Genomic DNA, 57671 nt, shown 5'->3' with positions numbered 1-57671 from the left:
CGTCGCGTCCTCGTCGAGCCGCTACGACCTGGCGCTGCTGCGCCTGAGCAGCTCGGTCAGCACCTCGTACATGCCGCTGTCCAGCGCGTACCCGCCGGTCGGCTCGTCCAACAGCATCTACGGCTGGGGCATGACCTGCTACTCCGGCTGCGGGGCGTCACCGACCCTTAAGACCGCCACGGTGCAGGTCACCTCGACCAACCAGACCGACGCCTACGGCGGCCGGGCGATCGGCAGCACCCGGATCAACGGCAACGCCTGGCGGGGCGACTCGGGTGGACCGCAGGTCTACAACGGCGCCCAGGTGGGCGTCGCCTCGACCGCGGACGGCTCGAGCCGCCAGTACTACGGCAGCGTCGCCTACAACCGGGCGTGGATCACGTCGATCGCGGGCGTCTGAACAAGCCGATGCCTGAGCCGGCCGCCGCCTGAGTGGGCGGGGCGTTTCGGGTGAGCGGGTCCCAGTGCCGGTCCGGTGGATCAGAGGATCGGCGCTGGGGCGTACCCCGCCGCGGCCGGATGCTCGGCCACGATCGAAGCGACCCGCGCGGCGACCTCCTGGACCTGCGCCGGCGCCGCGCCGACGAAAGCGGCCCGGTCCGCGACCAGCGTGTCGATCTCGGCGCGCGAGAGCTGAAGGCGCTCGTCGCCGGCGAGCCGGTCGAAGAGGTCGTTGACCGCCGCACCCTTCTCCCGCATGGCCAGGGCCACACCGACCGCGTGCTCTTTGATCACCTCGTGCGCGACCTCCCGGCCGACGCCCTTGCGCACCGCCGCGACCAGCACCTTGGTGGTGGCCAGGAAGGGCAGGAAACGGTCCAGCTCACGAGCGATCACCGCGGGGTACGCCCCGAACTCGTCCAGCACCGTGAGGAACGTCTGGAACAGGCCGTCGGCGGCGAAGAACGCATCCGGCAGGGCGACCCGGCGCACCACCGAGCAGGAGACGTCGCCCTCGTTCCACTGGTCACCGGCCAGCTCACCGACCATCGACAGGTAGCCGCGGACGATCACCGCGAGACCGTTGACCCGCTCCGAGGACCGGGTGTTCATCTTGTGCGGCATCGCCGACGAGCCGACCTGGCCGGGCTTGAACCCCTCGGTGACCAGCTCCTGGCCGACCATCAGGCGGATCGTGGTGGCCAGTGAGGACGGGCCGGCGACGATCTGTGCCAGCGCCGAGACGACGTCGAAGTCGAGCGACCGCGGGTAGACCTGGCCGACGCTGGACAGCACCCGGTTGAAGCCGAGGTGCTCGGCGACCTTCTTCTCCAGCTCCGCGGCCTTCTCGAACGAGCCGTCGAAGAGGTCCAGCTGGTCGGCCGCGGTGCCGACCGGGCCCTTGATCCCGCGCAGCGGGTAGCGGCCGATCAGATCGTCCAGCCGCTCGTAGGCGATCAGCAGTTCCTCGGCCGCCGAGGCGAACCGCTTGCCCAGCGTGGTGGCCTGGGCCGCGACGTTGTGCGACCGGCCGGTCATCACCAGGTCGGAGTGCTCGACGGCGAGCGAGGCCAGCCGGGCCAGGGCCGCCACCACCCGGTCACGGATCAGCTCGAGCGACGCCCGGATCTGCAGCTGCTCCACGTTCTCGGTCAGGTCGCGCGACGTCATGCCCTTGTGAATCTGCTCGAAGCCGGCCAGCGCGCTGAACTCCTCGATGCGGGCCTTCACGTCGTGCCGGGTGACCCGCTCCCGCTCGGCGATCGACGCCAGGTCGACCCGGTCGAGCACCGCCTCATACGCCTCGACGGCGCCCTGCGGAACGTCGACGCCGAGGTCACGCTGAGCCTTGAGGACCGCCAGCCAGAGCTTGCGCTCCATCCGGATCTTCTCCTCCGGGGACCAGAGGGTGACGAGATCGGCGGAGGCGTACCGGGCGGCGAGCACGTTCGGGATGGTCACGGCACCGATTCTGTCACGGGCCGCGGTACGTCCTCCGGCAGCCGGTGACGCAGGGTGCGTACCTCGCGGCTGCTGAGCATGCCGACCACCGCGAGCGTCGCCACCGTCCCGGTCCCGATCAGCGTCACGCCCAGCCCGATCTCGTGTGCGACCGGCCCGACCGCCACCTCACCGAGCGGCATCGCGATGAAGGAACCGACCATGTCGTACGAGTACACGCGCGCCAGCCGGTCCGCCGGCACGTGCTCCTGCATCGAGGTCTCCCAGGCCACGCCGAACTGCTCCAACATGAGCCCGGCCACGAACATCGTCGGCAGCAGCACCCACAGCCGGGGGGTGGAGGCCGAGCACGAACAGCGGCAGCGCCATCCCGAAACAGCCGATCACGCCGACCAGCAGCAGCCGGTGCAGCCGGAGACGCATCGCCAGCAACCCGCCGACGATCATCCCGGCGGTCTCCGCGGCGAGAACCAGACCCCACGCCGGGCGGCCGATGGTCTCGTCGGCGACCGCCGGGCCGAGCACGTACATACCGCCGCTCCACGCCGCGTTCAGCACCCCGAAGCCGCCCACCACCGCCCAGAGCCAGGTGCGGGAGCGGAACTCCGACCAGCCGAGCCGCAGATCGGCGACCAGATGCGGACGCTCGGCCGGTCGTCGAGGACGGCGAAGGCGAGGGCGATCGGCGCGAACGAGTTGCCCAGCGCGCTGATCGACCGCCCGGCCAGCAGGAACCGGAACGAGGTGTGCCGCAGCGGCGCGAGCGCGTTCACTCGGCCGGCTCCTCGCGCAGCTGGAACATCGCGACCGTGGTGCTGGTACGCACGGTGCCGGGGGTCCGTGGGGGGCGTGCCGCCCGGTGCAGGTCGTCGACGGCCTCGGAGATCCGCTCGCGGATGGCCATCCACACCTCGGGATCGACCCAGAAGTCGCCGTCACCGACCAGATTGCGCCGCTCGGCGAAGTGGGCGCCGGCGCTGCGGCGGACCAGCTCGTGGGCGATGGCGGCGAACTCGGCACGGAGCTGCTCGTCCGGCCGGGGGCCGCGGGCGGGCTCGCTGTGTACGTCGTACCGGTACCGCTTGGCGACACCACCGCGGATCTTCTCCTCGCCGGCCGCCACGATCAGCCCACCGGACAGGAGATTGCGCAGGTGATAGCTGGCGTTGGCATGGGTCAGCCCGAGCTCGCGGGCGACCTCGGCCGCGGTCATCTCGGCCCCGGTCAGCAGGGACATGATCTGGAGCCGGACCGGATGGGCCAGCGCTCGTAAGGCGGCCTTGTCGCCATCTCCCAAAGACATGTTGGGGAGTTTATGAGCAGACCGACCCGACTGTCCAACATTCATTTGGGAGTGGCACACTGCTCAGAAAAGCGGCATCCTCGCTGAACTTACCGGCGAGTACACCGGCGAACTCCGAAAGGAAGCCTGATGACTGATTTCAGCCCCGAGTCGCTCGCGTCGATCGGTCCGAGGGAGTTCACCCAGCTCGTCAAATCCACGCCGGACGCCAAGATCGCCGAGGTGATGGCCTCGGAGAAGCGCACCAAGATCCTCGACGAGGTCTTCAACCGGATGCCCACGCTGTTCCGTGCGGACCGGGCCGGCGACACCGCCACCGTCATCCACTGGATCATCTCCGGCGGCCCCGGGGGCACCTCCGACACCTACGAGACGGTGATCGAGAACGCCACCTGCACCGTGACCAGCAGCCCGGGTCGCGACCCGAAACTCGCGATGACCATGGACGGACTGACCTTCCTGAAGATCGTCTCCGGCTCCGGCAACCCGGTGATGCTGTTCATGACCGGCAAGATCAAGACCAAGGGCGACGTCACCCTCGCCACCAGCATCCCCAAGCTCTTCGACATCCCCAAGGGCTGAGGTCCGCGACTCACCCACGGTTTCGGGCGCCCACCGCGCCCGAGACCCCCGCGGTGGTACGACGGGACGACCGCCCTCAGAGCAGCCCCCGGTCGCGGGCGTAGATGGCGGCCTGGGTCCGGTCCCGCAGGCCGAGCCGGGCCAAGATGTTCGAGACGTGGTTCTTGACCGTCCCCTCGCTCACGAAGAGCCGCGCCGCGATCTCCCGGTTCGTGGCACCGCGGGCGATCAGCCGCAGGACGGCCTGCTCCCGGTCGGTCAGATCGATCCGGCGCGCCGGCGTCGCTCCCCGGTCCAGGGCGGTGACCACCCGCCGCAACACCGCGCTGTCGTGCTGGTCGACACCGGCCCGGGCCAGCCGTACCGCCCGGGCCAGGTCCTTCGGGGGCAGGTCTTTGAGCAGATAACCACCGGTTCCGGCACGCAGCGCCCGGACGACGTACTCCTCGTCGTCGAAGGTGGTCAGCATCAGCACCCGGCAGGCCGGCAGCCGCTCGCGCAGCAACTCCGCGGCGCGCAGCCCGTCCAGGACCGGCATCCGGACGTCCATCAGCACCACGTCCGGGGTGGTCGCCAGTGCCAGCTCGACCGCGGCCCGGCCGTCCGCCGCCGTCCCGACCACCTCGATGCCCGGCTCGATGCCGAGCAGTGAGGCGATGCCCTCCCGGATCAGCGCCTGGTCGTCGGCCACCAGCACGCGGACCGGCTCGTCGGTCATCGCCCCGCCGCCGGGACGCTCGCGGTGATCCGGGTGCCCTGGCCGGGACGCGACTCCACCCGCACGCTCCCGCCCAGCGCCGCCAGGCGCTCCCGCATCCCCCGCAGGCCACCGCCGGAGGTGGTCTCCGGCTCGAACCCGCGGCCGTCGTCCTCCACTTCGAGCACCGCGTCGTCCCCCGCGCTACGGACCGCCACCCGGACCAGACCGGCGTTCGCATGCCGGCGGGCATTGGTCAGCGCCTCCTGGGCGACCCGGTACAGCGCCTCCGCACCGGCCCGCCCGGTCAAGGCAGGGCCACCGGTCAAGGCGGGGCCACCGCGGTCTTCCGGACGGCCGAGGCTTTCCGGACCGTCCTCGGTCTCTGAGCCGCCGAGATCGAGGACCACTCGGAAATCCGGGTCGTCCAGGCCCTCGACCAGCGCGAACAAGGCAGTAGCCAGGGAGAACGGCTCGGCTCGGAGGGTTCCGACGGACTCGCGTACCTCCCGCAGGGCCCGCGTCGCCGCCCGGTGTGCGTCGGCGACCGCGCGGTCCGCGATCGCCGGATCCCGCTCCCGGAACGCCTCCGCCTTCGCCAGTTGCACGCTGATCGCGGTCAGATGGTGGCCGACACTGTCGTGGATGTCCCGGGCCAGCCGGTTGCGCTCACTCGCGGCGCTCAGCTCGGCGACCCGCTGTTGCGTCGCGGTCAGCTCCGCCACCAGCCGTTCCGCCTGCATGCGGCTGCGCCTCTGTTCGACCGCGACCGCGGCGGTGGCGACCGCCAGGACGAGGCCGATGAAGAGCATGAACAACTCGGAGACGACCTCGGGGTCGGCCGGGCCGCCGGTGACCGTGCTCGCCCGGGTCAGCGCCATCACCAGATAGAAGGTCGCCAGCCCGATTCCGGCGCCACGACCCAGCCAGAAATACGCGAAGAACGGCACCAGCACGTAGAGGGCACGCGAGAATCCGGCGCCGTCGGCCGCGTTCACCGCCTCCAGCAGCACGATCCGGATCAGCAGCATGGCCACCGACCAGCGCCGGGAATGGGGCCGGCGCCAGTCCACCTGCTCGACCACGAGCAGCGCGATCAGTCCGGCGAGGAAGACCACCAGCTCACCGCGGGACCAGTCCGGGGCCAGACCGGCGCCGGTGTAGTAGAGGCCGGTGAGCATCACGGCCACGTAGAGAAGCGAGGCCATCCAGCGCAGCGGCGGAGCATCCACAGCCATACCGCCACGCTAGGTGACCGATACCGCCGGGCCCAGGGTCGCCGTCGATGTCTGGCCGGAGGTCATGTGCCGAACGGCCGGCCCGCGCCGCCACTCCTGGCCACGCGGCACTGTCCCGTGGCGGGACTCCCCGGCCACGGTGTCAGGCATCCACTCTCGAAGGAGCCCACCGTGTCCGATCGGATCCTCTACCGCCTCGCGGCCCTCACCGGCGTCGCCGGCGGTGTACTCATGCTGGTGGCCGTCGCCCGGCGCGCCGGCCTGCTGCCGGAGAACGGCTTCACCCACGCCCTGGCACCGCCCGCCTCCGCGCTGCTGCTGCTCACCCTGACCGCGCTCCACCTGCGGCAGCGGCGGGAGGCGGGGTGGCTCGGGCTGGCCGGCTTCGTGCTCAACCACCTCGGGCTGAGCGGGCTCTTCGCGATCGAGTTCCTCACCCACGCGGTCCTGCAATATCAGGACGCGGCGACCCGGGAGGCGGTGCTCACCGGGCCGGGACGACCGTACTTCCTGGTGGTGGCTCTGACGTTCCTGATCGGGGTGGTGCTCTTCGGCATCGCGTCGTGGCGTGCCGGGGTGCTGCCCCGCCCGGCCCTGGCGCTGTACGTGCCGGGGCTGAGCGCGGCGTCGCTGCGGGCCGCCGTACCCGAGGCGCTCTACCTCGGCGGCCTGGTGGCCGGGGCCGCGGGCGTCCTGTGGTTCTCCGTGGTGCTGTTGCGGGACGCCACGCGGCCGGCACTCGTCACAGCGTGATGCGGCCCTCGACGGCGCGCAGCGCGATGTCGGTCCGGTACTGGGCACCGTCCAGGCGGATCCCGTCGACCAGGGCGTAGGCGGCCGCACGGGCCCCGGCCAGGTCGGTGCCGGAGGCGGTCACGCTGAGCACCCGGCCACCGGCCGACACCAGCGCGCCGTCGGCGTTACGGGCGGTCCCGGCGTGGATGACGCCGGGCCGCTCGGCACCCTCGATGACGTCGCCGGTACGCGGTACGCCCGGATAGTTGTGGCTCGCCACGACCACGGTGATGGCCGCGCCGGACTTCCAGGTCAGCGGGCCGTGCTCGGCCAGCGTGCCGGTCGCGGCGGCGTTGAGCAGGCCGGCCAGCGGCGTCTCCAGCAGCGCGAGCACCACCTGGGTCTCCGGGTCGCCGAAGCGGGCGTTGAACTCGATCACCTTCGGGCCGTCCGGGGTGAGCGCGAGCCCGACGTAGAGCAGCCCGGCGAACGGGGTGCCCCGGCGGCGCATCTCGGCCAGCGTCGGCTCGACGGTCTCCCGCAGCACCCGCTCGGTCAGGTCGGCCGGTGCCCAGTCCAGCGGGGCGTAGGCGCCCATGCCACCGGTGTTGGGCCCCTCGTCGCCGTCGGCCAGGCGCTTGAAGTCCTGCGCCGGCATCAGCGGCGCGACGGCGGTGCCGTCGGTGACCACGAAGAGCGAGACCTCGGGACCGGGCAGGAACTCCTCGATGACGACCTTGCCGCACGCCTCGGCGTGGATCAGGGCCTCGTCCAGGTCGTCGGTCACGACCACGCCCTTGCCGGCGGCCAGACCGTCGTTCTTCACCACGTACGGCGCGCCGAGTTCTTCGAGGGCCGCCCGGGCCTCGGCGACGGTGGAACAGTCGAAGGACCGGGCGGTCGGGACGCCGGCGGCGGCCATCACCTCGTTGGCGAACGCCTTCGAGCCCTCCAGGCGCGCCGCGGCGGCGGACGGGCCGAAGCAGGCGATGCCCTTGGCGCGGACCGCGTCGGCGACACCGGCGACCAGCGGGGCCTCCGGGCCGATCACGACGAGGTCGGCGTTCAGTTCGACGGCGAGCGCGGCGACCGCGGCCGGATCGGTGGGTTTCACGTCGTGCAGCTCGGCGAATTGGGCGATGCCGGGGTTGCCCGGCGCCGCGGCCAGGAAGTCGACGGACGGGTCGGCGGAGAGGCCGACGGCAAGCGCGTGCTCGCGCCCACCGGAGCCGATCAGAAGTACGCGCACGACGGCCCATCCTACCTGCGGCGGCGTCGCGTAAACTTTCGCAGTACCCGGACTCCTCCAGGTACGACCTTGGGGAAAGGCATATCTAAAAGTGCCGGTGATCGTGTTGGTCGGCGCCCAATGGGGCGACGAGGGCAAGGGTAAGGCCACGGACCTGCTGGGTGACCGGCTCGACTACGTGGTCAAGTTCAACGGTGGCAACAACGCGGGCCACACCGTCGTCATCGACGGCGAGAAGTACGCGCTCCACCTCCTCCCGAGCGGGATCCTCTCCCCGGGGGTCGTACCGGTGATCGGCAACGGCGTCGTCGTCGACCTCAACGTGCTGTTCCAGGAGATCGACGGGCTGGAGGCCCGGGGCATCGACACCTCCCGGCTCCGCATCAGCGCGAACGCGCACGTCATCGCCTCCTACAACCGCACCCTGGACAAGGTCACCGAGCGCTTCCTCGGCTCCCGCCGGATCGGTACGACCGGCCGGGGCATCGGCCCGACCTACGCCGACAAGATGAACCGGGTCGGCATCCGGGTGCAGGACCTCTTCGACGAGTCGATCCTGCGGCAGAAGGTCACGGCCGCACTCGGCTTCAAGAACCAGGTGCTGTCGAAGATCTACAACCGGACCGGGGCGAAGGTCGACGACGTCGTCCAGGAGCTCCTGTCGTACGTCGACCGGCTGCGGCCGTACGTGGCGGACACCGCCCTGGAGCTGTCCCAGGCCATCGACGACGGCAAGGTCGTGCTCTGCGAGGCCGGCCAGGCCACCCTGCTCGACGTGGACCACGGCACGTACCCGTTCGTGACCAGCTCGAACGCGACGTCCGGCGGCGCCTGCACCGGCGCCGGCATCCCGCCGACCCGGATCGACCGGGTGATCGCCGTGCTGAAGGCGTTCACCACCCGTGTCGGTGAGGGCCCGTTCCCGACCGAGCTGCACGACAAGTTCGGTGACTACCTGCGTGAGGTCGGTCACGAGTACGGCACCACCACCGGCCGCCCGCGCCGGATCGGCTGGCTCGACCTGGTGATCGGCCGGTACGCCCAGCGGATCAACGGGGTCACCGACTTCGCGATGACCAAACTCGACAACTACGACGGGCTGGACGAGATCCCGGTCTGCGTGGCCTACGAGGTGAACGGTGTCCGGCACGACGAGATGCCGGTCAACCAGACCGACTTCCACCACGCGCTGCCGATCTACGAGACGCTGCCCGGCTGGAAACAGGACATCTCCGGCTGCCGCAAGTTCGAGGATCTGCCCCAGGAGGCGCAGGACTTCGTCGAGTTCGTCGAGGCCCGGATCGGCGCCCGGATCTCGATCGTCGGCGTCGGCCCCGGTCGCGAGGCGGTCATCGAGCGGCACTCGGTTCTCGGCGGAGTCTGATGTACGACGTCGTTCTCCTGAGCCTGGCCGAGGGCTCGGGCGACTCCTGTGGTTCGGGCTGCGGCGGCTGCAACGCCGCCTGTGCCACTCCCCGTACCCCCGTCCTGGCCTGCGCGGACGCGCTGCGCGAGGCGGGGGCGCGGGTGGAGACCGTGCTGGCCGGCTCCGATCAGGAGATCGACGCGGTCCTCGCCCGGTTCGACGGTCCGGCCCGCCCGGACGGCCTGACCTGGCCGGACCCGGCCGGCAACGTACGCCTGGTGGTGGCGACCGCGACCGACGGCCAGCTGCGCGCCGTGATGCGCCGGCTGGTCCGGCGCTACGCCCCGCCGCCCAGTAAACGGCCCGACGATCTGCCCGCCGGGCGGACCGTGCCGGACCTGCCGCCGGTCGCGATCCTGCCGCTCGACCCGGGCAACACCGAGGACCTGGCGGCCCAGTTGGGCCTCCCCCGGACACCCGCGGCCGTCGCGGCGGCCGTGATGAACGGCACGATCCGGCGGCTCGACCTGCTGCGCAACGACGGCGGATCGATCACCCTGGACGGCGCGCTGCTCGGCGGCTCCGACGACAACGGGCGGGCCGTGCCGTGGCGCGGCCGGGTCGAGGTCGACGACGCCGTGCTCACCGACGGCGCGGAGCCGGTGCTGGCCTGCGCGATCGGCAACGGCGCAGGCTACGCCGAGTTCGACGGCCTGCGCCTGCTCGCCGACGGCGACCCGACCGACGGCCGGGTCGAGGTGGCGGTCGCGGTCCCGGTGGTCGTCAAGAAGCTGTTCAAGCCCACGCGGGTACGGGTGGAGGTGCGCCGGGTCCGAGGACGTGCGGTGTCCGTCCTCCCCCGTGAGGGTGACCTTCAGTTCCTCGACGACGGGGTGGCGGGATCCACGAGCCGCAAGCGATCCTGGTGGACTGAGCCGGGCGCCTGGGCGGTGTACGCGGGCTGAGGTCCGTGCAACTCTTGGACGGGCAGCCAAGATTTCGTGATACCGGAGGTCTCATCCGTGGCGGACGAGAACGCCGACCGTGTCTACGTCCCCGGAGCCGAGGCATCGCCGCCGGCCCGGGACGTGGAGCCGTTCTGGGCCGACGAGCCCGAGACGCCGGTGCACGGCCGTGCCGTGCCACTGACCGATCGGACCCCACCGGTCGGGATGGTCCAGGTCGAGCCGGGCGTGTTCCGGCCGGCCGACGGTCCGCCACTGCCACCCGGGGTGCACGTGCCCGCGCAGCGGCCCACCCCGGACGGGGCGCCGGCCGTGCCGCGGCAGCCGCATCCACAGTCCGGGCTGCCGCCCGCACCGACCGGGCATCCGGAAGGGCACACCGCGGCCGACTCGCCGTGGGCGCAGCCGCTGCACCGTCCGGCTCCGGCCGCACCTCCGGCTCATCAGGGACCGGTCGGACCTCCGGTGCATCCGGAAGCGGCCGGTCAGGAGTCGGTGCCCCGGCCGCCGGGCGAGCCGCAGGCGGCGTATCCGCAGGCGGGCGATCAGCAGGCGGCACAGCCTCACCCGGGTGATCGGGCGGCCTTCCCGCCGCCGGTGAACCAGCAGTCGCCCTTCCCGCCGCCGGCGGATCAGCAGCCGGCCTTCTCCCCGTCGGCGGATCAGCAGTCGCCCTTCCCGCCGCCGGCGGATCAGCAGCCGGCCTTTCCGTCGCCGGTGAATCAGCAGCCGGCTTTCACCTCGCCGGTGGATCAGCAGCCTGGCGAGCAACGGCCGGGCGAGCAGCAGCCGGTCACCCGTCCGGTGTCCGTCCAGCCGTCGGCCGGTGCCTGGTCGACGGGGCACGCGCCGGCCGTACCGCCGCGGGCGCAGCCCACTCCTCAGCCACCGCATGCCGCGCCGGTGACGCCGCCGACCTCGCATGCCGAGCACGCCGACGGGGCGCAAGGCGCTGCCGAGGCCTGGCCGAACGCGCACGTCGCGCCCGTACCTCCGCAGCCGCCGCACGCCGCGCCGGTGACGCCGGCTGTCGCACCCGTCGCGCAGCCGCCCCACCAGCCGCAACCCGCATTGCCGAACCCGCATCCCCATGATCAGCAGACGCAGCCGAACGCTGAGGCGGACCCGTTCCAGGAACTGAACTGGATGGTGGACGGCACGCCGACCGCCGAGGAGTTCGCGCGGCGGCGGCTGGCCCGGCCGGCTCAGCAGAGTGCCACCATGGGCGCTCGGGCGGTGCTTCAGAAGGGCATGTTCGGCCTGGTCAAGCTGGCTCCGGGGCAGCGGGAGCTGGAGTACAAGCAGGACGTCGAGATGGTCCGCCGCAACTTCGGCGGGCTGCGCCAGGTCACCGTGGTCAACCCGAAGGGCGGCGCCGGCAAGACGGTGGCCGTGCTGCTGCTGGCGATGACGTTCGGGCAGAAACGCGGTGGGTACGTCCTGGCCTGGGACAACAACGAGACCCAGGGCACCCTCGGTATGCGGGCACAGCAGGATTTCCACGCCCGTACCGTCCGGGACATGATGCGTGATCTGCATCTCTTCCAGGGTGCGCAGGGGCGGGTCGGTGACCTGTCGCAGTATGTGCGTGCCCAGGGCGAGGGCATGTTCGACGTGCTCGCCTCGGACGAGTCGGCGACCGCCGGCGAGATGCTGACCGCGTCCTCGTTCGCCGAGATCCGGGACGTGGTGAGCCGGTTCTACAAGCTGATCTTCGTGGACACCGGGAACAACGTCCGCGCGGAGAACTGGCAGGCCGCGATGGACGCCACCGACCAGCTGGTGATCACGATGTCGGCCCGTAACGACTCCGCCGAGACCGCGGCCCGGGCGCTCGACCACCTGGAGCAGAGCGGGCGACGCCGATTGGTGCGCCAGGCAGTGACTATCGTCACCATGCCGCCGACCCGCAAGGACATCGACCTCCAGTGGATCCAGCAGCACTTCGCCGCCCGGACCAGGGCGGTGCTGGTGGCACCCTACGAGCGGCTGATCGACTCGGGTGAGCCGATCCGCTACGGCGAACTGTCCGCCGGAACGAAGGACGCCTGGCTCAAGATCGCCGCAGCGGTCGCCGACGGGCTCTAGCAGGCACGTCCAGCAGGATCCGCGCGTTCTCCAGATCGACCCCGGCTAGATCCGCAGGTGCCCGGACCGACCCTGGCCGGATCCGCGCGTTCCCGGACCGACCGGTGGCCGGTCCGGGAACGGCCTCGTCAGGTCAGGGCGTCGGCGGCGGCCGGGTCGCTGTCCCGCAGGAACTGGGCGCAGCGGGCCGCCTCGTCCGCCTCACCGATCACGGCGGCGGCCTGGGACAGGGCGTGCAGGCAGCGGAGGAATCCCTGGTTCGGCTCGTGCGCCCACGGAACCGGGCCGTGGCCCTTCCAGCCACTGCGGCGCAGCGCGTCGAGGCCTCGGTGGTATCCGGTACGGGCGTAGGCGTATGCGGTCACCGGCTCGTTCGCGGCCAGAGCCGCGGCGGCCAGGGGCGCCCAGGCGGCGCTGTAGGAAGGGAATCTGGCGGCGACCGCCTTGAAGGCCTGCTCGGAGCCCGTCGTGGCGGCCTCGGCCAAGGCTTTGTCGGCCTCGGCGTCAGCGGGCAGTCGGGTGGCCGGCGGCTCGGGAAGGAGGTTCTGCATGCCCCCATTCAACCCGCCGGGGCCGCGTTCATTCCGCTGCCACCACGTTTCAGGCCCGACCGCCTTTCCCGGCTGGCTGCCACCGCTGCCTCAAGCACGCTGAAACAGCGGCCAGAACCAGCTACAACCCGGGCTGGGCGCCACCGCTGTGTCGAGCACGCTGAGACAGCGGCCAGAACCAGCCACAACCCGGGCTGGGCGCCACCGCTGTCTCAAGCACCCTGAAACAGCGGCCAGAACCAGCCACAACCCGGGCTGGGCGCCACCGCTGTCTCAAGCACGCTGAAACAGCGGTCAGAGCCAGCCACAACCCGGGCTGGGCGCTGCGGGGGTGGGCGGGTCAGTCCCAGGCTGTGCCGAGGCGGAACAGGCGGTCGGCGTACTCGATCTGGGTCTGCCACTCGGCCGGCCAGGCGGTCTGGCCCAGAGCGGCACCGGCGAAGGCGCCCGCCAGACAGGCGATCGAGTCGGAGTCGCCGGAGGAGGCCGCGCCGCGGCCGAGGACGGCGACCGGCTCGTCCGGCGAGATCAGATAGACGTAGAGCGCGGTGGCGAGCGCCTCCTCGGCGATCCATCCGGCGCCGGTGCGCAGGCACGGATCGCCGGTGTGGTCACCGCCGGACAGTGCCTCCACCACCCGGTCCAGGGCGGCCGCGCACTCGTCCCAGCCCAGGGCGATGAACTCCTCCGGCGAGGTCACCGCCGGCCGGTGCCACAGCTCACCGAGCCAGTCACCGCGGTAGACCTTGCGCTGCTCGGCGCAGCGGTCCCGCAGGGCACCGAGCAGGTCGGACGGCGCGAGGCCGTCCCGGAGCCAGTGGACGGCGTACGCCGTGAGCTCGCTGGCCGCCAGCCCGGTCGGATGCCCGTGTGTCAGTGCGGCCTGGAACTGCGCCGCCCCGGACCGCTGGTCGTCGGTGAGTCCCGGCATCAGTCCGACCGGGGTGACCCGCATGTTCGCCCCGCACCCCTTCGACTCGGCCTGGGTGGCCCGGGTCCAGGACCGGCCGTCGGCCAGGTTGCCGATCGCCCGCAGACAGGTCATGCCGGGTGCCCGGTCGTTCTCCGGGCTGGCCGCCCACTCCAGGAACCGCCGCCGCAGCACCGGCTCCAGGGCGTCCGGGGTGATCTCCTCGGCTTCCAGCAGCGCCTCACCGACGGCGAGCGCCATCTGGGTGTCGTCGGTCACCAGTGCCGGCTCACCGACCAGCCGGCGTGGGCCCTCGGGACCGTAGCGGGCCACGATCGTCGCGTACTCCTGGAACTCGGTCGGTTTCCCGAGTGAATCCCCGTAGGCCAGACCGAAAAGTGAACCCGTCGCAGCACGCATGCGCCAACTCTAGGTAGTACGTCAACGACTCGCTCGACTCGAGCAAGATGGACGCATGCCCGATCCCCTGCAACCCGTGCTCGGCGGCGACGCCCCCTTCGACGCGACCGCCGACGAGATCGAGACCCGAGCCGAGCTGGACGTGCACCTGGCCAAGAACACGCTGGCCGGCCTCTGCGTCCTCGGCCTGCGACTGGACCGCGACCCGCCCGATCTGGCCGCGGTGGACGTGCGCGACACCATGTTCGTGGGTTGTCACCTGGCCGGTCCCGAGGTGGAGACCGATCTGATCCTGCGTGGCGCGCACGTGGTCCCGCCGTTCGACGGGCGGCCCTATCCGACCCATCCGGCGCTGCTCTACACGCCTGAGGACCTGGCCGCCGGGTTCGCCGAGCACGGGTTCGCCGGTATGTACGACACTGCCGTCTACCGGCATTTCGTCGACCATGGTGGTGCGGTTCCGGACATCCGGGAGGCGCTGGCCCAGCGGCTCCACGACGCCGGCATCGACAACGCGCTCGGCAAGGCGCTCAACGCGTGGGCGGCCGTGCACGGGACCGGCGGTGCCATCGGGATCATGGGCGGGCATGCCGCGGCGCGGGGCTCGGAGCCGTACCGGATGGTCGCCGCCCTGACCCGTCGCCTGGCCGCCGCGAACCGGTTGATCGTGACCGGCGGCGGACCGGGGGTGATGGAGGCCGCCAACCTGGGCGCCTACTTCGCCTCGTTCGACGAGGCGGCACTCGGCACCGCGATCGACCGGCTGTCGGTGGCGCCGCATTTCATGGATCACGAGCCGTACACGGCGGCCGCGCTGTCGGTGCGGGCCGCGCACCCGCTGCCGGCGCTCGACGTCGCCGGGCGGCTCCGGCACGGCGGTCTGGCACTGCCCACCTGGCTGTACGGCCACGAGCCGGCCAACCTGTTCGCCGGGCAGATCGGGAAGTACTTCTCCAACGCGGTCCGGGAGGATTCGATCCTGCGGCTGGCCCGCGGCGGGATCGTGTTCGCCCCGGGTTGGGCCGGCACGGTGCAGGAGATCTTTCAGGCCGCGACGAAGACGTTCTACGCCACCGACGGGCCGTCCGGGGCGTACGTGTTCCTCGGTGTGGAGCACTGGTCGCGGCTGCCCGTGGCGGATCTGCTGGGGCCGCTACTGGCCCGTTCGCCCCATGGCGACCAGTCCGATCTGATCGTGATCACCGACTCTCTGGACGAAGCGATGGCCGCGCTCTCGGAATAGTGGCGGGGCTGTCGCACACTCCAACCATGGATCTGGCCGTGGTCTTCGTAGTCGTCTTCCTGCTGGTCGCGGTAACCCTCGCGGTGAAGGTGATCAAGCACAACACGCGTTCCTCGTACCGGGAGGGGCGGTACGGCAAGAGCCGGTCGCGCAGCAGCTCGTCGCCCTACTACCACCACTCCGACGGGAGCAGCGGCTCCTGGGACTCGTCGGACTCCTCCTCCCACTCCTCCGGTGACAGCGGCGGGTCGTGGTGGGGCGGCGGTGGCGACAGCGGCGGTGGCGGTTGGGGAGGCGGCGACAGCGGCGGTGGTGGCGGCGGTGGCGGCGGCGGCGGGGACTGACCCCCTACGCCACGTGCACGCGGCGCCAGTGCGCCGCCGGTAGGTCGCCCTCGGGGACGTCGGTGATGCCGTTCTCGTCCATGGCGTTGTAGATCGCGAGGCGCGCGCCGTCGAACAGGAACTCGACGGCGTGCAGCACCCGGGGCCGCCAGTCGGCCGAGGTGGTCCGTTCGATGACGTTGACCGCCCGGAGCGACCGGCCCCGGGCCTTGCGCAGCGCGGCGTGCGGGTCGGGACGCCAGTCGAAGTGCTCGTAGAGGTCCACCGGGAGCGTCGTGTCGATCTGGTCCCAGGTGATCGCACACTCATCGAACTTACGGTGAGTGATCTCCACACGACTGAGTCCGAAGTCGAGGATGACCGGGCCGTCCGCGAACCATCCCCGCTCGGCGACATCCCACATCAGCCAGCTCGACCGCAATCTCTTGCCGATGAGCCGCACGAACATGTGTCGATGCGTGGCGGCGAGGGCCTCGGCGTCGTGATGCCACTCGGGTTCCCAGCCCTCGATTCCGAGCACGACCACCGCCCCGCCGATCTTGATCGGTCGATGGTACCCGCGCCGCGGTGTGACTCTGCAAGACGACGACGGCCGGTCCCCACGAAGGGGACCGGCCGGCACCGTTGGATCGAGTGCTTACTTACCGAGAGAGGTACCGGCCGAGCGGAGGTGCTCGGAGGCCTCGACGACCCGCTTGGCGAGGCCGTTCTCGGCCAGCTTGCCCCAGGCGCGCGGGTCGTAGGCCTTCTTGTTGCCGACCTCGCCGTCCACCTTCAGCACACCGTCGTAGTTGCGGAAGAAGTGGTCCGCGACCGGGCGGGAGAACGCGTACTGCGTGTCGGTGTCGATGTTCATCTTCACCACGCCGTAGTCCAGGGCGCCGTGGATCTCCGACAGCAGCGAGCCGGAACCGCCGTGGAAGACCAGGTCGAGCGGCTTCTCCTTGCCGTACTTGGCGCCGATCGCGTCCTGGATCTCCTTGAGGATCTCCGGGCGGAGCTTGACGTTGCCCGGCTTGTAGACGCCGTGCACGTTGCCGAAGGTGAGGGCGGTCAGGTAGCGGCCCTTCTCACCGAGGCCCAGGGCGGCGACGGTGGCCAGGCCGTCCTCGACGGTGGAGTAGAGCTTGTCGTCGATCGCGGCGGAGACGCCGTCCTCCTCGCCACCGACGACGCCGACCTCGATCTCCAGGATGATCTTGGCGGCCGCGGTCTTCGCCAGCAGCTCCTCCGCGATCTGGAGGTTCTCGTCCAGCGGCACGGCCGAGCCGTCCCACATGTGCGACTGGAACAGCGGGGCCTGCCCCTTGGCCACGCGCTCGGCCGAGATGTCGATCAGCGGGCGGACGAAGCCGTCGAGGTGGTTCTTCGGGCAGTGGTCGGTGTGCAGCGCGATGTTCACCGAATACTGCTTGGCGACGTGGTGGGCGAACTCGGCCAGCGCCACCGCGCCGACGACCTTGTTCTTGATCGTCGGGCCCGAGACATACTCGGCGCCACCGGTGGAGATCTGGATGATGCCGTCGCTGCCGGCCTCGGCGAAGCCCTGGAGGGCCGCGTTGAGGGTCTGCGAGGACGTCACATTGATCGCCGGGTAGGCGAACGCGCCGGCCTTGGCGCGATCGATCATCTCGGCGTAGACCTCGGGAGAAGCGATAGGCATCGGGTGCGCTCCTTGCTCATTTTCACGGGCTGCGAGAGGGCAGGACCGCGCTGTCCTCCAGCAGGCAGTATTCCGCAGTTGCGGTGCGTAGTGGAAACCGCCTCGAAATCAGACCATCGATTCCGGCACGAGGTACATAACCGACAACTACTGTCGGGGCATGTTCGCACTTACGGGACAGATCGTGGCCGGTGGTGCCGGAGTCACACTCGCCCTCGGTGTTCTCCTCGTGCCGCCACCCGATGAGGAGTTCGTCCTCGTGTCCCGCCGTCTGGAGCCGATCTCCGTGGTGGCGGGCGGCACAGCGCGATTCGATCTTCCATTCACCCACACCGGCACCAGCCCGGTGACCGGAGCGGTGCTGGCGGTCGGCAGCCGGCACCTGGCCAAGACATACCGAAACTGCTCGACCGTCGGAGTCCACCTGGTCTGCACCTTCGGCACGCGGCTCGAGCCGGGTGCCGTCTACGGCCTGTCCGAACCGCTGGCGTTCCGCCCACCTGCCGACTCGATCACCGGCAGCAGGATGGGCGCCGACGTGACCTGGTACACCAGAACCGGCTACGCGGCCCACCCGATCTTCACTCCGGAGCCGGGCGCGACCTACGTATGGCTCGCCGAACCGCCGGAACCCCGCTGGGGCACCGAACCTCAGCTGACCCTGAAACGACTGGTCGACCCGCCCCCCGATCCGCCTGAGACGGACGACCCGTGGGACGAGTTCGAGGAGGGTGTCGACATCACCGTCACCGATGGCCGACCGGCCGACCTCGCGGTCTCCGGCGCGCGAACGACGGTCACCAGCGGCCCGAGCACGGTCCGGGTGAGACTCACCAACCACGGTCCCGGCCGGTTGTACCCGGACCTGTACACCAACAACGACCCGTCCCTCCTTGTGACGTTCCCGGGAGGCACCACGGCCACCACCGACCCGGAGGGCTGCTACCGGTACGCCGACCTGCGGACGCTGGAGTGCGACGGTGAGACGGACTTCACCATTCCGGTACGAGTGACCAGGCCTGAAGCCGGCGCCGGCCGGGTCGAGATCGTCGACCATCGGTTCGATCCGCTGGAGCTCGACGATCCCGACCGATCGAACAACTCCGCCGGGATCGTTTCCGGGTAAACCGGTTCGTCCGCGCCGGAGGGGGGAAACGCGCACCATGAGAGGTGAGTCGGCGACGGACGGAGGGAGCCGGAGATGACCTACCCGACGAACGAGATCGACCTGGAGACGCCCGAGGTCGACGCCGCTGAGCAGGCGACCACTGTTCCCGGCTGGCAGGACGACAGCGACGAGCCGGACTCCCCGGAGGAGAACCGGATCGTCGAGTTCGACGACGACTACCGGTGAATTCGATCGCCTGATTCCGGCACCGCTGTCACGATCGACGCGTGCTGCTCACTCTGACGACCACCCACCGGCCCGCCACCGATCTGGGCTATCTGCTGGTCAAGCACCCCGGCAAGGTGCATTCCTTCAGCGTGCCGACCGGTACGGCGTACGTCCTCTATCCCGAGGCGGACGACGACCGCTGCACCGCCGCCCTGCTGCTGGACGTCGATCCCCGGCTGCTGCGGGCCCAGCGGGACGCCTTCGAGTTGAGCCAGTACGTCAACGACCGGCCGTACGCCGCCTCCAGCCTGCTGTCCAGCGCTCTGGCCAGGGTCTTCCGCACCGCGTTGCGTGGCGCCTCGAAGGACCGGCCGGAGCTGGCTGCGGTGCCGATCCCGCTGGAGATCCGGGTGCCGGTGCTGCGGGGCACGCCGAGCCTGGTGACCCGCCTGTTCGCGCCGCTCGGCTGGTCGGTGACAGCCACGCCGATCCCGTTCGAGCCGGGGATCGGCGGCGACAGCCGCTACGTCGACATGCGACTGACCGGGGAGGTACGGCTCGCCGACGCGCTGAACCACCTGTACGTGCTGCTCCCGGTCCTGGACGACGGCAAGCACTACTGGGTCGCCCCGGACGAGATCGAGAAGCTGCTGCGCTCCGGCGAGGGCTGGCTGGCCGCACACCCGGAGAAGGTGCTGATCGCCCGCCGCTACCTGGCGCACCGGAAGGCGCTGGCCACCACCGCCCTGCAGCTGTTGGAGGCGGACCAGCCGGCCACCGAGGAGGAGGCCGAACTGCCGGTGGCACGCCGGGCGCCGCTGGCCGAGCAGCGCCGGGACGCGGTCCTGGCCGCCCTGACCGAGGTGGGCGCGTCCCGGGTGCTCGACCTGGGCTGTGGTGGCGGCGCTCTGCTCGCCGCCCTGGCCAAGGACCTGTCGTTCACCGAGATCGTCGGCGCCGACGTGGCGACCCGCACGCTCGAGCAGGCCGCCCGCCGACTGCGGCTGGACCAGCTCCCGGAACGGCAGAAGGACCGGATCAGGCTGATCCAGACGGCGCTCACCTACCGTGACGACCGGCTGCGCGGGTTCGACGCGGCGGTGCTGATGGAGGTCATCGAACACGTCGACCTGCCCCGGCTGCCCGCGCTGGAGTCGGCCGTCTTCGGGCACGCGAAGCCCCGCGCCGTGATCGTGACCACGCCGAACGTCGAGTACAACGTGCACTACGAGGGGCTGACCGGGATGCGCCACTCCGACCATCGCTTCGAGTGGACGCGCGCCGAGTTCGCCCGGTGGGCTTCGGAGACGGCTGACGAGTACGGCTACACGGTGACGATCCGTGGTGTCGGTGAGGCCGATGAGACGACCGGCGCCCCGACCCAGCTCGCCCTCTTCACGATCAAGGAGGTGTCCGCATGATCCTCGACGTTCCCGAGCTGTCGCTGGTGGCCCTGGTGGGCATCTCCGGCTCCGGCAAGTCGACCTTCGCCGGCACGCACTGGAAGCCGACCCAGGTGCTCTCCTCGGACTTCTTCCGCGGCCTGGTCGCCGACGACGAGAACGACCAGTCCGCCTCCGGTGACGCCTTCGAGGTGCTGCACTACGTGGCCGGCAAGCGGCTCGCGGCCGGCCGGCTCACCGTGGTGGACGCCACGAATCTTCAGTCGCACGCCCGCGCCGGCCTGGTCAAGGTGGCCCGGGAACACGACGTGCTGCCGGTGGCGATCGTGCTGGACGTGCCGGAGTCGGTGGCCTGGGAGCGCACCGAGGCCCGCGCGGACCGTACGTTCGGCCGTCAGGTGCTCACCCGGATGCACCGTGACCTGCGGCGGTCTCTCGGCCAGCTGGCGAAGGAGGGCTTCCGCAAGATCCACGTGCTGCGGGGCGTGGACGAGATCGCGGCGGCCGAGATCCGCTACGAGAAGCTCTTCAACGACCGCAAGGACGAGCACGGGCCGTTCGACATCATCGGTGACGTGCACGGCTGCCGGGCCGAGCTGGAGTCGCTGCTCGGCGAGCTGGGCTGGAAGCTGATCCGTGACGAGCGGGGCCGCCCGGTGGACGCCGTGCACGCGGAGGAGAACCGCAAGGCCGTCTTCGTCGGTGACCTGGTCGACCGCGGGCCGGACTCGCCGGGAGTGCTGCGCCTGGTCATGGGCATGGTGGCGGCTGGGCACGCGATCTGCGTACCGGGAAACCACGAGCAGAAGCTGGCCCGCAAGCTGAACGGGCGCAACGTGCAGCTGACCCACGGCCTGCCGGAGACCCTGGAGCAGCTCGGCGCCGAGGACCCCGCCTTCGTCACCGAGGTGCGCACCTTCATCGACGGCCTGGTCAGCCACTACGTGCTCGACGACGGCAGGCTGGTGGTGGCGCACGCCGGGTTGAAGGAGGCCTACCACGGGCGGGCCTCCGCACGGGTGCGCAGCTTTGCGCTCTACGGCGAGACCACCGGCGAGACCGACGAGTACGGTCTGCCGGTCCGCTACCCGTGGGCGCGCGACTACCGCGGTTCCGCGGCGGTCGTCTACGGCCACGTGCCCACCCCGCGACCGGAGTGGATCAACAACACCATCTGCCTGGACACCGGCTGTGTCTTCGGTGGCGCGCTGACCGCGCTGCGCTGGCCGTCGCGGGAGATCGTGGCGGTCCCGGCGGCGCGGGAGTACTACGCCCCGGTGCGGCCGTTGACCGCCGTCGCGGCCAAGCCCGACACCGGGCTCGACATCGCGGACGTCATCGGACGACGGCACATCGACTACGGGTACGGCCAGACGACCGTCCCCGCCGAGAACGCCGCAGCCGCCCTGGAGGTGATGGGCCGGTTCTCGGTCGATCCGGAGAGCCTGGTCTGGCTCCCGCCGACGATGGCTCCGTGCACCAGTTCGTCGGTGGAGGGCTACCTGGAGCATCCGTCGTCCGCCTTCGCCGATCTGCGGGCCGCGGGGGTGGACCGGGTCGTGTGTGAGGAGAAGCACATGGGTTCCCGGGCCGTGGTGCGGGTCTCCGTGTCCGGCGTGGGCGACGCGATCTGGACCCGGACCGGCCGGCCGTTCTTCGGCCCGGCACTCGACGAGCCGCTGCTGGCCCGGGTACGCGCCGCGGCCGCACCGATCCTGGCCGAGCTGGAGACCGACTGGCTGCTGATCGACGCCGAGCTGCTGCCGTGGTCGGCCAAGGCGGGCGGCCTGATCCGCGACCAGTACGCGGGGGTGGGTGCGGCCGGACGTGCCGCCCTGCCCGCGGCGCTGTCGGTGGTGGAACGGGTGGCCGGGCGCGGCCTCGACGTGGGTGGGCTGCGGGACCGGCTGGAACTGCGGGCGGCCGAGATCGACGGCTACTCGGCGGCGTACCGGTCCTACGTGAAGCCGACGGACGGGCTCACCGGGGTCTCGCTGGCCCCGTTCGTGTTCCTGGCCGGCGCCGGCGTCTCGTACGCAAAAAAGGACCATGATTGGCATCTGGCGCTGGCCGACCGGCTGGTCGCCGCCGACCCGGAGATCTTCACGCCGACCCGCCGGATGGTCTTGGACCTGGCCGATCCGGCGGCGGAGGCGGCGGCGACCGAGTGGTGGCTGACCCTGACCGGCGCCGGTGGGGAGGGCATGGTGGTGAAGCCGTGGGCCGGGCCCGCGGCGGTCGACGCCAAGGGCCGTCTCGCGCAGCCGGGCGTGAAATGCCGTGGCCGTGAGTACCTGCGGATCATCTACGGACCGGAGTACACCCGGCCGGAGCAGTTGGACCGTCTGCGGCAGCGCAATCTGGGCCGGAAGCGGTCGCTGGCGCTGCGTGAGCACGGGCTCGGGCTGGCGGCGCTGGACCGGCTGGCCGAGGGCGCTCCGGCCTGGCGGGTGCACGAGTTGGTCTTCGCCATCCTGGCGGCGGAGTCGGAGCCCGTCGACCCCCGACTGTGACCGCTAGGTTACTTCTCGGAGTGCACAGCATTCATACAGGTACCGGCCTCGACCAGGCCGGTACCCTGGCTCCTCGTGGACATCCATGCGCTCACCGAGCAGCTCGCCCTGAACCCCCTGGATCCGAAGGACCTGCTCAGTGCCTTCGGGCTCCCGGGCGTGCTGGCCATCCTCTTCGCGGAGACCGGCCTGCTGGTCGGCTTCTTCTTCCCGGGTGACTCCCTGCTGTTCCTGGCGGGTGTGGCCGCCTCCGAGGTGGCCAACTCGATCTTCGGCGAGGGCGCCCAGCTGTCCATCGCCGCCCTGCTGATCGGCGCACCCATCTGTGCCATCGTCGGCGCGCAGCTCGGGCACTGGCTCGGCGCGAAATACGGGCGGCGGATGTTCGACAAGCCCGACTCGAAGCTCTTCAAGAAGGAGTACGTCGAGAAGGCCGAGTACTACTTCGAGAAGTTCGGCCCGGCCAAGGCGGTGGTGCTGGCCCGGTTCATCCCGATCGTGCGGACGTTCCTCAACCCGGTCGCCGGCACCCTCGGCATGCCGGCGAAGCAGTTCCTCCTGTGGAACATCGTCGGCGCGATCCTCTGGACCGACGGCATCATCCTGATCGGTTACCTGCTGGCCGAGCAGATCTACGCGGCCATCGGCGACAAGATCGACCGCTACATCCTGCCGGTGGTGGTGCTGATCGTGCTGGTCTCGGTGCTGCCGATCCTGATCGAGATCCTGCGGGAGCGCAGCGCCAAGAAGAAGGGCCTGCACAACCCGGACCCGGCCGCCGCGATCGGCATCGTCGCCGCCGCCAGCGTCGCCGGCCTGGCCGACGCGGCGCGCGAGGAGTACCACGAGCACTTCGACCACGGTCACCAGCAGCAGCAGGGGTACGGCCAGCAGCCGCCGCAGTACCAGGACCCGCAGCAGCCGGCCTACCCGCAGCAGGGCCACCACCCCACCCCGCAGGGCTACCCGCCGCAGCCGCAGCCGCAGTACCCGCCGCAGCAATATCCGCCGCAGCAGGATCACCCGCGGAACTACTGAACGAAAAGGCCGGCCCGATGGGCCGGCCTTTTTCGTGGCTTCGTCACACCGAGACGGCGGTGTTCCCGGAGAGCCGGTCGAGGAACTCCTCCGGGCACTCCCGCAGGTTCTCCAGTCGTCCGGCCGTCAGCGCCCGGTAGGTGAGCGACGCGGCCTCCTCCAGGTTGCGGGCCCGCTTGTGCGCGAGCTCGACGGAGTCGCCCATCACCACGCACCCGTGCTGGCTGAGCACCAGGCAGTCGGTGCCGTCGGCGGCCATCGCGGCGGTCAGGGCGGCGAGTTCGGTGCCGCCCGGCAGCCGGAACGGCACTGTCGACACCCGTCGCAGGTAGTACGCGTGATCGGTGGTCACGATCCGGATGTGCTCCCCGAGGGCGTCCAGGAGCAGGGCCGTCTGCGGGTGCAGGTGCACCACGGCGTTGACGTCCGGCCGGGCCCGGTAGAGAGCCAGGTGCAGAGCCAACTCGCTGGTCGGCTCGATCCGTGACGGCGGGGCGGTGCCGACGGTGGCGGGGGCCCCGTCGGAGATCCGCACCGCGGTGAAGTCCTTGCGGCTGAGCCGTTCCAGCCACGTACCGCTCGCGGTGACCCAGACGGCCTCCTCGTCGGGAATGCGGGCGGACAGATTGCCGCCCGATCCACACACGAGGCCCGCCTGCACCACGTCGTAACCCACGTGCGCGAGCTGGTCACGCAGGTCACCGGGGACGTAGTTCACCCGTTCCTCCTCAGGTCCGCCGGCCCGTCCGTGGGCCGGGGTCCTCCGCCTGGCGTCACGCCCCCATAGTCAATGACGCCAGGCATTACCGCGTCTGAAGAAGTCGTCAGGACTTCATCGGGCCTTCTTGGTGGCCCGCTTCCGCGGCGGGGTCAGCAGGTCGGCGATGGTGGCGATGGCCGACGGCACCAGCCGGTAATACGCCCACACCCCCCGCTTCTCCCGCTCCAGCAGACCCGCCTCGGTCAGGATCCGCAGGTGGTGACTAACGGTCGGCTGCGACAGGCCCAGAGGAGCCGTCAGGTCGCAGACACAGGCCTCACCGTCCGTAGCGGACTGAATGAGGCTCAACAGGCGTAGCCGAGCCGGGTCGGCGAGCGCCTTTAGCACTCCCGCCAGGCGCTCAGCGTCAGCGCGTTCAATAGGCTCACCGGCAAGCGGCGAGATCTGAGGCATGGTCATTTCCGCCAACGCAGTTCCCACGATCTCCATCCTTCCACCAACTGCATCGATTCTCCTGCATGTGAGCAGGAACGAACCGGCTAACTTTCAGGCCGTAAGGCCGACATCGATCGCCGAGTCGGTCGACCGGACACCCTCACCCGGGTCGACCGATCGTGCGACTACGACTTCGGTCTCTGCCTCCTGCAACGCCTCAGCCGCCATCTGGTCGCTACCCATCCGTGTCGAGGTCTCGATCCCCGCCATCGGAGTGAGGCGGACCACATTGTCAATTCGTCGATTTGTTCGCCACACAGATCCTCGACGATGACTCGGCACTGAACGCGTCGAGACCATCACGCCACACTGCGCGATCACCAGTTCGTCCACACCCCCACGACCCGATGAAAGCACGACGCCACGCTGCGCGACGGACAATTCAGTGATGAATTTACCCAGGTCGTGCCGTGCTCTCATGACATCGAGCGTACTGGCTGTACGAAAACCGGAATCTTTCGCCCCGGCAGGGCGGAACGGAACTATTGACGCGGGACTTTGAGGTGATCTGTAAACAAGGTTTACTGATCGGCCGACTGATCTCGCCCCTTCCTCAGAGCATAGATGCTGCTCAAAGCAGTTACCGTCGGTACGCTACCCGCGTCACCCTCAGGATCACCTGGTGGTCGCGCTGTGAAGAGTCTGTGAACCGACCAAATCACGTTTGTCCGTACGGGCGAAAACACCCACCGTCTGGCCGATCTCGATCTATCCGGACAGCCGATCGAGTGACAGAGACAGAAACCGACCGTACCCGTTCGAGTGACCCACAGTCGTCGATACGGAACCGCTCACTCGTTCGGTCGTGACCAGAACTCGTCTTCCGGGTTCGACGTGGACTTCGGCGACACGGCCGGATCCGAGAACTGATCGGGTTCGGACCCGCCGGTAACAAAAGGGTTCGTTTGTGGGATGGCCCACTCGGATGACGGAGAATGGCCGAAGAACCCTCTCGGCGTGACCAGCACCAGCAGACCCACCACGAGGTAGGCCACCACCTGCGCGACGGCCACGACGACGTTGAGGACGATCCACCCGTTGGGGTACGCCGAGTTCAGGGCCTCACTCAGTGTGCCGGGAGCCGCGTCACCGGCCCGCTGCGCCGCCAGGATGGCCAGCGTGCCGCAACCGGCCAGCACGCCGAGCACGCACACCCCGAGGGTGATCCCACGGCCCAGCCGGCTGCCCCGGCGCAGCGCGATGCCGAGCACCACGAAGAGAGCGGTCACCAGCAGGCTCAGCACCAGGGCCAGAGCCGCGACCAGCCACATCACCGCGACGAAGTTGTCCGCCACGTCGGAGCCGGCGACGGCGTCACGGAACCGGCCGACCACGCCCGCAGTGACCACCACCATGCCGATCGCATAGGTCAGGCCGGCTGCTGCCATGGCCCAGAGCAGGGCGACCGCCGTGGCGACGGAGACCGGCCGGCGTCCGGCCGGCGGTGCGGCGACGATCGGCGTCGGAACGGCGTAGGACATCGATGCTCCCGCGGGGTTCGGTTGGCAAGAACCTATCGCGTGCGGGGCCCGGAAGTGGCCGGACCGGTCCACCCCGTGCGGGCGGACCGGTCCGAAAGCGATCAGGAGGGGTCGGTGGGCGGGCGTGTCGGCGACGAATCCCCGTCCGCTTTCCCGTCCTTGGGCGGCACCGGTGGGTTGCCCCACGGGTCGGAGGACGGCGGAGGCGCCCAGGGATCGGGCTGTGCCGCCGGTGAGCCGGTGGGCCCGGAGGGAGGCGGCGGAGTGGTGGGCTCGCCGGCCCCCGGATACGACGGCAGACCCGGAGCCGGCTCACCCGGCTGGCCGTACTGCTGCGGTGATCCGAAGTGGCTGGGCGGCGGCGGGTAACCCGGCTGGTTGTACGGCGGCTGCGGATATCCCGGCTGGCCATACGGCGGCTGCGGATACCCCTGCTGGGCCGGGTAACCGGGCTGGCCCGGATACCCGGGTTGACCCGGCTGACCCGGATATCCGGGCTGACCCGGCTGGCCCGGATATCCGGGCTGACCCTGGTAGCCCGGCTGCCCCGGGTACGCCTGGAAGGGCATTCCCGCGTTCCACGCCGCCGGCTTGCGGAACCACGCGTTCGAAGCCGGCAGAGCCAGCAGGATGATCGCCCCGAGCAGGCCGATCACGGTCAGCACCGTGCAGATCGTCAGGACCGGCTGGTACCACCCCGGCATCGCGTCCGCGATCCGCTGCTCGAACTGGGTGCTGTTGATCCCCTCCTCCGCCGCGCCGCCGGCCGCGATGCCCCCGGCCGCGTTGCCGGTCAGGCTGATGAGGTTGCAGCAGAGACCCAGGCCGGCGAAGACCCAGGTGACGATCCGCGACGGGTTCTTGCCCTGGTTGTTGAGGATCGCCAGGATCGTGACGCCACCGGCGATGAGGAGATAGATCACGGCCGCGAAGATCAGCACGATGCGCATGACGGGCGCCATGTCGGCGGCGGACTGCGCCGCCCCGAGGGAGACGGCGGCGTCACGAGCGGCGTCGACGGCGACACCCATCGTCGCCAGGAGCACGATCGCCGTCAGGACCTGCATGGCTGCGACTAGGTAGAGAAGACTCGATGAGACGGTCACCGATACCGGGCGACTCGGCGCCGCCGGGTTCGGAACCGGATATGCCGGTACGGTCACGCTGCCCTCCTATTGATCAATTCACGGTACTTGTCGTGGACCACATCGCGCGACCTGGCCTCACCGTTCGCAACGTTGTGGCAACATCAGGCAACGATGACCCCAAACGACCGCAAACCGTCGCTCGTTCGGGGGGCGACACGCCTGGACAGGCCCCCTAAACTTCGATGACGTGGCGTCCACCTGGAAGCAGAAGGCTCCAGCGGCACGCCGTGCCCGCACGAGTCGCCCGCCCCGCGCACATCTTTCCGGGGCCGAGGCAGACCGGCTGACGGCGCCATTCCGATCGCGCAGGCCGCGTGACCACACCGCGGCCGCCCCAGACCTGACAAGGACCGGTGAGTCCCATGCCCCACGCCGACACCCTGGACATCGTTCACCATGACGACACCCGGACACGGTTCAAAGACGTCCGATATCAGCTTCATCGCAACGGTATACGGATCTGGTCCGCGGAGGGCGAGCACGCCATCACGGACGTACTGATGACACAGGCCTACCGGCGACGGTCGGCCGACAGATGAGAAAGGGCCCGGGGGTCTCCCCCGGGCCCTTTTCTACGCCCCCTACCGGATGGTGAGGCCGTCCTTCGCATCGCTCAGGTCGATGAGGACCGCGGAGCCGTCCCGGATCCGGCCGGCCAGCAGCGCCTTGGCGAGGAGGTCACCGATCGAGGACTGGATCAGCCGGCGCAGCGGGCGGGCGCCGTAGATCGGGTCATAACCGTGCTCGCCCAGCCAGTCGACCGCGGCCTGGGTCACCTGAAGGGCGAGACGCCGCTCGGCGAGCCGGTCGCGCAGACGGGCCAGCTGGATGTCGACGATCCGGGTCAGGTTCTCCTTGGTGAGCGCGTGGAAGACCACGATGTCGTCGAGCCGGTTCAGGAACTCCGGCTTGAAGTGCGCCCGGACCGCGGCCAGCACCTCGTCGTGGCGTTCCTCGTCGCTCATCGTGAAGTCCGAGTTCGCCGAGCCCAGGTTCGACGTGAGCACCAGGATGGCGTTGCGGAAGTCGACCGTACGCCCCTGGCCGTCGGTGAGACGCCCGTCGTCGAGCACCTGGAGCAGCAGGTCGAAGACGTCCGGGTGGGCCTTCTCCACCTCGTCCAGCAGCACCACGCTGTACGGCCGGCGCCGCACCGCCTCGGTGAGCTGGCCACCCTCCTCGTAGCCGACGTAACCGGGCGGCGCACCGACCAGCCGGGCCACCGAGTGCTTCTCCGCATACTCGCTCATGTCGATGCGGACCATCGCGCGCTCGTCGTCGAAGAGGAAGCCGGCGAGGGCCTTGACCAGCTCGGTCTTGCCGACACCGGTGGGGCCGAGGAAGAGGAAGCTGCCGGTCGGCCGATCCGGGTCGGCGATCCCGGCCCGGGCCCGGCGCACCGCACCCGCGACCGCCGCGATCGCCTCCCGCTGGCCGATCACCTTGTCGGCGAGCGAGTCCTCCATGCGCAGCAGCTTGGCGGTCTCGCCCTCCATCATCCGGCCGGCCGGGATGCCTGTCCACGAGGAGACCACCTCGGCGATGTCATCGGCGCCGACATCCTCGTTGACCATCGGCGGCTCGGTGTTCTCCTCCTCCGACTCGGCAGCGCTACGGATCTCCCGCTCCAGCGTGGGGATCACCTCGTAGAGCAGGCGTGACGCCTCCAGCAGTTCCCCGTCGCGCTGGGCCCGCTCCTGCGCGGCCCGGGCCTCGTCGAGCTGCTTCTTCAGCTCACCGACCCGGTTCAGGCCGCCGCGCTCGCGCTCCCAGCGGGCGGTGAGTGCGGTGAGCTCCTCCTCCCGGTCGGCGAGGTCGGCGATCAGTTTCTCCAGCCGGGCCCGGGACGCCGGATCGGTCTCCTTCTCCAGCGCCAGGCGCTCCACCCGCATCCGGTCGACCTGCCGGTGCAGCTGGTCCAGCGCGACCGGGCGGGAGTCGATCTCCATCCGGAGCCGGGAGGCGGCCTCGTCGATCAGGTCGATCGCCTTGTCCGGCAGGAAACGGTCACTGATGTAGCGGTCCGAGAGACTGGCGGCCGCGACCAGTGCCGCGTCGGTGATCTGGACCCGGTGGTGTGCCTCGTAGCGGCCCTTGAGCCCGCGCAGGATGCCGATGGTGTCCTCGACCGTCGGCTCCCCGACCACGACCGGCTGGAACCGGCGCTCCAGGGCCGGGTCCTTCTCGATGTGCTCCCGGTACTCGTCCAGGGTGGTGGCGCCGACCATGCGCAGCTCGCCGCGGGCCAGCATCGGCTTGAGCATGTTGCCGGCGTCCATCGAGCCCTCGCCCTTGCCCGCGCCGACGACCGTGTGCAGCTCGTCGAGGAACGTGACGACCTGCCCGTTCGACCCGCGGATCTCCTCGAGCACGCTCTTCAGCCGCTCCTCGAACTGCCCCCGGTACTGTGCGCCGGCGACCATGGCCCCGAGGTCGAGCGAGACCAGCTTCTTGTCGCGCAGCGACTCGGGCACGTCACCGGCGACGATGCGCTGGGCCAGACCCTCGACGATGGCGGTCTTGCCGACGCCCGGCTCGCCGATCAGCACCGGATTGTTCTTGGTACGCCGGGAGAGGACCTGCACGACCCGGCGGATCTCGGCGTCCCGGCCGATCACCGGGTCGATCTTGCCGTCCCGGGCCAGCGCGGTGAGGTCGACACCGTACTTCTCCAGGGCTTTGTAGGTCTGCTCGGGATCGGCCGTGGTGACGCGTCGCTCCCCGCCCCGGACCTGGGGGAACGCGCCGACCAGCGCCTCCTCGGTGGCACCGGCGTCCTTGAGGACCGCCGAGACCGCGCCACCCACCCGGGCCAGGCCGGCCAGCAGGTGCTCGGTCGACACATACTCATCGCCGAGCGGCTTCGCGATCAGGTCGGCCGAGCCGATCGCGTTCACGAACTCGCGGGACAGGCTCGGCTCGGCGGTGCTGGCCCCGCGCGCGGACGGCAACTGCTCGATCGCGCGGACCGCAGCCCGGCGGATGTCCGCCGGATTGGCCCCGACCGCCCGCAGCAGTGCGGTGGCTGTCGAGCCACCGGTGTCGAGCAGAGACTGCAGCATGTGCCACGGCTCGACCGTGGCGTGGCCGCGGCGGCCGGCGTCGGCGACCGCGCCGGTGATCACTTCGCGGCTCTTGGTGGTCAAACGTTCGGTGTTCATCAGCTCCCCTGAATGCACCGGCAGACTTGAGCGTGTGCCACTCAACTCTAGCGCGACGGAGCCACGGTGACAGTCACCACCGGCCAGGGTCATTAATCGGAAAGAACCCGTAGCGTCGGCAGTCGTGTTCCTGTCCCGCCGGCTCCTCCCTCTCGGCCTGGTCTTCCTCACCGTCGGCATCGCCACCGCGGTGGTCGGCCCGTTCCTCGGCCTCTTCCTCAGCACCGCCGTCGGGGCGAGCCCGATCCAGGTCACCTTCTTCCTGGTCGCCGCTTCCCTGTCGGGCGTGGCCATGTCGTGGGCGATCGGCCGCGTCTCGGACCGCAAGCCGATGCGGCGCACGATCCTGATCGTCGCCGCACTGGCCGGCTGCGCCGGCAGCGGCCTCACCGCGGTGGTGCGCGACTTCTGGATCCTCCTCGCGCTCACCGCGACGGCCACGGCGATCGCCGGGTCACTCTTCCCCCAATCCTTCGCGTACGCCCGGCAGGTTCTCCAACAGGGCGACCCGAACCGGGCCGCCATGGGCATCAGCGCCCTCCGCACCGTGTTCTCGATCGCCTGGGTCGGTGGCCCGTCGCTTGCCGCGTTCCTGCTGGAAGCCGGCGATTTCCAGTACGTCTACGGCGCCGCCGCCGTGCTGTACCTCGTGGCGGCCCTGCTGGTGGCACGGTGGCTGCCCGAGGTGGAGGCGCCGGCCGCGGCCCGCGAGGGCGAGACCACCCCGCCGCCCCGGGCACCGTGGCAGATCTACCCGATCCTCGCCGGTTTCGTTCTGATCCAGACCTCCATGGTGCTCGGCGTCCAGGCGATGCCCCTGTTCATCAGCACCGAACTGGGTGGCTCGGTCGGCGACGCCGGGATGATCCTCGGCGTCTGCGCCGCGCTGGAGATCCCACTGATGCTGGGCTTCGGTAAACTCTCCACCCGGATGCCGCTGCGCCGGATCATCCTGTTCGGTGCCGTCTGCGGTGTCGCCTACCAGGCCGTGGCGGCATCGGCCACGTCGGTCGGGATGCTGGTCGCCGCTCAGGTGCTGAACGCGATCCTGATCGCGGCGGCCTCCGGCCTGGGCATCTCCTACTTCCAGGACCTGATGCCGCACTTCCCGGGCCGCGCGTCCACGATGTTCGCCAACACCTTCCCGCTCGGCCAGATCCTGTCGGCGCCACTGTTCGGCCTGGCCCAGGAGTTCGGGTTCCGCCTGGCGTACGGGCTCAACCTCGGGCTGACAGCGCTCGGACTGCTCCTGCTGCTGGCCGTTCGACCGCGGACGGCGGAGGAGGAACCGGCGCTTCGTCACGTTGCCGACGTGGCGCGCCGCACCGAGGGCTAACGTAGAGATCGTGCGCGTACGGGTGGAACAGACTCCGCTGCCGGGAATCGGCGTCCGTCATGACCTGGTGACCTCCTCAGGCCGGACGGTCGGGGTGGTGTCGCATCGCAACGGGCGGCGCGACCTGGTTCTGTACGACGTGGACGATCCCGACTCCAGCCTGGCGTCCATCCCGCTCACCGACGACGAGGCGGAGGCCCTGGCCGACGTGCTCGGCGCCTCGCTGATGCTGGGGCAGCTCGCCGGCCTGCGTCAGCAGGCGGCCGGCCTGCTGACCGAGCAGATCGCGCTCCCGGCCGGTTCCCCGTTCGTGGGCCGGCGTCTGGGTGACACCCAGGCCCGCAGCCGCACCACCGCGTCGATCGTGGCCGTGCTGCGCGACCGGGAGGTGATCGCCTCCCCCGGGCCGGAGTTCCGGTTCGAGGCGAACGACGTGGTGGTGACGGTCGGCACCCGGCGGGGCCTGGACGGCGTGACCGCCATCCTGGCCGGCGACGACGACGGCTGAGCACCGTGGAGCACCACACGACGATCCTGCTCATCGAGATCGGCGCGCTTCTGTTCGGCCTCGGCATGCTCGGTCGCCTGGGCCGGCGCTTCGGTCTCTCCCCGATCCCGCTCTACCTGCTGGCCGGTCTGGCGTTCGGCCAGGGCGGTCTGGTGCAGCTCTCGGCCAGCACCGAGTTCACCGCGGTCGGCGCCCAGATCGGCGTGGTCCTGCTGCTGGTCATGCTGGGCCTGGAGTACTCCGCCGACGAGCTCGTCGGCAACCTGCGCTCGGCGGCTCCGGCCGGCCTGATCGACATGCTGCTCAACGCCCTGCCCGGAGCGGCGTTCGCACTGCTGCTCGGCTGGGACTGGAAGGCCGCGCTGGTTCTGGCCGGCATCACCTGGGTGTCGTCGTCCGGCGTGATCGCCAAGGTGCTCGGCGACCTGGGCCGGGTCGGTAACCGGGAGACCCCGGTGATCCTCTCGGTGCTGGTCATCGAGGACCTGGCGATGGCGTTCTACCTCCCGCTGGTCACCGCGGTGCTGGCCGGGCTCGGCCTGGCCGGCGGCCTCAGCACGCTGAGCGTCGCGGTGGTCACGGTGGTCGCGGTCCTCGTCGTGGCCATTCGGTACGGCGGTGAGATCAGCCGCTTCATCTCGGTGAAGGATCCCGAGGCCCTGCTGCTGAGCGTGCTCGGGCTGACGCTGTTCATCGCCGGGGTGGCCGGTGAGCTGAAAGTCTCCGAGGCGGTCGGGGCGTTCCTGGTGGGCATCGCGATCTCCGGCCCCGTCGCGCATCACGCCACCCAGATGCTCACCCCGCTGCGGGACCTCTTCGCCGCGGTGTTCTTCGTCTTCTTCGGACTCTCCACGAACCCGGCGGACATCCCGCCGGTGCTGCTGCCGGCGCTCGGGCTGGCCGTACTGACCATGCTGACCAAGGTGCTCACCGGCTACCTGGCGGCCCGACGGGCGGGGATCGCACTGCCCGGCCGGATCCGGACCGGCCTGGCGCTGATGCCGCGCGGGGAGTTCTCCATCGTCATCGCCGGGCTGGCGGTGGCCTACGGGGTGGATGCCCGGCTCGCCGCGCTCGCCACGGCGTATGTGCTGATCACCGTGGTGACCGGTCCGCTGCTCGCCCGGCTGCCCGACTACACCTGGTTCCGGGAGATCATCCGGAAGCGGATGGCGGCTCAGCGGGCGACCCAGAAACCGCTCCCATCCACGGAGTGACCTGCGTCTCCATTCAGGAAGCCTAAAGTTACCGCCCAGTATCTGAATGTGAAGCCTTGACACTTCCGTCGACCGACTTCGCACGCTACCGTTGCGCGGCGACGACTCTGAGTATTGGGACGTTCGCCACTATGGCCAGCGGGTGACGCTTGCCGTATTGCGAGCGGTTGAGTGAGGCGGCGACGTGAGCGTGCGTGAAGCTACATTCCTCGGTTTCGGCAACCCGGTCGATCCTCGACCCGATGAGTTGCAGACCTGGGCGTACAACCCTGAGTCGGTTCCCCTGAGCAGCATGCCGAAGGACTGGGATCTCCTGATCTCCGGCGACGTGCTCGGCCCGACCTTGTTCGAGCTGGCGATGGACCGGCAGTGCCCGGCCCGACGGTTCGCACAGCACTGCATGTACATCTACGCCGCGGACGGACTGCGGCAGAACGCGAGCGGGCAGCGCAAGCGCCGGCTCAAGAAGTTCGTGGAGCGCGCGGAAGAGGTCGGCGACGAGCCGATGCAGATCTGGGCGCACAACTGCCGGGTGCTGATGACCCGGCCTGAACTGTTCGACCACCACGACTGGATGGAAGGCGGCCTGGTGCGCTACCCGCGCCGGCTGGGTCTCTTCAACCGGCGATGAGCACCACGTAGAGTATTCAAACAGCTACTACGCGCAGTAACGGCGGCTCCCTTTCGGGGCCGCCGTCACTCATTTGTCGGGCGAGCGTCGTGGACGCCACACCACCAGTGCCGTCGAGTGCCTCTCCTGGCGAACCAGGTCACGGGTCCCATACGGATTCGTCATCGCCTCCATCTGGGCCATCCGGGTGTACGCCGACTCGAGCTCCTGCTCCAACTCGACCACCCGCTGCTGGAGATCGGTGACCAGCTGCTCCAGGCCGATGATGCGCTTGATGCCGGCCAGGTTGACACCGTCCTCCTGGCTCAGCCGCTGCACCTCCCGCAGCAGCGCCACATCGCGCTCGCTGTAGCGCCGGCCACCACCACCGGCCCGGCCCGGCTGCACCAGCCCGAGCCGGTCGTACTGCCGGAGGGTCTGCGGGTGCATCCCGGCGAGGCGCGCCGCCACCGAGATGATCAAAACCTTCGCGTCGGAGGCCTGTTCCATCGAGATGCTGATCTCTTCATACATGTGCCACCTCCCGGGAGGGTCCTAACCGGCAGCCCGACGCAAGCGGGCCTCGATCCGATCCCGCGCCGGCGGCGGGGTCAACTTGGCGAATTTCTCCAGTAGATCCCGGGCCTCGCCGGTCACTCCGGCCGGGATCTGCACGTCCACCGTGACGATCAGGTCCCCGGCCTGGCCCTCCTTGCGGGCCACGCCCTTGCCGCGGGCGCGCAGTTTCCGGCCGCCCGGGGTGCCCGGTGGCACCCGCAGCGTGACCGGACCGTCCAGGGTGGGCACCTTCAGGTCGGCGCCGAGCACGGCCTCGGAGATGCTGATCGGAACGGTCAGCGTCAGGTCGTCGCCGCTGCGCCCGAACAGGTCGTCGGGCCGCACCTTGACCTGCACATACAGGTCGCCGGCCGGACCGCCGCGGTCGCCCGGCTCGCCCCGGCCGCTGAGCCGGATCCGCTGGCCGTCGGCCACGCCCGCCGGGAACCGGACGTTGATCGTGCGGGTCTTGGTGACCCCGCCGCTGCCCCGGCACTCCGGGCACTTCTCGTCCACGACGCTGCCCGAGCCCTGACAGTCACGGCACGGCTCGGAGAAGCTGAACGAACCCTGGTTGCTGGAGATCAGGCCGGTGCCGTGGCACTTCGGGCAGGACCGTGGAGTGGTGCCCGGCTTTGCCCCGCTGCCGTGGCAGGTGTCGCAGGCCCCCGGCGTACGCAACGTCAACGGCAGGGTCGTGCCGCGGACCGCCTGGGCGAAGTCGAGGGTGACCTCGGTCTCCACGTCCCGCCCGCGCTGCGGACCACGCCGGGCCGTCGCCGGGCCACCGGTCCCCTGCCCGCCGGAGAAGATCGAGCTGAAGATGTCGGAGAAACCGCTGCCACCGAACCGCCGGTCGGCACCCGGCCCACCGGCCGCACCGGAGAAGCCACCGAACAGGTCCGACGGGTCGAACTGCGTGCCGCCGCCGCCCCGTGCCCCCCGCCGGAACGCGCCCGAACCGAACAACGAGCGCATCTCGTCATACTCTTTGCGCTTCTTGTCGTCGGCCAGCACGTCGTACGCCTCGGAAGCGGCCTTGAACTTCTCCTCCGCCTCCTTGTTGTCCGGATTCCGGTCCGGGTGCAGATCGCGGGCGAGTTTCCGGTACGCCTTCTTGATCTCGTCGGGGGAGGCGGACCGGTTCACACCGAGCACGGCGTAGAAGTCCTTCTCGAGCCAGTCCTTCGAGCTCATTCAGTCCACCTCCTTGTTCGTCTGCGACTCGGAGTGTCGGCGACGTCCCGCCCGCCGGAGACCGGCGGGCGGGACACAGTCACTGATCTCACTCCGGATCGGCGACGGCGACCAGAGCCGCGCGCAGCAGCCGCTCGCCCAGTGTGTAACCCCGGCGCATCACCTCGACGCAGGTCGGCTCGTCGACGTCGGCGGAGGTCAGGTGAGCGACCGCCTCGTGCCGGTTCGGGTCGAAGGGGTCACCCTTCTCGCCGAAGGCCACCAGCCCGAGCTTGCCGGTCACCGCGGTGAGCTGCTCCGCCACCGAGGCGAACGGCCCGACCAGGTCACCGTGCTCACGGGCCCGGTCGATGTCGTCCAGGACCGGCAGCAGGTCGGTGAGGACCTTGCCGGTGGTCTGCTCGGCTGCGGCACCGCGGTCGCGGTCGACCCGCTTGCGGTAGTTGGCGTACTCCGCCGAGACCCGCTGGAGGTCGTGGGTCCGCTCCTCCAGCTCGCTCCGCAGAGCCTCCAACTCGGCACTGAGACCGGGCTTGGTGTCCTCGGCCACGGGGGCCTCGTCCTCCTCAGGGGCACGGTGCGCCCCGGCCTTCTTCTGTCCCGCCTCCTCGGCGAGAGTCTCCTCGTCCGTCGAGTCGATCTCGCCCTGGATGACTTCGCGCTCGGCCGCCGGGCCGTCGTTCTCGTCGTCCTTGGCACTCACTTCTTGTCGTCCTCCACGATCTCGGCGTCGACCACGTCGTCACCGCCGGCCGCGGGGCCGGCCGAACCCGGGCCCGCGCCCGGAGCCCCACCCGCGGCGGCCTGCGGGGCCTCACCCTGCGAGTAGAGCAGCGAGCCGGCCTCCTGGGAGACCTGCGACAGCCGCTCGTGGGCCGACTTGATCTTCTCGATGTCAGTGCCGCCGAGCGCGCCACGCAGTTCGCCGAGCGCCTCGCCGATCTTGTTCTTGCTGTCTTCGGGGAGCTTGTCGCCGCTCTCCGCCAGGAACTTCTCGGTCTGCCACTGGAGCTGCTCGGCCAGGTTGCGGGTCTCCGCGTCCTCGCGGCGCTTCTTGTCGTCGTCCGCGTGGTCCTGCGCGTCGCGCATCATGCGCTCGATGTCGTCCTTCGGCAGCGCGGAGCCACCGGTGATCGTCATCTTCTGCTCCTTGCCCGTGCCCAGGTCCTTGGCGGACACGTGCACGATGCCGTTCGCGTCGATGTCGAAGGAGACCTCGATCTGCGGGACACCGCGGGGCGCCGGGGCGATGCCGCTGAGCTCGAAGGTGCCGAGCTTCTTGTTGTTCGCGGCCATCTCGCGCTCGCCCTGGTAGACCTGGATCAGCACGGAGGGCTGGTTGTCGTCAGCCGTGGTGTAGACCTCGGAGCGGTGCGCCGGGATGGTGGTGTTGCGCTCCACCAGCTTGTGCATGATGCCGCCCTTGGTCTCGATGCCCAGCGAGAGCGGGGTCACATCGAGCAGCAGGACGTCCTTGACCTCGCCCTTGAGCACACCGGCCTGGAGCGCGGCACCGACGGCGACGACCTCGTCCGGGTTGACGCCCTTGTTCGGCTCGCGGCCGATCAGGCTCTGCACCAGCTCGGTCACCGCCGGCATCCGGGTCGAGCCACCGACCAGGATGACGTGGTCGATCGCGGCGAGCTTGACGTCGGCGTCCTTGATGGCCGCCTCGAACGGGCCCTTGCAGCGGTCCAGCAGGTCCTGCGTCATCCGCTGGAACTCGGCGCGGCTCAGCGACGTGTCCAGGTGCAGCGGGCCGTTCGCCCCCGCGGTGATGTAGGGCAGGTTGATGCTGGTCGTCGTCGCGGCGGACAGCTCGATCTTGGCCTTCTCGGCCGCCTCACGCAGACGCTGCAGCGCCATCTTGTCCTGGGAGAGGTCGATGCCGTGCTCGCCACGGAACGTCTTCACCAGGTGGTCGATGATCCGCTGGTCCCAGTCGTCGCCGCCCAGGTGGTTGTCGCCGGAGGTCGACTTGACCTCGATGACGCCGTCGCCCAGCTCCAGCAGCGAGACGTCGAAGGTGCCGCCGCCGAGGTCGAAGACCAGGACGGTCTGCTCCTTGGAGCCCTTGTCCAGACCGTACGCCAGAGCGGCGGCGGTCGGCTCGTTCACGATCCGCAGGACGTTGAGGCCCGCGATCTCGCCCGCCTCCTTGGTGGCGGTCCGCTGTGCGTCGTTGAAGTACGCCGGGACGGTGATGACCGCGTCGGTGATCTGCTCACCCAGGTAGGCCTCGGCGTCCCGCTTCAGCTTCATCAGCACCCGCGCGGAGATCTCCTGCGGGGTGTACTGCTTACCGTCGATGTCCATCGACCAGTTGGTGCCGATCTCCCGCTTGACCGAGCGGATGGTCCGGTCCGGGTTCGTCACCGCCTGGCGCTTGGCGACCTCGCCGACGAGCACCTCGCCGTTGCGGGCGAAGGCGACGATCGACGGTGTCGTCCGGGAGCCCTCCGCGTTGGCGATGACGGTGGGCTCGCCTCCTTCCAGAACGCTGACGCAGGAGTTCGTGGTGCCGAGGTCGATGCCGACCGCACGTGCCATGGTGTTCCTCGCTTTGGGGTTCGCGTACGAAGGTTGAGTGGAACAGACTCAATGATGCCACGGCACCGCACATCGTCAAATCGAAGTTGAGCCCCTCGGGCGCAAGCCGGTCGTCGCGTCGGGACACCGGCACATACCTGTCAGGTCACGGCATACCGGGACCCTGTTGTCCTGGATGCATAGATCGTGCACGCTTTACCCGTGACGACGCACGGAGACGCGGTCGGTCCGTCGGCTCTTCCCGCCGTCCCCGCCCCATCGATTGAGAAAGACCAGGTCAGCGTGGCCACAGGTGGCCCATCAGAGCGTACGGGGGCGAGCCCGATCCGTCCGGAAAACCACGGAAACCGCCCCGAACCGGTCGAAGCCCCACCGGCGGTCGGCCGGCTGGCGACGGCGCTGAGCCGCTTACGGGCGGCGCTCGGCGCGGTCTCGTACCCCCTGGTTCTCCCCTCCGCGGAGGAGGCCCGGCGAGTCGGCTCGGCCCTCGTCGCGCAACTCGACGACTATCTGCTCCCCCGCCTCGCCCGTCTCGACGCCCCACTGCTGGTGGTCGTCGGCGGGTCCACCGGCGCCGGCAAGTCGACCCTGGTGAACAGCCTGGTCCAGGCCCCGGTGAGCAACGCCGGCGTGCTCCGGCCGACCACCAAGTCGCCGGTGCTGGTGACCCACCCCGACGACGTCCAGTGGTTCGGCCGCGGCGGGCTGCTGCCCGGGCTGACCCGCACCGGGGAGTCGAGCAACGCGCCGGACGTCCTCCAGGTGGTGGCCACCCCGGCGATCGGCCCCGGCCTGGCCCTGCTGGACGCACCGGACGTCGACTCGGTGGTCGACCAGAACCGCAAACTCGCCGCCCAGCTGCTCGCCGCGGCGGATCTGTGGCTCTTCGTCACCACCGCGGCGCGGTACGCCGACGCCGTCCCGTGGGAGCTGCTCACCACCGCCCGGCTGCGCGGCACGGTGATCGCCCTGGTCCTCGACCGGGTACCGGCCGACGCGGCCGCCGAGGTCGCCGCCCACCTGGGTGAGATGCTGACCGCCAACGAACTCGGTTCGGCGCCGCTGTTCGTCCTGCCCGAAACCGAGTTGGACCAGGGGGGCCTGCTCCCGGACGCGGCAATCGGCCCGATGCGGATCTGGTTCGCCCAGCTGGCCGGGGACGCCGGCGCCCGCGGCACGGTGGTCCGCCAGACGCTGGACGGCGCGCTCAGCGCACTGACCCCGGCGCTCAACGGGCTGGCCGAGGCCGCCGACGAGCAGGTCCGTACGGCACACTCGCTCGACGAGCGGGTCGAGTCCGCCTACCGCAACGCCCACCACATCCTCGAGGAGGGCCTGCGGGACGGCCGGCTGCTCCGCGGCGAGGTGCTGGCCCGCTGGCAGGAGTACGTCGGCACCGGCGACCTGGTCCGCAACCTGGAGTCCCGGGTCGGTCACCTGCGCGATCGGCTGTTGGCGGCCCTCAGCGGCCGGACCACCCCGGCCCAGAACCTGCGGGTGGCACTCGAATCCCAGCTGGTCACCCTGCTGCGCGGGGTGGCGACGGACGCGGCCGAGCAGGCGTACGCCGCCTGGCAGGCCCACCCGGCCGGAGCCGCCCTGCTCGCACCGAACCTCCAACACGCCTCCGCCGACCTGCCGGAACGCGCCGATCGCCTGATCCGCGACTGGCAGCACTGGGTGCTCGACCTGGTCCGTACCGAGGCTTCGGACAAGCGCGCGGTGGCCCGCGGCGCGGCCTACGCGGTGAACGGGGCCGGGCTCGCCGTCATGATCGCCGTCTTCACCGCCACCGCCTTCATCCCCACCGGGCTGGAGGTCGCCGCCGGAGCCGGCAGCGCGGTCGCCGCCCAGAAGGTGCTGGAGGCCGTCTTCGGCGACCAGGCCATCCGCACCCTCGCCGGCCGGGCCCGCACCGAACTGCTGGACCGGGTCGAGAAACTGCTCGCCGTCGAGGCCGCCCGATTCACCGAGCGGACCTCGACGGCACGCCTCGAGACGACGCATGGCACGCTTCTGCGCCAGACCGCCGCCGAGGTGGAGAACGCCAGGAAGGAACTCGCTTTGACCGGGTCCGGGTCATGAATTTGGTACAGAAGACGCGCGACGAGTCCGTCGACGCGGAGTCCCTGGCTCAACGGCTGGAGGCGCTGGCCCGATTTCTGCGGGTGGCCGATCCGTACCTGCCGGACGGTGAACTCGTGGCCGCGCACACGCTCGTCGAACGGGCCAGTGGCCGGCTCACGCTCTCCCTTGACCACACCGTGGTCGCGCTCGCCGGCAGCACCGGCAGTGGCAAGTCCAGCCTGTTCAACGCGCTGGCCCGGTTCAAGCTGTCGCCGGTCGGCGTGCGCCGGCCGACCACCGGCACCGCGCACGCCGTGGTCTGGGGCCCGCTGGAACCGGCCAACCGGCTGCTCGACTGGATCGGTGTGCTGCCCCGGCAGCGCTTCGTCCGGGAGAGCGCTCTGGACGGCGACGACGAGGCCTCGCTGCGCGGCCTCGTCCTGCTCGACCTGCCCGACTTCGACTCGATCGAGCGTGCGCACCAGCTCGAGGTCGACCGGCTGCTCGGCCTCGTCGACCAGATCGTCTGGGTGGTCGACCCGCAGAAGTACGGCGACCGCGTCCTGCACCGGGCCTACCTGTCCCAGTTCAGCACGCACGCCGACGTCACCATCGTGGTCCTCAACCAGGCCGACCGGCTCACCCCCGGCGACACCGAGGTGGTCCGCAACGACCTGATCCGGCTGCTGGCGGAGGACGGGCTCACCGGGGCACCGGTGATCGCCACCTCGGCGAAGCAGCCGGGCATGCTGAGCGACCTGCGGTCGGCGCTGGAGTCCACGGTCGCGAACCGGCAGGCCGCGCTGCGCCGCCTCGCCGCCGACCTGGACGTGGTCGGCGAGGAACTGGGCGCCATGATGGGGCCGCCGGCCGCCGAGGACGAGGTGGACCGGGCCACCGTGCGGCAGCTGAGCGACGCGCTGGCCGACTCGGCGGGAGTGCCGGGCGTGGCCGACTCCACCGCGGCGGCGTACCGTCACCGGGCCGCGGCGGCGACCGGCTGGCCGCTGGTCCGGGGACTGCGGCGACTCCGGCCGGATCCGCTGCGCAAGCTGCATCTCGCCGAGCCGGTCAAGACCGACTCGGTGTCGACGGACGTCGTACCGCGTACCTCCGTGCCGGAGGCCGACGCCGCGCAGAAGTCGGCGGTGGGCCTGACCGTCCGCGCCGTCGCGGCACGCGCCGCGGCGCCGCTGCCGGAGGTGTGGTCCCCGGCGCTCAACAGCGCCGCCCGCTCGAAGGTCGCCGACCTGCCGGACGCGCTGGACCGGGCGGTCGCGCAGACCGACCTCGGCCTGGAGCAGGCACCCGCCTGGTGGCGGGGCGTCGGCGTCCTCCAGTGGCTGCTGCTGGCGACCGGGGCGGCCGGTCTCGGCTGGCTGCTCCTCGGATACGCGCTGGCCGCTCTCGGCCTGCCCGAGATCAACGCGCCGACCGTGGGTGTCGTCCCGCTGCCGACACTGCTGCTGCTCATCGGCCTGGTCGGCGGGCTGCTGCTGTGGCTGGTACTGCGGCCGGTCATCGAGGCCGGCGCCCGCCGCGCCCGGCGCCGGGCCGACGCGCGGCTACGGGCCGCGGTCACCGAGGTCGGCCGTGGACACGTGGTCGCGCCGGTGCGTGAGGTCCTGAACGCCTATGCCCAGGCGAGGGAAGCGCTCAGCGTCGTACGAGCGGAGTAGTTCCGGTGGGTGCCGCGGGCGTAGGCTCGCGGCATGCCCGCACCCCGGACGGTCTACGACGCCGTGCTGCAAGCAGCCCGTGACGTCACCAAACTGGGCTGCGCGCTCGACGCCGAAATGCTCGGCACCGCTCTGCTCGGCAGCGTCTACGCGGTCGCGGCCGACGATCGGGCCGCAGCCGTCCGTGACTTCGTGGGGCGGTTCCTGACCGCCACCACCGATGCGGACGCCCCGGCCACCGCGACGATCCGCGAGGTCTTCGCCACCCTGGTGCCCGACGCCGACGGCGCGGCCGAGGTGGGTCACACCACCGAGGCACCGCCGTGGGCCACACAACTCGGCCGGGTCCGCCCCACCGGCTGCTGGGCGTATGGGGACGTTTACGGCGATCAGACTTCGTATCTGGTCACGTATGCGTACGAGGACAGTTCCGACGGCGGGCCCGAGCATGCCGTGGTGGCGCTCGTCGACCACAACATCGGCATCACCAAGGACGTCTTCGTGGCCACCTCGGCCGCCCCGCTGCTCGCCCAGGTGCGGGAGATCTGTGATGCCGACGAGATGACCTGGTTCCGCAGCGAGGACCCGGGTCGCCTGCGTGACGAGGTGGGTCGGCATCTCCAGGTCACCGATGAGCTGGGCGACCTGCCGGCGGACGGTTCGCTGGCCACGGACCGCGCGCTCGCGGCGGCCCGGCTCGCTCTGCTCCCGGCCGTGACGACGCCGCCGCTCACCGAGCCGGCCGGCCCGGCCGGTCACGACCTGGTCCGTCACTTCCTGGCCTCACCGGAGGCGGCCCGGTTCGACCTGCCGGCCGGTGCCGGCACCGCGGCGGACGTCGCCTCCATGGACTTCTGTCTCAGCCTGGTGCTCGATCACGCGGCGAGCCTGCCCGGCGGCGACCCGCTGCGCTGGAGCCCGGCGATCGCCGGGCTGTTCCTGCTCGACTGGGTGCACCGGCGCGCCGTCCTCGACCTGGACGACGCCGCCATGATGCCGCGGGTCGTGCGGGCCTGGTCGGCGTATTCGACCGGCCGGCGCCACCTGCCGGCGGCGGCGGTCCGGGAGACCGAGGAGGCGCTCGAGGAGCTGATCCCGGAGTTCGCCCGGCTCTACACGACCGGCGAGCGGCGCAGCCCGGCGACCGCGGCGGTGGCGCAGCTCATCTCCGAGGGCGTCGACCCCAGCGACACCGCCGCCATCGACGCCTGGCTGGAAGCCAACCAGGACGACTGAGGCGCCGCCCGGCCCTCACCGCTGTCACAACACGCGCGAGACGACGCTGCGAACCAGCCGGAGCCCTCGGCTGGCCGCCACCGCTGTCAAAACACGCGTGAGACGACGCCGAGAACCAGCCGGAAACCCCCGGCTGGCCGCCACCGCTGCCAAAACACGCGCGAGACGACGGTGAGGACCAGCCGGAAACCCCCGGCTGGCCGCCACCGCTGCCAAAAGGCGCGTGAGACGACGGTGGGAACCAGCTGGAAGTCCTCGGCTGGTTCCCACCGCTGTTAAAGGGCGCGTGAGACGACGGTGAGGACCAGCTGGGTCTTTGGGGTGGTCAGCGGCGGTTGATGTAGTGGGCGTCGGGATTGGGCTCGGCGTGGTGACGGCCCACCCGGGTGCTGCGGTCGTAGGAGGCGCTGCGTTCCTCCGGGTAGTTGGTGTGCTCGGCCCGGTGCGTGCCGCGGTACGGACGGTTGGCGCGCCGGTTCTCCTCCGAGCTCGACTCGGTGAGCAGGCGGCGGACCACGTTGAGGTTGCCGTCGGAGTGGCTCTGCTCCCGGATCCGGGACGGGCGGATGTTGTACGGGCGTTCGGCCACTGCTGACCTCCGGCTGACTCGGGACCGGTCCGTGGACCGGCGATCGTGGACGGTGGAATGGTCGTCACGCCGGGGCGGATCCCCGGTCGGGCGCTGTGTCGTGGCAGCACGATCCGAATGCCGTCGGTGGGGGCGCTCGGGCGTGGTGGTGGCCTTCTCGCAGAGACGCTTCCCCGGGGAGTCCGGTTCATGCGGCTCTTCGGGTTTACCGGAATCATCGGTACCATCATCAGCCGGTTGGCCGTGTTCGTCGGGAATGTCCGGAAGATCGGGAACCGCGGGGAAGTCATCGGGTATCACCGGCTCCGGAAGCGGGTCCTCCTCCCGCACCGCCGGTAGATCGGGCACGGCCGGAATCGACCGCCGCGCCAGCGGCCACCCGTCCCGCGGCACGGGCCGCCTCCCCACGTCAGCAGCGGCCCGCGGCGAGCCGGCAGACCCACGCCGGGCGACCTGCGAAAGGCCGGCAGACCCCCGCCGGGAGGCCTGCGACGGGCCGCCGGAGCCAGGCCGCGGGACCCCCGACCGCCCACCAGAGTCACGGCCCGGCCCCGACGGCGGACCGCCCGCGTCACGATGCGGGGCCCGCGGCGGACCACCCGAGTCACGGCCCGGGGCCCGCGGCGGGCCGCCGGAATCACGACGCGGGGCCTGCGGCGGGCCGCCGGGATCACGGTCCGGAGCGCGCGGCGGGCCGCCGGAATCACGGTCCGGAGCGCGCGGTGGGCCGGCGGGATCACGGTCTGGAGCGGGCGGTGGGCCGCCGGCGTCACGGGGCGGCGCCTGCGGGGGTTCGGCGGGGGCGGGCTGAGCTTTGCCGCCGTCGGGCGCCCGGGGTGAGTCGGGCCGCACGTCATCCGGCGACGCCCCGGGGGCCGGCCCGGCGGGAGCGCCCGAGTCCCCTCCCGAGGGGCCACCGGGACGCGTGCCGGACGTCGTGACCGGGGCGGGGGAGCCGGCCGGGCGCGGGCTTTCCCCGTACCCCTGCGTGGTCTTTGCGGTGACCGGTGCGGACGGTATGCCGGAGGCCGGCGGGAACGGCGCCGGACGCACCGGCCCGGTCCCGGCGGGCGGCAGGAACGGCACGTCCATGGCGCCGGTCCGGCCGTCCCCGGTGATCTCGCTGGATCCGGTGGTGAGGACGGCGAGGGTGGGCACCGAGGCGAGGCCGACAAGCATCGCGACGATCAGCACGTAGCGCCGGGTGGGCCCGAAGAAGCCCAGGTCCTCGCGGTACACCCCGTTGATCCGCCTGCGCAGCACCTTGAGGGGCCGTGCGAAGTCGTGGTCGTCGGGCAGGTGCGGCACGCGGGGCCCCTCCAAACGAAATCTCTAGGCAAAGATCAACTTGGATCCGTCCCGGTCATGGGGATGAACGACCGCGGGCACGGGAAGCAGCGGCATGAAAGGGCTATTAGTACCGAAGTGACTGGACAAAACCCCATAAAAAAGACAAATACTCTAGCAAGAAATCTGGATTCGTGATCCACGCAGCCTGTAACGGTGGTCACTCTCTCTGTCAGGATGGGGGCGACGTCACCGTCGCTGCCCACGCCGATCAGCGGGGTCGCGGTGGCCGTCCCCGGCTGTCAGCCGGTGCACGCCGCGCGCCAACCCACACCCGGGCCAGGCGCGGCACCTGAGAGGCCAGCCGCGCGGCCGGGAGACACCCGCCGCGGGCGCGACGAGAAAACAGGAGACACGGATGGCGAAAGGCGAGAGCGTGGCCGGGACGGACATCCCGCCCGGCGGCTTCGTCCAACTGCTGACCCCCGACGGCGAGCGTGTCGACAGCGTCACCAGCGCTGACGGGACGACGTACTCGGTCGACTTCACCGACGAGGAGTACCGCGAGCTCTACCGCGATCTGGTCACCGTCCGGCGGCTCGACACCGAGGCGGTCGCCCTCCAGAGGCAGGGTGAGCTGGGCATCTGGGCCAGTCTGCTGGGGCAGGAAGCGGCACAGGTCGGCTCCGGCCGGGCACTGCGCCCGCAGGACATGGCGTTCCCCACCTACCGCGAGCACGGCGTCCTCTACTGCCGCGGCATCGACCCGATCATGCCGTTCGGCCTGTTCCGGGGTGTCGACCAGGGCGGCTGGGACGCCAACGAGTTCAAGTTCAACCAGTACACGATCGTCATCGGCTCGCAGACGCTGCACGCCACCGGCTACGCCATGGGCGTCACCATGGACGGCAAGACCGGCTCCACCGACGGCGAGGCCGTGATCGCCTACTTCGGTGACGGCGCGACCAGCCAGGGCGAGGTCAACGAGGCGTTCGTCTGGTCCGGGGTGTTCAACTCCCCGATCGTCTTCTTCTGCCAGAACAACCAGTACGCGATCTCCGAGCCTCTGGAGCGGCAGACCCGGGTCCCGCTCTACCAGCGGGCCGGCGGTTACGGCTTCCCCGGCATCCGGGTGGACGGCAACGACGTGCTGGCCACCTACGCGGTGACCCGGGCGGCGCTGGACAACGCGCGCAGTGGCCAGGGACCGACGCTGATCGAGGCGTACACGTACCGGATGGGCGCGCACACCAGCTCCGACGACCCGACCCGCTATCGGATCGCGAGCGAGGTCGAGTCGTGGAAGGCCAAGGACCCGATCAGCCGGCTACGGGCCTTCCTCACCAAGCAGAAGATCGCCAAGAAGGACTTCTTCACCGAGGTCGACGACGTCGCCAACCAGAAGGCTCTGGACCTGCGGGAGCGGGTGCTGGCGATGCCGGACCCCGAACCTGTGGCGCTTTTCGATCACGTCTATCCCAACGGTTCACCGGAGATCGACGCGCAGCGTGACGCGTTCACCCGGTACCAGGCGTCCTTCGAGGGGAGTGGGCACTGATGATCACCCTGGGCAAAGCTCTCAACCACGGCCTGCGCCGCGCACTCGAGGACGACCCCAAAGTCGTGATCATGGGAGAGGACGTCGGCAAGCTCGGCGGCGTCTTCCGGATCACCGACGCCCTCCAGAAGGACTTCGGCGAGAACCGGGTCATCGACACGCCACTGGCCGAGGCCGGCATCGTCGGGACCGCGGTCGGCCTGGCCATTCGTGGGTTCCGGCCGGTCTGCGAGATCCAGTTCGACGGGTTCGTCTTCCCGGCGTACAACCAGATCGTCGCCCAGGTCGCGAAGATGCACTACCGCTCCAAGGGCAAGCTGCGCCTGCCGATCACCATCCGGATCCCCTACGGCGGTGGCATCGGCGCGGTCGAGCACCACTCCGAGTCCCCCGAGGCGTACTTCGCGCACACTCCCGGCCTCAAGGTCGTGAGCTGCTCGAACCCGGCCGACGCGTACACGATGATCCAGCAGGCGATCGCCTCCGACGACCCGGTGATCTTCTTCGAGCCGAAGCGGCGCTACTGGGAGAAGGGCGAGGTCGACCTCGACGCCCCCCTGGAGTCGGCGTTCCCGCTGCACTCGGCCCGGGTGGTCCGGCCGGGCGGCGACGCGACGCTGCTCGCGTACGGCCCGATGGTCCGGGTGGCGCTCGACGCCGCCACGGCCGCCGCCGAGGACGGCCGCGAACTGGAGGTCATCGACGTCCGCTCGCTCTCGCCGATCGACTACCCGGTGATCTTCGAGTCGGTCCGGCGGACCGGCCGCGCCGTCGTCGTGCACGAGGCGCCCGGCAACGTGGGCCTCGGCGCCGAGATCGCCGCCCGGATCACCGAGGAGTGCTTCTACTCACTCGAAGCTCCGGTGCTGCGGGTGACCGGATACGACATCCCCTACCCGGCCGCGCGGATCGAGGAGGAGTACCTCCCCGACCTCGACCGGGTGCTGGACGCCGTCGACCGTTCGTTCGGCTGGTGATCCCGATGTCCCGGATCAAGGAGTTCAACCTGCCCGACCTCGGTGAGGGACTCACCGAGGGCGAGATCCTGGCCTGGCTGGTCAAGGTGGGCGACACCATCGAGCTCAACCAGCCGATCGTCGAGGTGGAGACGGCGAAGGCGGCCGTCGAGATCCCGGCGAAGTGGGGTGGCGTCGTCACCCGGATCTTCCACGAGGCCGGAACGGTGGTCGAGGTCGGCCAGCCGATCATCTCCATCGACACCGATCCCGGCGCCGGCCCCGTGCCGTCGGCCACTCCCGCGCCCTCGGCCGCCTCCGACGAGGGCGAGACCGAGGCCGGCCTCATCGGTGGACCGGCGCCCGGCGGGCGTACCGCGGTGCTCGTCGGTTACGGCCCGAGAACCACGACGGCGAAACGACGACCCCGCAGCGGTACGGCCACCGCTCCCACGACCGCGACCACGCCCACCCCGCCTCCGGCGGCTGCCGCCCCGCTCGTGGCCGCGCCCGTCGTACCGGCACCGGCACCCGTGGTCCGGCCCGTCTCCCCGGCACCGGTTCCCTCCCCGGCCGCATCGGTCCGCACCGGGCCGGTGCTCGCCAAGCCGCCCGTCCGGAAACTCGCCCGTGATCTCGGCGTCGACCTCGCGGTGATCCACGGGACGGGGCCGATGGGGTCGGTGACGCGGGACGACGTACAGCTGGCCGCCTCCCGTCCGGAGCCGCGGACCGAGACCGCTCCGGCCATCGCGCCGGCCGCACCCGCCGCGGTCTTCGACGCCTCCCGCGAGCAGCGCATCCCGATCAAGGGGGTGCGGAAGCTGACCGCGGAGAACATGGTGGCGTCGGCGTTCACCGCGCCGCACGTCACCGAGTTCCTCACGGTCGACGTGACCCGCTCGATGAAGGCGCTGGAGAAGCTGAAGTCCCGGCCGGAGTTCGCCGAGACCCGGGTCTCGCCGCTGCTGCTGGTGGCGAAGGCGGTCCTGCTCGCGGCGAAACGGCACCCGATGGTCAACTCGTCGTGGTCCGGGGCGACCGGGGAGATCGTGGTCAAGGACTACGTGAACCTCGGGATCGCCGCGGCGACCGAACGCGGCCTGATCGTCCCCAACATCAAGGACGCCGGCCGCCTCGGCCTCCAGGAACTGGCCGAGGCCCTCAACACGCTGGTGCGGGTCGCCAAGTCGGGGAAGACCCCACCGTCGGACATGTCCGGCGGCACGCTCTCGATCACCAACGTGGGCGTGTTCGGCATCGACACCGGCACGCCGATCCTGCCCCCGGGCGAGTCGGCGATCCTGGCCTTCGGTGCGATCCGGCCGATGCCCTGGGTGCACAAGAACAAGATCAAGGTGCGCCAGGTCACCACGCTCGGGCTCTCCTTCGACCACCGGATCATCGATGGCGAACTGGGCTCGAAGTTCCTGCGTGACGTGGGTGCGTTCCTGACCGACCCGGAGGCCGCTCTGCTCAGCTGGACCTAAGGACCGTCGGCACTGTCCGGTACCTGACCTTCGATCCTTAGGTTCATGACCCAGCTCACCCCCTAATTCACTGGCCGTGTCCACGTTGTCGGCGGATACTTGAGTCGACAACGGGACGCGCGCCGAAGAGTCCGCCACAAGCGGCCCGGCGACGCTCGTCAAGCCAGGCCCGCCACCGCGGGGGAAGTGAGCACTGCAATGAACATGATCGACCGCATTCGCCGCAACCGGATGATCAGCCGTCAGAACCGCGCCATCGAGCGCGCGATGCAGTCGGCGCCCACGCAGGCGATGCGCGACGAGATCGCCGTCATCGCCCAGCGCCGCTGGACCAACTGAGGTTCCGGCGTTCCGCACACGACGTCCAGCCCGTCCGGTTCACCCGGGCGGGCTGTTTCGTGTCCCGGTCCGGTCCGGCCCCGACCGGGATGCCGTTACCCGGATCACATCCTCGTCGTTTCCGGGATCACACCTCTTCGTGTCTGATCTCGACCTCAAAGATCGGTAAGAGGTCCCCAAGGGGCGTACACCGGGATTCCTCCCGCCGCGCCCGCCCGGTACCGTGGGCACGGTCCCCGAACCGGCACGGCCGGTCGGTGAGGGAGACCGGGGCCACCCGGGCGGCCACATCGCCCCGGCCCCAGCACGGCCAGGCCGGAAAGCTGGCACGGCCCCTGGCGGAAGGTCGCCGGTGGAGTCGCGTCCGTGCAAAGCTGGCACGGCCGCATCGATGAGGAGGCGCGTATGACGTCCGAGGGGCAGCACGCCGGTCAGCCGGCCGAGGCCACGTCGGGCGGACCCACGTCGGGCGGGTTCCCGCTCGACCCCGACGCACAGCGGATCGCCGGCCGGGCATCGGCCCAGCCACCCGCTGAGGGCTTCCCCAACTCGTATGGGCCACCGCCGGCAACCGCTCCGGGCGGAGGGTCGCCGTTCGTCGTGCCCGCCGTCTCGACCTTCGGCGCCGGCTCCGGCCAGGGCGGCACGTCCTACGGTTCGGCACGTGTGCCGCAGCCCGAGGCGTCGCCCTACGGTTCGGTGTCACCCGAGGCAGCCAGCACCGCGTCGCCCTACGGTTCGGCGTCGCCCGAGGCAGCCGGTACAGCGTCGCCCTACGGTGCGGCGCCCGGTCAGTATGGTCAGCCCGGCACACCACCGCCGCCGTATGGTTCCGCGCCCTCCTCCGGCTCCACCCAGGCCGCCGGCGCCGCGTCCGTCCCGGTCCCCGCGCCGTTCGACGCCGGTGCGCCGCAGCCGCCGTGGAGCCCGCCCGGTTCCGCCACGCCGCCGGCCTCGGAGCCGTCCTTCGGTGGTCCGGGCTTCCCGCCGCCGCCCGGTCGTCCGGCCGCCTCCGCGGCACCGCCGTCTGCCGCAGCGCCGTCTCCGGCCGCCTCCGCCGCACCGCCTTCCCCGGCTGGGCCGGAGTCGTCCGGTGGCCGGCTCACCCCGAGCGGGCTGCCGGCCCGCACCCCCGGCGCCACCGCGCCTGAGGACGGCGGTCTCGGCCGCTCGTTCTCCGCGTTCGGTGACCAGCCGGTCCGGGTGCCCGGCGCCAGCCTCTCCGACCTTCCGGACAACTCCGGTCCCGGCGCGTTCAGCACCGGCCCCGCACAGAACAGCTGGATGCAGAACGTGCGTACCCCGGAGGCCCCGTCCGACGCCGCCTCTCCGCCGCCGCCGCCCGCGAGCACCACGTTCCCGTCCCGGCGCGGCGAGGGTGGCGGCTTCCCGCTGCGCGCCCCGGCCGGTCCCGGGACCGAGTCGCCCTCCGGCAGCCAGCCCAGCCTCGACCTGCCGGTCCGTGGGCAGCAGCAGCCGCCGTTCGGCAGCACCTCACCGGAGCCCTCCCGCGAGCCGTTCAGCGGTAATGGTTCGTTCCCGCCCGCCGGCTCTTCACGGGAGCCGCTCGGCGGTGGCACCTTCCCGCCCGCCGGTTCCTCCGGCTCTCCACGGGAGCCGCTCGGCGGTGGCGCCTTCCCGCCCGCCGGCTCTTCGCACGAGTCGCTCGGTGGTAGCGCCTTCCCGTCTCCGGCCGACGCCTCGCCCCTCGGCGGCGCGGCCCAGCCCGCGGAGGACAAGCCCGCCTTCAGTGGCGGCTCGTTCGCCCCGCCGGCAGATGGTCCGTCGTTCGGCGGCTCATTCCCCCCGCCGGGAGATCGTCCGTCCTTCGGTGGTGACTTCCCGCCCTCAGGTGACCGCCCTTCCTTCGGCGGTGACTCGTTCCCGTCGCCGGGAGACGCCGCGTCGTCCAACGGCGGATCGTTCCCGCCCTCGGGTGACCGTCCCTCCTTCGGCGGTGACCAGTTCCCGCCCGCACCGGAGACGACTTCGCGTGACGGTGCCGAGGCGCCTCTGTCCGCGGCCGGATATCCGCAGCGTGTCCCGGGTGCGGCTCTCTCCTCCGGTGGCGCCCTGCCGCCGTCCGCCTCAGCCGACGACCACCAGGGTGGCTCCGCGGTCCCGCAGCCACGTGACCCGGCGAAGAAGCCCGCGGTCGGCTCGGCCCGTCCGGTGACCGCCAGCGCGTCGGTCCCCGGCGTCCGGGTGACACCGGCCGAGGCGGCCGAGCTTCCCCCGCCGTCCAACGCCGCGCCGCAGGCAAGGGTCTACGGCCGCCCGGCCACTCCCGCGCCGGAGTCCTCCGAGGAGGACTCGGCCTCCGCCGACGAGTCGCCGTATGGTGGCCGGCCCAGTGGCCTGCCCCAGCGCGGCGAGGGTGGTGGCCCGGCCGCACCGTTCGCTCCGGGTCAGCCGAGCCAGCCGAGTGGTCTGCCGCAGCGGGACGAGAGCCCGTCCGGCGGTTTCCCCCCGGCGCCCACCTCGCCGTATGGCGGCTCGTCACGCAGCGACAGCCCCTACGGCAGCCCCGCCCAGCAGGACGGCTCGTTCGGTAGGCCTTCCCAGCAGGACGGCTCGTTCGGCGCGCCTTCCCAGCAGGAGGGCTCGTTCGGCGCGCCCTCTCCGGGTGACCCGTTCGGTGGGCCCGCTCAGCAGGGCGACCCGTTCGGTGGTTCCTCCCGCCAGGGTGAGAATCAGTCCGGCGGTGCCGGGCAGCAGGGCGACCATCCATCCGGCGGCTTCCCGCCCGCGCCGGCCTCGCCGTTCAGCGGGTCCGCCCGCCCCGGCGACCCGTTCGGTGACCGCGCTCAGCAGGGCGACAACGCCTCCGGTGGCTACCCGCCCGTTTCGGCCTCGCCGTACGGCGCCCCGCAGGGCGACAACCCGTCCGGCGGCTTCCCGCCAGCGCAGGCCTCCCCGTACGGCACTCCGCAGGGAGACAACCCGTCCGGCGGCTTCCCGCCAGCGCAGGCCTCCCCGTACGGCACTCCGCAGGGAGACAACCCCTCCGGTGGTTTCCCGCCAGCGCAGACTTCGCCGTTCGGTGGGCCGCCGCAGCGTGGTGAGAACCCGGCCGGCGGCTTCGGCCTGCCGCAGCGGGGATCCGACGACCGCGGCAGTGTGCCGTTCCCCGGCTCCCCGGAGGACGAGTCGCCGTCGGGTGGTTTCCCGCCCTCGTCGACCACGTTCGGTGCCGCGGCGCCGTTCCCGGGCGCATCGCGCGATGACGACCGATTCCAGCCGCCGTCCCACAACGACCGGTTCCAGCCGCCGTCCGGTGACGGACCCGGCACTCCGGGCGGTCTCAGCGCCCTCGACGGGCCCGGCGGGCCCGGCCATTCCGGTGGACCCGGTGCTCCGGGCACGCCCGGGGTCGCCCCGCAGTCGCCGGCCCGGGCCACCGCCCGCGCCACGGCGAGTGCGCGGGTCACGCCGCCCGAGACGCCGCCGGGTGGTGGCTCACCGTTCGCCATGCCGGGGTCGCCGCAGTTCCCGGGTGGTGACCAGGGTGGTCGTCCGTTCCCGGGCGCCGACAACCCCGGCAATCCTTCGCCGTTCTCCGGGGGCGGTCCGGCCATGCCGGGGTCGCCGCAGTTCCCGGGTCAGTTCGGTGCTCCGGGTGATCTGTCCGGTCCGCCGTACAGCGAGTTCACCTCGGATCAGGCCGGCCGCGGTTCGGTGCCGGGCGGTTACCCGGACCAGTACAACGAGCACACCACCGACGTGTCCGGCCGGGGCAACTCGCCGTACGTTCCGGCGCCGGCCCTGCCGCCGATGCCCGGTGAGCAGTCCGGCGGTGGGATGTACCCGGCTAATCCGGCGGCCCGTGCCACGGTGACCCCGCCGGGGCCGGAGGACACCACGAGCTGGCCCGGCCCGGCCGAGGAGCAGGGCAGGTTCGACCAGTTCAAGTCGGATCAGCCGCCGGTTCCGCCGCCCCCGTCGGGGAAGGTGAACGTCCGCACGATCCCGGTGGCCCTGGCGGTCGTGCTGGGTGCGGCGCTGCTGCTGAGCCTGGTGTTCGGGCTGGTCTACCTGATCTCGGGCGACGATTTCAGCGTGGCCAAGGGCGACTGCGTCAAGCGTGACGGCACCACTCCGGTGGTGGCGGCGTGCAGCGAGCCGGAGACGTTCGAGGTGGTGTCGATCGTGACGGCCAAGGAGCAGTGCGGTGACGCCTCCCAGCCGTACATCGTGGTGCCGAAGGACGACGGCGACGAGGTCCTCTGTCTGAAGAAGAACGGCTGATCAGAGTTTCACCGTGAACGGCCTCACCGGAAGGTGAGGCCGTTCGCTGTTGAGCTGCCCGGACGGTGGGGCGGCGGGCGGTGAGGCACCATGGCGGCATGGAATTTCGCGTGCGTGCGCCCGAACTCAAGGGTCGCGGTTGGCTCAACACCGGCGGTAAGGCCCTCACCTTGGCCGATCTGCGCGGAAAAATCCTAATACTGGATTTCTGGACCTTCTGCTGCATTAATTGCCTGCACGTCCTCGACGAGCTGCGGCCGTTGGAGGAGAAGTACGGTGACGCCCTCGTCGTGATCGGCGTGCACTCACCGAAATTCGAGCACGAGCGTGACCCGGTGGCGCTGGCCGCCGCAGTGGAGCGGTATGGCGTGCATCACCCGGTGGTGGACGACGGCGACATGCACGTGTGGCAGCAGTATGCGGCGAAGGCGTGGCCGACCCTGGCCGTGGTGGACCCGGAGGGTTACCTGGTCGCGTCGATGGCCGGGGAGGGTCACGCCGAGGGGCTGTCCCGGCTGATCGACGAGCTGATCACCAGGCATGAGGCGAACGGCACCCTGCACCGCGGTGACGGGCCGTATGTTCCGCCGCCCGCCCCGGAGGGCCTGCTGCGGTTCCCGGGCAAGGCGATCGAGCTGCCGGGCGGCAATCTGCTGGTCTCGGATTCGGCCCGGCATTCGCTGGTGGAGCTGACGCCGGACGGGGAGACCCTGGTCCGCCGGATCGGCATTGGTGTCCGCGGTGAGCCGTTCAGTGAGCCGCAGGGCCTGGTGCTGTTGCCGCCGTCGGTGGCCGAGGTCGCCGGCTATGACGTGGTGGTCGCCGACACGGTCAATCACCAGCTGCGCGGGTTCAGCACGGCGACGGGCGAGGTGACCCTGGTCGCCGGTTCGGGGCGGCCGTGGCGGTCCTCGGTCGACGATCACGCGCATGACGCGCTGGCCGCCGACCTGTCGTCGCCGTGGGATCTGGCCTGGTTCGACGAGAAGGTCGTCATCGCCATGGCCGGCATCCACCAGCTGTGGTGGTTCGACCCGATCAAGCGCACGGTCGGGGTGTACGCGGGCACGACGGTGGAGGCGCTGCGGGACGGCCCGATCCCGGACGTGTGGATGGCCCAGCCGTCCGGCCTGTCGGTGAGCGCCGACGGCGTACGTCTCTGGATCGCGGACAGTGAGACGTCGGCGCTGCGCTGGGTCGAGGACGGGGTGCTGCACACCGCGGTCGGCCAGGGTCTGTTCGATTTCGGTCACGTGGACGGCCCGGCTGCCGAGGCGCTGTTCCAGCACCCGCTCGGGGTGGCGGCTCTGCCGGACGGCTCGGTGCTGGTGGCGGACACGTACAACGGTGCGGTCCGCCGTTTCGACCCGGCGTCGAACGAGGTGTCCACGGTGGATTCGGGCCTGGCCGAGCCGAGCGATGTCCTGGCTCTGGGCGACGGCACGGTGGTCGTGGTGGAGTCGGCCGCGCACCGGTTGACCCGTCTGGCTCCGGGTGTGGTGAAGCGGGTCGACGGGGAGCGGCACCGGACGGAGCGGCCGCCGTCGCACCTGGCTCCGGGGGAGGTCACCCTCGACGTGATCTTCACACCGGCGCCCGGACAGAAGCTGGACAGCCAGTTCGGCTCGCCGGTCCGGCTGGTGGTGTCGGCGTCGCCCGCCGAGTTGCTGCTGGAGGGCGAGGGAACGACCACCGAACTGTCGCGCCGGATCGTGCTCAACCCGGATGTGCCGAAGGGCGTGCTCCAGGTGGTGGCACAGGCCGCCACGTGCGATGTGGACGCCGAGTACGGCGCCTGCCATCTGACCCGCCAGGACTGGGGTGTGCCGATCGTGATCGACCCGGCCGGCCCGAACAGGCTGCCGCTGGTGCTGCGCGGTCTGGATGCGTGAACTCATCGCCGTCGAGTGACGGATAACGGGGCATGAGAAGCGACAGCGAGCCGGACGACGCCGCGTTGCTCCGCGAGAACTTCGCGGCGTTGTTCGACCGACATGCCCCGCACATCCACCGCTATCTGGCCAGACGTCTCGGCGATCAGGCGGCCGACGATCTGGTCGCCGAGACGTTCCTCACCGCGTTCCGCCGCCGGGGCACGTTCCGTGCGGATCAGCGCGACGCCCGCCCGTGGCTCTACGGGATCGCCACCCTTCTGATCGCCCAGCATCGCCGTGACGAGGTCCGGCGGCTGCGCCTGCATCAGGCCGTCCCGGCCGAACGGGACACCTCCTGTCACGCCGACCGGGTGGCCGCCGACGTCACCGCGGCCGCGCTGCGCAGTGTCCTCACGTCGGCGCTGGCCGATCTGGCCGACGGCGACCGTGACGTCCTGCTGCTGGTCGTGCAGGAGGAGCTGACGTACGAGCAGGTCGCGGCCGCGCTCGACATCCCGGTGGGCACGGTGCGGTCCCGGTTGCACCGGGCCCGGACCGTCCTACGTGCCGCTCTGGGCGGCAGCAACCCGTTGAACAGCACCGAGGAGGGGGTTCGTCATGGATGAAATCACGCTGGTCCGGGAGATGGGCGAGGAGACGCCGCTGCCGTCGGCGGACCGTCTGGCCGCGACGCGTTCCCGGTTGATGTCCGAGGTCGCCCCGCCGAAGAGGAACCGCCGCTGGGCCGCCCTCCTGGCCGCGGTGGCCGCCGCGGGCGTAGCTGCGGTCACCGTCCCGCAGATCGTGACACCGGGCGCACAGCCGCCCGCCCCGGCGCAGAGCGTGGCGCCGGGCCCGAAGCTGACGCCGGTGGCCGCCTTCCTGGACCAGGCCGCCACCGCCGTGGAGAACGAGCCCGACGTCGTCCCTCGCGGCGACCAGTTCCTCTACCTGCGGTTCATCGAGTGGGGCGGCACGGCGAACGAGGCCTGGCTGTCGATCGACGGCAGGCACGACGGATGGGGCGTCGACCAGGACGGGAAGTACGCGACGATTCCGGGCTGTCCGGCCGGCGGCGGCTGCGAGGTGGTCGCGCACTACCGGGACGACATGCCGACCGACCCGGAGGCGATGGTCGGGTGGCTCCGGAAGACGACCCGGACAGAATTCGGTTCGGACAGCCTCGACGCCGTCACCAAATACCTCGGCACCGCCTCCACCCGGTTCTGGATGCGGCCGGCACAGCGGGCGGCGCTCTACCGTGCGATCGGCCTGATCGACGGTGTCCGGCTGGTCGAGGGCGCGAAGGACTCACGCGGTCGTGCGGGTGTCGGGGTGGCCTGGGTTCCCACCGGGCAGACCGAAGAGCAGGTGGTCTGGATCTTCGACCCGAAGACCTTCCGGATGCTGGGTACGCCGGAGTCGAGCATCGACGAGATCGCGCTGGTGGACCGGGTCCGTCAGAAGGCCTGAACCGTCAGGTGGCCGGCCAGCCCGTCCCGGACCGCACGGGCCAGGCGTACCGCTCCCGGCGTGTCCCCGTGTAGGCAGATCGATCGCACCCGGCACTCCACCGTGGAACCGTCGACCGCTGTGACGGAGCTGTCCACCGCCATCTGCACGACCCGGGCGACCACCTCGTCCGGGTCGTGCACCAGCGCGTCCGGCCGGGACCGCGGCACGAGGCGCCCGTCGGGCAGGTAACCGCGATCGGCGAATCCCTCGCCGATCGCGGTCAGCCCGGCTTCAGCGGCCCGCACGGCGAGGACCGAGCCGGGCTGGCAGAGGACCGGCAGCGCCGGGTCGTAGGCGACGACGGC

General features: G+C 70.9%; 51 protein-coding genes (2 of these 51 cut by a window edge). 28 read left to right on the top strand and 23 right to left on the bottom strand.

What is annotated here, in order from left to right; genetic code table 11:
- Window positions 1-400, top strand: partial view of a S1 family peptidase gene (locus tag BC793_RS36620; protein ID WP_109600996.1) — the 3' portion only. The gene continues 278 nt to the left of window position 1, outside the view; the window shows 400 of its 678 coding nt (coding positions 279-678); its start codon lies off the left edge, out of view; its stop codon occupies window positions 398-400.
- A gap of 80 nt (window positions 401-480) precedes the next feature.
- Here the strand turns inward: BC793_RS36620 and purB are convergent, their stop codons facing one another.
- From purB to BC793_RS36600, 4 genes are all read right to left on the bottom strand, one after another.
- Window positions 481-1902 (bottom strand): adenylosuccinate lyase, encoded by a 1422-nt coding sequence (gene purB, locus BC793_RS36615; RefSeq protein WP_109600994.1) that lies wholly within the window; start codon window positions 1900-1902, stop codon window positions 481-483.
- Entirely contained in the window at window positions 1899-2225 is a 327-nt protein-coding gene (locus tag BC793_RS36610; protein ID WP_109600992.1) for an MFS transporter, read from the bottom strand. Before BC793_RS36610 ends, purB begins: the two co-directional genes overlap by 4 nt.
- Before the next feature lie 228 nt (window positions 2226-2453).
- Window positions 2454-2675: a hypothetical protein gene (locus BC793_RS36605; protein ID WP_109600990.1), complete on the bottom strand. Its 222-nt coding sequence runs from the start codon at window positions 2673-2675 to the stop codon at window positions 2454-2456.
- A complete protein-coding gene (locus BC793_RS36600) occupies window positions 2672-3205 on the bottom strand; it encodes an ArsR/SmtB family transcription factor (protein ID WP_109600988.1) in 534 nt (177 codons plus the stop codon). The genes BC793_RS36605 and BC793_RS36600 overlap by 4 nt, the downstream gene beginning before the upstream one ends.
- A 129-nt stretch (window positions 3206-3334) precedes the next feature.
- Here BC793_RS36600 and BC793_RS36595 point away from each other — a divergent pair, with 129 nt between their 5' ends.
- The gene (locus BC793_RS36595) at window positions 3335-3787 is read left to right on the top strand and encodes an SCP2 sterol-binding domain-containing protein (protein ID WP_109600987.1); all 453 of its coding nucleotides are present in this window, start codon (window positions 3335-3337) and stop codon (window positions 3785-3787) included.
- A gap of 76 nt (window positions 3788-3863) precedes the next feature.
- Here the strand turns inward: BC793_RS36595 and BC793_RS36590 are convergent, their stop codons facing one another.
- The gene (locus BC793_RS36590; protein WP_109600985.1) at window positions 3864-4505 is read right to left on the bottom strand and encodes a response regulator; all 642 of its coding nucleotides are present in this window, start codon (window positions 4503-4505) and stop codon (window positions 3864-3866) included.
- Entirely contained in the window at window positions 4502-5722 is a 1221-nt protein-coding gene (locus tag BC793_RS36585) for a sensor histidine kinase (protein ID WP_109600983.1), read from the bottom strand. Before BC793_RS36585 ends, BC793_RS36590 begins: the two co-directional genes overlap by 4 nt.
- Window positions 5723-5893: 171 nt before the next feature.
- Between BC793_RS36585 and BC793_RS36580 the strand changes: the two genes are divergently transcribed.
- Entirely contained in the window at window positions 5894-6475 is a 582-nt protein-coding gene (locus BC793_RS36580; RefSeq protein ID WP_109600981.1) for a hypothetical protein, read from the top strand.
- Here BC793_RS36580 and purD read toward each other — a convergent pair.
- Window positions 6465-7706, bottom strand: coding sequence for a phosphoribosylamine--glycine ligase (purD, locus tag BC793_RS36575; protein ID WP_109600979.1), 1242 nt, complete (start codon window positions 7704-7706; stop codon window positions 6465-6467). The two genes, BC793_RS36580 and purD, sit on opposite strands and share 11 nt — an antisense overlap.
- Window positions 7707-7797: 91 nt before the next feature.
- On the opposite strand from purD, the gene BC793_RS36570 reads away from it, so the two are divergent.
- From BC793_RS36570 to BC793_RS36560, 3 genes are read left to right on the top strand one after another with little or no spacing between them, the layout of a single operon-like run.
- Window positions 7798-9090, top strand: coding sequence for an adenylosuccinate synthase (locus BC793_RS36570; RefSeq protein ID WP_109600977.1), 1293 nt, complete (start codon window positions 7798-7800; stop codon window positions 9088-9090).
- Complete coding sequence (locus BC793_RS36565) at window positions 9090-10037, top strand: diacylglycerol kinase family protein (RefSeq protein WP_109600975.1); 948 nt, start codon at window positions 9090-9092, stop codon at window positions 10035-10037. Before BC793_RS36570 ends, BC793_RS36565 begins: the two co-directional genes overlap by 1 nt.
- Before the next feature lie 57 nt (window positions 10038-10094).
- On the top strand, window positions 10095-12125 hold the full coding sequence (locus tag BC793_RS36560; protein WP_109600973.1) for a MinD/ParA family ATP-binding protein: 2031 nt from the start codon (window positions 10095-10097) through the stop codon (window positions 12123-12125).
- Between the two features lie 128 nt (window positions 12126-12253).
- On the opposite strand, the gene BC793_RS36555 is transcribed toward BC793_RS36560, so the two are convergent.
- Both BC793_RS36555 and BC793_RS36550 read right to left on the bottom strand, forming a co-directional pair.
- Window positions 12254-12676, bottom strand: a complete 423-nt coding sequence (locus BC793_RS36555; protein ID WP_109600971.1) for a DUF3151 domain-containing protein — start codon at window positions 12674-12676, stop codon at window positions 12254-12256.
- Window positions 12677-13016: 340 nt separating this feature from the next.
- Window positions 13017-14006 carry an ADP-ribosylglycohydrolase family protein gene (locus tag BC793_RS36550; protein ID WP_109600969.1) on the bottom strand — a complete coding sequence of 330 codons (990 nt, stop codon included), beginning with the start codon at window positions 14004-14006 and terminating at the stop codon, window positions 13017-13019.
- A 55-nt stretch (window positions 14007-14061) separates the two neighbouring features.
- Between BC793_RS36550 and BC793_RS36545 the strand changes: the two genes are divergently transcribed.
- Window positions 14062-15249: an SLOG cluster 4 domain-containing protein gene (locus BC793_RS36545; protein WP_109600967.1), complete on the top strand. Its 1188-nt coding sequence runs from the start codon at window positions 14062-14064 to the stop codon at window positions 15247-15249.
- A 26-nt stretch (window positions 15250-15275) separates the two neighbouring features.
- On the top strand, window positions 15276-15593 hold the full coding sequence (locus BC793_RS50380) for a hypothetical protein (RefSeq protein WP_170167316.1): 318 nt from the start codon (window positions 15276-15278) through the stop codon (window positions 15591-15593).
- A 4-nt stretch (window positions 15594-15597) separates the two neighbouring features.
- On the opposite strand, the gene BC793_RS36535 is transcribed toward BC793_RS50380, so the two are convergent.
- Both BC793_RS36535 and fbaA read right to left on the bottom strand, forming a co-directional pair.
- On the bottom strand, window positions 15598-16119 hold the full coding sequence (locus tag BC793_RS36535) for a hypothetical protein (protein ID WP_239170585.1): 522 nt from the start codon (window positions 16117-16119) through the stop codon (window positions 15598-15600).
- A 111-nt stretch (window positions 16120-16230) separates the two neighbouring features.
- Entirely contained in the window at window positions 16231-17256 is a 1026-nt protein-coding gene (gene fbaA / locus BC793_RS36530; protein ID WP_109600965.1) for a class II fructose-bisphosphate aldolase, read from the bottom strand.
- Between the two features lie 160 nt (window positions 17257-17416).
- Here fbaA and BC793_RS36525 point away from each other — a divergent pair, with 160 nt between their 5' ends.
- The 5 genes from BC793_RS36525 (at window position 17417) to BC793_RS36510 (ending at window position 23546) form a co-directional block, all read left to right on the top strand.
- Window positions 17417-18382 carry a hypothetical protein gene (locus tag BC793_RS36525; protein WP_109600963.1) on the top strand — a complete coding sequence of 322 codons (966 nt, stop codon included), beginning with the start codon at window positions 17417-17419 and terminating at the stop codon, window positions 18380-18382.
- 75 nt (window positions 18383-18457) lie between these two features.
- Window positions 18458-18610 (top strand): hypothetical protein, encoded by a 153-nt coding sequence (locus BC793_RS50375; protein ID WP_170167315.1) that lies wholly within the window; start codon window positions 18458-18460, stop codon window positions 18608-18610.
- Window positions 18611-18651: 41 nt separating this feature from the next.
- Window positions 18652-20013: a 3' terminal RNA ribose 2'-O-methyltransferase Hen1 gene (locus BC793_RS36520; protein ID WP_109600961.1), complete on the top strand. Its 1362-nt coding sequence runs from the start codon at window positions 18652-18654 to the stop codon at window positions 20011-20013.
- Window positions 20010-22508 carry a polynucleotide kinase-phosphatase gene (locus BC793_RS36515; RefSeq protein WP_109600960.1) on the top strand — a complete coding sequence of 833 codons (2499 nt, stop codon included), beginning with the start codon at window positions 20010-20012 and terminating at the stop codon, window positions 22506-22508. The genes BC793_RS36520 and BC793_RS36515 overlap by 4 nt, the downstream gene beginning before the upstream one ends.
- Before the next feature lie 75 nt (window positions 22509-22583).
- Window positions 22584-23546 (top strand): DedA family protein, encoded by a 963-nt coding sequence (locus BC793_RS36510; RefSeq protein ID WP_109600958.1) that lies wholly within the window; start codon window positions 22584-22586, stop codon window positions 23544-23546.
- A 43-nt stretch (window positions 23547-23589) separates the two neighbouring features.
- Here BC793_RS36510 and BC793_RS36505 read toward each other — a convergent pair whose 3' ends face one another.
- The 6 genes from BC793_RS36505 to clpB form a co-directional block, all read right to left on the bottom strand.
- Window positions 23590-24264: a class II aldolase/adducin family protein gene (locus BC793_RS36505; RefSeq protein ID WP_109600956.1), complete on the bottom strand. Its 675-nt coding sequence runs from the start codon at window positions 24262-24264 to the stop codon at window positions 23590-23592.
- A gap of 114 nt (window positions 24265-24378) precedes the next feature.
- Entirely contained in the window at window positions 24379-24756 is a 378-nt protein-coding gene (locus BC793_RS36500) for an ArsR/SmtB family transcription factor (RefSeq protein ID WP_092549981.1), read from the bottom strand.
- A 57-nt stretch (window positions 24757-24813) separates the two neighbouring features.
- The gene (locus BC793_RS49170; protein WP_146246617.1) at window positions 24814-25182 is read right to left on the bottom strand and encodes a hypothetical protein; all 369 of its coding nucleotides are present in this window, start codon (window positions 25180-25182) and stop codon (window positions 24814-24816) included.
- Window positions 25183-25553: 371 nt separating this feature from the next.
- Window positions 25554-26243 carry a hypothetical protein gene (locus BC793_RS36495; protein ID WP_109600954.1) on the bottom strand — a complete coding sequence of 230 codons (690 nt, stop codon included), beginning with the start codon at window positions 26241-26243 and terminating at the stop codon, window positions 25554-25556.
- Between the two features lie 101 nt (window positions 26244-26344).
- Entirely contained in the window at window positions 26345-27310 is a 966-nt protein-coding gene (locus BC793_RS36490; RefSeq protein ID WP_109600952.1) for a chromosomal replication initiator protein DnaA, read from the bottom strand.
- 662 nt (window positions 27311-27972) lie between these two features.
- Window positions 27973-30552, bottom strand: a complete 2580-nt coding sequence (clpB, locus tag BC793_RS36485; RefSeq protein WP_109600950.1) for an ATP-dependent chaperone ClpB — start codon at window positions 30550-30552, stop codon at window positions 27973-27975.
- 124 nt (window positions 30553-30676) lie between these two features.
- Between clpB and BC793_RS36480 the strand changes: the two genes are divergently transcribed.
- From BC793_RS36480 to BC793_RS36465, 4 genes are all read left to right on the top strand, one after another.
- Window positions 30677-31888 (top strand): sugar efflux transporter, encoded by a 1212-nt coding sequence (locus BC793_RS36480; protein WP_109600948.1) that lies wholly within the window; start codon window positions 30677-30679, stop codon window positions 31886-31888.
- 10 nt (window positions 31889-31898) lie between these two features.
- Window positions 31899-32396: a cation:proton antiporter regulatory subunit gene (locus tag BC793_RS36475; protein ID WP_109600946.1), complete on the top strand. Its 498-nt coding sequence runs from the start codon at window positions 31899-31901 to the stop codon at window positions 32394-32396.
- Window positions 32397-32461: 65 nt separating this feature from the next.
- A complete protein-coding gene (locus tag BC793_RS36470; protein WP_239170589.1) occupies window positions 32462-33613 on the top strand; it encodes a cation:proton antiporter in 1152 nt (383 codons plus the stop codon).
- Window positions 33614-33797: 184 nt separating this feature from the next.
- A complete protein-coding gene (locus tag BC793_RS36465; RefSeq protein ID WP_109600942.1) occupies window positions 33798-34244 on the top strand; it encodes a hypothetical protein in 447 nt (148 codons plus the stop codon).
- Window positions 34245-34313: 69 nt separating this feature from the next.
- Here BC793_RS36465 and BC793_RS36460 read toward each other — a convergent pair whose 3' ends face one another.
- The 4 genes from BC793_RS36460 to dnaK form a co-directional block, all read right to left on the bottom strand.
- Entirely contained in the window at window positions 34314-34757 is a 444-nt protein-coding gene (locus BC793_RS36460) for a heat shock protein transcriptional repressor HspR (protein WP_109600940.1), read from the bottom strand.
- 21 nt (window positions 34758-34778) lie between these two features.
- Window positions 34779-35978: a molecular chaperone DnaJ gene (dnaJ, locus tag BC793_RS36455; RefSeq protein WP_109600938.1), complete on the bottom strand. Its 1200-nt coding sequence runs from the start codon at window positions 35976-35978 to the stop codon at window positions 34779-34781.
- An 88-nt stretch (window positions 35979-36066) separates the two neighbouring features.
- Window positions 36067-36681 carry a nucleotide exchange factor GrpE gene (gene grpE, locus BC793_RS36450; protein WP_109600936.1) on the bottom strand — a complete coding sequence of 205 codons (615 nt, stop codon included), beginning with the start codon at window positions 36679-36681 and terminating at the stop codon, window positions 36067-36069.
- Window positions 36678-38528, bottom strand: coding sequence for a molecular chaperone DnaK (dnaK, locus tag BC793_RS36445; protein ID WP_109600934.1), 1851 nt, complete (start codon window positions 38526-38528; stop codon window positions 36678-36680). The genes grpE and dnaK overlap by 4 nt, the downstream gene beginning before the upstream one ends.
- 201 nt (window positions 38529-38729) lie before the next feature.
- Between dnaK and BC793_RS36440 the strand changes: the two genes are divergently transcribed.
- The 3 genes from BC793_RS36440 to BC793_RS36430 are packed head-to-tail and all read left to right on the top strand — an operon-like array spanning window position 38730 to window position 43510.
- A complete protein-coding gene (locus tag BC793_RS36440; protein ID WP_373871305.1) occupies window positions 38730-40613 on the top strand; it encodes an ABC transporter in 1884 nt (627 codons plus the stop codon).
- Window positions 40610-42274 carry a GTPase gene (locus tag BC793_RS36435; protein WP_109600932.1) on the top strand — a complete coding sequence of 555 codons (1665 nt, stop codon included), beginning with the start codon at window positions 40610-40612 and terminating at the stop codon, window positions 42272-42274. The genes BC793_RS36440 and BC793_RS36435 overlap by 4 nt, the downstream gene beginning before the upstream one ends.
- A 33-nt stretch (window positions 42275-42307) precedes the next feature.
- Entirely contained in the window at window positions 42308-43510 is a 1203-nt protein-coding gene (locus tag BC793_RS36430; protein ID WP_109600931.1) for a hypothetical protein, read from the top strand.
- Between the two features lie 325 nt (window positions 43511-43835).
- Here BC793_RS36430 and BC793_RS36425 read toward each other — a convergent pair whose 3' ends face one another.
- The gene (locus BC793_RS36425) at window positions 43836-44099 is read right to left on the bottom strand and encodes a hypothetical protein (protein ID WP_109600929.1); all 264 of its coding nucleotides are present in this window, start codon (window positions 44097-44099) and stop codon (window positions 43836-43838) included.
- Window positions 44100-45804: 1705 nt separating this feature from the next.
- Between BC793_RS36425 and pdhA the strand changes: the two genes are divergently transcribed.
- From pdhA to BC793_RS36380, 8 genes are all read left to right on the top strand, one after another.
- The gene (pdhA, locus tag BC793_RS36410; RefSeq protein WP_109600924.1) at window positions 45805-46944 is read left to right on the top strand and encodes a pyruvate dehydrogenase (acetyl-transferring) E1 component subunit alpha; all 1140 of its coding nucleotides are present in this window, start codon (window positions 45805-45807) and stop codon (window positions 46942-46944) included.
- Window positions 46944-47921, top strand: a complete 978-nt coding sequence (locus tag BC793_RS36405; RefSeq protein ID WP_109600922.1) for an alpha-ketoacid dehydrogenase subunit beta — start codon at window positions 46944-46946, stop codon at window positions 47919-47921. Before pdhA ends, BC793_RS36405 begins: the two co-directional genes overlap by 1 nt.
- Before the next feature lie 5 nt (window positions 47922-47926).
- Window positions 47927-49390 (top strand): dihydrolipoamide acetyltransferase family protein, encoded by a 1464-nt coding sequence (locus BC793_RS36400; protein ID WP_109601071.1) that lies wholly within the window; start codon window positions 47927-47929, stop codon window positions 49388-49390.
- Window positions 49391-49588: 198 nt separating this feature from the next.
- A complete protein-coding gene (locus BC793_RS50370) occupies window positions 49589-49729 on the top strand; it encodes a hypothetical protein (RefSeq protein WP_170167314.1) in 141 nt (46 codons plus the stop codon).
- 405 nt (window positions 49730-50134) lie between these two features.
- Window positions 50135-53977, top strand: coding sequence for an LppU/SCO3897 family protein (locus BC793_RS36395; RefSeq protein WP_109600920.1), 3843 nt, complete (start codon window positions 50135-50137; stop codon window positions 53975-53977).
- A gap of 98 nt (window positions 53978-54075) precedes the next feature.
- Complete coding sequence (locus tag BC793_RS36390) at window positions 54076-55869, top strand: NHL domain-containing thioredoxin family protein (protein ID WP_109600918.1); 1794 nt, start codon at window positions 54076-54078, stop codon at window positions 55867-55869.
- A 32-nt stretch (window positions 55870-55901) separates the two neighbouring features.
- Window positions 55902-56477, top strand: a complete 576-nt coding sequence (locus tag BC793_RS36385; protein WP_109600916.1) for an RNA polymerase sigma factor — start codon at window positions 55902-55904, stop codon at window positions 56475-56477.
- A complete protein-coding gene (locus BC793_RS36380; protein WP_109600914.1) occupies window positions 56470-57324 on the top strand; it encodes a CU044_5270 family protein in 855 nt (284 codons plus the stop codon). The genes BC793_RS36385 and BC793_RS36380 overlap by 8 nt, the downstream gene beginning before the upstream one ends.
- On the opposite strand, the gene BC793_RS36375 is transcribed toward BC793_RS36380, so the two are convergent.
- On the bottom strand, window positions 57312-57671 hold the 3' portion of the coding sequence (locus BC793_RS36375; protein WP_109601069.1) for a LamB/YcsF family protein. 384 nt of this gene lie beyond the right edge of the window; only the last 360 of its 744 coding nucleotides appear in the window; its start codon lies beyond the right edge, outside the window; the stop codon is at window positions 57312-57314. The genes BC793_RS36380 and BC793_RS36375 overlap by 13 nt on opposite strands.

Origin of the sequence: Actinoplanes xinjiangensis (assembly GCF_003148685.1) — a bacterium.
Classification (GTDB): domain Bacteria; phylum Actinomycetota; class Actinomycetes; order Mycobacteriales; family Micromonosporaceae; genus Actinoplanes; species Actinoplanes xinjiangensis.
The sequence above is the reverse complement of the archived record's forward strand: the minus strand, read 5'-3'. Positions and strand labels throughout refer to the sequence as shown.

Coding starts and splice junctions, on each gene's coding strand:
- BC793_RS36600 (WP_109600988.1), bottom strand. CDS start 3,205: ATGTCTTTGGGAGATGGCGACAAGGCCGCCTTACGAGCGCTGGCCCAT.
- BC793_RS36595 (WP_109600987.1), top strand. CDS start 3,335: ATGACTGATTTCAGCCCCGAGTCGCTCGCGTCGATCGGTCCGAGGGAG.
- BC793_RS36590 (WP_109600985.1), bottom strand. CDS start 4,505: ATGACCGACGAGCCGGTCCGCGTGCTGGTGGCCGACGACCAGGCGCTG.
- BC793_RS36585 (WP_109600983.1), bottom strand. CDS start 5,722: ATGGCTGTGGATGCTCCGCCGCTGCGCTGGATGGCCTCGCTTCTCTAC.
- BC793_RS36565 (WP_109600975.1), top strand. CDS start 9,090: ATGTACGACGTCGTTCTCCTGAGCCTGGCCGAGGGCTCGGGCGACTCC.
- BC793_RS36555 (WP_109600971.1), bottom strand. CDS start 12,676: ATGCAGAACCTCCTTCCCGAGCCGCCGGCCACCCGACTGCCCGCTGAC.
- BC793_RS36550 (WP_109600969.1), bottom strand. CDS start 14,006: ATGCGTGCTGCGACGGGTTCACTTTTCGGTCTGGCCTACGGGGATTCA.
- BC793_RS36545 (WP_109600967.1), top strand. CDS start 14,062: ATGCCCGATCCCCTGCAACCCGTGCTCGGCGGCGACGCCCCCTTCGAC.
- BC793_RS50380 (WP_170167316.1), top strand. CDS start 15,276: ATGGATCTGGCCGTGGTCTTCGTAGTCGTCTTCCTGCTGGTCGCGGTA.
- fbaA (WP_109600965.1), bottom strand. CDS start 17,256: ATGCCTATCGCTTCTCCCGAGGTCTACGCCGAGATGATCGATCGCGCC.
- BC793_RS36525 (WP_109600963.1), top strand. CDS start 17,417: ATGTTCGCACTTACGGGACAGATCGTGGCCGGTGGTGCCGGAGTCACA.
- BC793_RS50375 (WP_170167315.1), top strand. CDS start 18,458: ATGACCTACCCGACGAACGAGATCGACCTGGAGACGCCCGAGGTCGAC.
- BC793_RS36515 (WP_109600960.1), top strand. CDS start 20,010: ATGATCCTCGACGTTCCCGAGCTGTCGCTGGTGGCCCTGGTGGGCATC.
- BC793_RS36500 (WP_092549981.1), bottom strand. CDS start 24,756: ATGGAGATCGTGGGAACTGCGTTGGCGGAAATGACCATGCCTCAGATC.
- BC793_RS49170 (WP_146246617.1), bottom strand. CDS start 25,182: ATGAGAGCACGGCACGACCTGGGTAAATTCATCACTGAATTGTCCGTC.
- BC793_RS36495 (WP_109600954.1), bottom strand. CDS start 26,243: ATGTCCTACGCCGTTCCGACGCCGATCGTCGCCGCACCGCCGGCCGGA.
- BC793_RS36490 (WP_109600952.1), bottom strand. CDS start 27,310: ATGCAGGTCCTGACGGCGATCGTGCTCCTGGCGACGATGGGTGTCGCC.
- clpB (WP_109600950.1), bottom strand. CDS start 30,552: ATGAACACCGAACGTTTGACCACCAAGAGCCGCGAAGTGATCACCGGC.
- BC793_RS36470 (WP_239170589.1), top strand. CDS start 32,462: ATGCTCGGTCGCCTGGGCCGGCGCTTCGGTCTCTCCCCGATCCCGCTC.
- BC793_RS36460 (WP_109600940.1), bottom strand. CDS start 34,757: ATGTATGAAGAGATCAGCATCTCGATGGAACAGGCCTCCGACGCGAAG.
- dnaJ (WP_109600938.1), bottom strand. CDS start 35,978: ATGAGCTCGAAGGACTGGCTCGAGAAGGACTTCTACGCCGTGCTCGGT.
- dnaK (WP_109600934.1), bottom strand. CDS start 38,528: ATGGCACGTGCGGTCGGCATCGACCTCGGCACCACGAACTCCTGCGTC.
- BC793_RS36435 (WP_109600932.1), top strand. CDS start 40,610: ATGAATTTGGTACAGAAGACGCGCGACGAGTCCGTCGACGCGGAGTCC.
- BC793_RS36430 (WP_109600931.1), top strand. CDS start 42,308: ATGCCCGCACCCCGGACGGTCTACGACGCCGTGCTGCAAGCAGCCCGT.
- pdhA (WP_109600924.1), top strand. CDS start 45,805: ATGGCGAAAGGCGAGAGCGTGGCCGGGACGGACATCCCGCCCGGCGGC.
- BC793_RS36405 (WP_109600922.1), top strand. CDS start 46,944: ATGATCACCCTGGGCAAAGCTCTCAACCACGGCCTGCGCCGCGCACTC.
- BC793_RS36400 (WP_109601071.1), top strand. CDS start 47,927: ATGTCCCGGATCAAGGAGTTCAACCTGCCCGACCTCGGTGAGGGACTC.
- BC793_RS50370 (WP_170167314.1), top strand. CDS start 49,589: ATGAACATGATCGACCGCATTCGCCGCAACCGGATGATCAGCCGTCAG.
- BC793_RS36395 (WP_109600920.1), top strand. CDS start 50,135: ATGACGTCCGAGGGGCAGCACGCCGGTCAGCCGGCCGAGGCCACGTCG.
- BC793_RS36390 (WP_109600918.1), top strand. CDS start 54,076: ATGGAATTTCGCGTGCGTGCGCCCGAACTCAAGGGTCGCGGTTGGCTC.
- BC793_RS36385 (WP_109600916.1), top strand. CDS start 55,902: ATGAGAAGCGACAGCGAGCCGGACGACGCCGCGTTGCTCCGCGAGAAC.
- BC793_RS36380 (WP_109600914.1), top strand. CDS start 56,470: ATGGATGAAATCACGCTGGTCCGGGAGATGGGCGAGGAGACGCCGCTG.